This is a genomic window from Bacillus sp. AM 13(2015) (genome assembly GCF_001518755.1).
Classification (GTDB): domain Bacteria; phylum Bacillota; class Bacilli; order Bacillales; family Bacillaceae; genus Bacillus; species Bacillus safensis.
Genome location: NZ_LKCP01000004.1, coordinates 1 through 57,671, shown reverse-complemented (window position 1 = coordinate 57,671; position 57,671 = coordinate 1). Strand labels below are relative to the sequence as shown.

The window sequence follows — 57,671 nt, the reverse complement described above, 5'->3', positions numbered from 1 at the left end:
GAAAAAATCTTGTCGATTTGATTAATTTCCTCTTCAGTTAGTTGAACATCGTTTGTTTTTAAATTTTGCAGCACTTGGTCTGCTCGTTTTGCCCCTGGAATAATAGCATCAATACCATCCTGAGCTAAGAGCCAAGCGAGTGCGACGTGTGCCGTTTCTGCATTCTTTGATTGGGCAATCGCCTGCAGCTTGTCTACTTTTTCGAGATTTGAAAGGAATGCATCACCTTGGAAAAGTGGGTCTTTTGCTCGAATATCATCAAATGTGGCATCCTTTGTAAATTTGCCAGTCAACAAGCCTGATGCCAATGGGAAATAAGGAATAAAGGAAATACCATGCTCGACGCAGTATGGAAGAAGATCCTGCTCCGCCTGACGTTTCAGCAGAGAATACTCCGACTGAAGCACGTCTAAGTAGCCATCTCGGTTAAAGGCTTGAAGCTGTTCAAAATCAAGGTTGGATGCACCGATCGCCTTGATTTTCCCTTCATCCTTCAATTCCTTTAATGTGCCTGCTACTTCCTCGAGCGGCGTTCGCCCATCCGGGAAATGCATATAGTACAAGTCAATATAATCTGTTTGCAGTCGTTTCAGGCTATTTTCGACCTGCTCTCTTAAGAAATCACGACTGTTATCAAGTTCAATTTGCCCGTTTACTTCCTTATGAGCTCCTTTTGTCGCAAGGACAAGCTTTTCTCTGCCGCCTCTTTTGGCAATGATCTCACCGATTAATTCCTCTGAACGGCCCAGCCCATAAATAAAAGCAGAATCTAAGAAATTGACACCTTGATCAAGAGCCGTCTCCACAAGCTCCCGTCCAGCATCCTCACTAAGATTCGGGAATAAATTATGTCCACCTACTGCATTCGTACCAAGCCCTATCGGATTCACCTGTAATTCAGTTCGTCCAAGCGTTACCTTTTTCAAAAGCTCATCTCCCTTATCTACGTAATCATCCTTATTTTCCCATGAATCAATTCCAACATTCAAGTATCCCGCTCTCTGAAAATCAACCTGCAGGTGGACGCCGAGAAAATAGTAGATGCGTATGATGAAGATAGACTAAAGCGAAAAGGAGATCTTGTTATGACCATTCAAATTGTCATCATTATCATTATTCTGCTTTTAAGAACAGGCAAGGAAAAAGAAATCCGCCCCTTCAGGCTTCTCATAGGGCCGCTCATTTTATTAGGCACTCTCTCTTATTCCTTTACCCAGCATATTGAAATCACGGCGATGAGCCTGCTTGTGATGACTGGCTTTGCATTCGCAGGTTTTGCAATCGGGCTTTGGAGAGGTAAACTATACAAAGTAACATATGATCAACAGTCGGGACGTATCACCGCCGCCAGCTCACTCTATGGAACACTTTTTTTCATCGGAATCATTCTTATCCGGATGACAGTAGGTTCAGTTGTACAGGATGGCGGTCATTCCCTGATCATTTTCGCAAATGGCCTGACATTCCTTCCAATTGGCAGTATGATCGGATTACGTTTTATTCTTTTAAAAAGATATATGAACATCAAGGCATCTGCTGCTATTTAACTGACAGACAGGAGTTTTTGATATGAACCTTCAGCAGCCACTCAAGCTTTTAGGTCAAATAAGGCAAAAATTCGTATTAGGCCTTGTATTGACCTATATGTATATTCAAATGTATGAGCCCCTTTCAATAGGCGAATTGGTGTTTCGCACCTTCGTCTATTTGGTGTTTCTCCTTTGTCTTTTTCCAAAAAGCAAGCTCTCACCTAAAAAGCAAATTTCTATGCTCCTCTTGATGTGGATTCTGACACATCTCTTGTGGATGGTGACAGGTCAGATTCAAGACAGTATTGGGCTGACCTTTTTTATGATTGGCTTTATCGCTTTTCGTTTTTCAGAGGCGCATCATCCCTATCTATTTGCTATCATCTTTTTCACTAGTGGGGTCAGTTATTATGTAAATGATTTTTCTTGGAACATGGTGATCACTCTCCCGCTATTCCAGCTGCTTGTGTATACACTTGTCTTGATCTCTAGAATGCGCCGGCGTGAACAGGAATTAAAGGAAGAACACTTCGGAGAACTGCAATTGGTTCACAAGGAATTATCAGATGCCCATGAACAATTAAAAAAGGCGCATATAGAGCTTGAAGAAGCGACCGTTCAGTCACTCCAATTTGCTGTGCTGGAGGAGCGGAGCAGAATTGCACGTGACCTGCATGACAGCATCGGTCACCAATTAACCTCAATGATTGTCCAGCTGCAGTCTTTGCCCTATCGTTTAAAACAGGAAGAACCAGAGCAGATGGCGCAGACGTTTCAGGAGCTGATCAATATTTCTAAAAATTGTCTCACCGAAGTTCGTTCTGTGGTTCATCATATGGCGTCAGATGATGCAGGTCTCGGACTTGCCGGACTTCGCAGTCTCATCAAGCAAGGAGAGATATCAGGAGAGCTAGATATTCAGTTTCATACAGAGCAGCTTACGTATAAAAAATGGCCGCTCTCCGTATCTGAACTGCTTTACCGCATTTTACAAGAAGCGATCACCAATACAATTCGCCATGCCAAGGCGACCGCGATGACCATTACACTCTATAACCACCAGCATGAGCTGATGATGAACATTGAAGACGATGGAAATTTGACCAGCGAAAAAGATATTTCATTTGGATTTGGACTGTCAGGCATGAAAGCACGGTGTGACGCAGCAGGCGGTTCCCTCAAGACGTCCATACGCGAGCCGCACGGCTTTTGTATCCATGTTCAAATTCCTATCAAGGAGGACTCTGAGACATGACAACCCCTATTAAGATTGGCATTATTGATGATCAGCCGCTGATCCGCCAAGGATTTCGTTATATTGCAAGCGCTCAAGAGGATATTGACGTCATATGGGAGGCGTCAGACGGTCAGGAGGCGGTTGAGCTTTGCTTGACTAACAAACCCGACGTACTGCTCATGGATGTACAAATGCCTGGAATGGATGGCATCACGGCAACAGAGCACATTTTAAAAAAGCACCCAGATGTAAAAGTTGTGATTCTCACGACCTTTGATACGGAAGAATACGTCTTTGACGGGATTCGTGCAGGGGCAGTCGGTTATTTGCTGAAGGATACAATGCCTGAGGAATTAATTGAGGCCATCCGCACCGCCTTTGCTGGTGAATCTGTCTTTCGAACGGCAGCCTCTGAGCACATGATGGCCCGAGCTCTTCAGCAAGCAAATGATACACATCACACTCATCTGCTTCACGAATCATTTACTGAACGTGAACGCGATGTTTTACAGCAAATGGCCTATGGCTTAAAGAATGAAGACATCGCTGATCAATTATTTATCAGCAAAAGTACGGTAAAAACGCATGTGCACCGTATATTACAAAAGCTCAATGCACAAGACCGCACACAGGCTGTCGTCTTCGCCATCCGGCACCGCCTCGTCAAATAAAAAACTACCTTTATTTCAAGATTTTTATACAAAAAACATTTAAAACCCAAAATAAATCTATAAATCAATACTTATTAACCAGTATATTATGCTTATTTAATTCCTTATTTTATAGGTAATTGTGTTAAAAATTATTAAAAATAGGGACTAAAACCTATTCCTCATCATGAATGAATTTCGATAGAATGAATAGTGCAAATCGTCATTAGGATATTTTCCCCTTTAACACCCGAATATACCATTCTATCTGTTTCTTTTTTCATAGTCAGATAGCGGGAATGAAATGACGAAAGAAAAGCAAAGGAGCATCAACTGTGAATCTTAAAAAAATAAGTGCCCTCCTCATGATTTCATTCGTGATGATCATCTCTGCAGCCTGCCAGAGCTCAGCCAAATCAACAGACGCTGACCAAAAGTCAACGAAAACAGCAGAGGTAAAAGTCAATAGCTACGAATATACGTTACCAGAAGACTCAACAACTACCCTGAGAGACAATGAATTGGTACTAAAAGTCAACCTGACGATCACAAACAAAGGTGACAAAGCCCTTTCATTATATAACTCTGACTTCTCCCTTTATCAGGACGATGCCAAAGTATCTGATTTAAAATTCTACGGCAGTAAAGACCGCCTTGACCTTGGTTCATTGAACAAAGGCAAGTCACTTTCAGGAGCTCTTTATTTCTTAGTAGACAAAGGGAAAAAATATCAGTTTGTGTATCAGGACAGCATCAAGAAAAACAGTGATTCCATACAAATCGATCTAGATGGAAACAAAATACTCGATTCAGCAAAAAAGCTGGATAACCCAGCAAAAGCGTTATCCGCTTATACCGATATTATTGTTTTTGACAAAAAAAACGATCAATTCGCAGATTTAACGGGTGACAACCAATCGGATGTCGTCAATAAATACCATGAAATGTTTGTCAAAGACTTCAAAAGAAGTGCAGGAATATACGGAAATGAAGTGAGTGACCGAGATATTTTGTCGATGTACAAGCGCATTCAAAACACCATGAAGGATAAAGCCAAAGTAGAAACAAGTGTGAAAACCATCTCTGATGACGAAGCAAAGGTTGTCGCTCAAGTAACAGGCATTGATGCTTCTAACTTAAAAGACAAGCTAGACAAGCAAAGAGACGAGTTTTACAACGGGAAAATCCGTTCTAAAGAAGAATTGTATAAAAAAAGCTTAAACATGTACGCATCTGAATTCGAAAAGCTTCCTCCCGTCTCCAGCCCAGCTGAATATGAAGTGAAAATGAAACGTAATGGGGATGGACAATGGAAAATCGACCTCAACGATTATAATACAGAGCAGTACATGAGTGGTTTTATTAAAACGAGATAATCTAAAAAAAGACGCTGGCCTCTGAAGGTGCCGCGTCTTTTTTAGATTATACTGTCGCCTCTTGCTCTTCTTTCACCGCTTTTTCGATATCTTTAAAACGGCTCGATACAGTCGACGCACTAATGCCATACTTCTTCGCTACTTGTGCTTGAGAAAGCGGAGCATCGCTTGCAAGTGAATGAATATAGTATTCGATTCCTGCAGCAAATGACGCTGCTTTACGGATCACAGGTGATTTCTGATCACAGTAGGCTTTCCAAACCGTTAAAGCACCATCTGTCAGGCTTTGGTCACCATGCTCCTTCATTCCGTCTTCAATCAGCTTAGCTGTTTCCAACTGAACGTCACTTGCCCAGTCCATACGATCTGCTGATAGACCTGCATCGCCTTCTGTTTGAGCAGGTGTTTCTGATTCTTCTACTTCTTGCTTCGCAAACATACACTTCAGCACATCAGGGAATGATTCTCTCATAAATGTGCTGCGCGCTCCTCCATTTGCTTCATATGCGTCAACAAGTTGGCGGACCTGAAGAAGAAGAGTATCTGTGAACTCTTTCGCAAACATCGTATATTGAATGAAAAACTCTGCTTTTTCTTCAAATTGAACAGGAAAACCAAGAACGAGACTTCCCTTTTCAGGCAGTACCGTTTGATCCGGTTTTACATCTACTTCAACCTTCTCAGCTGTTACCATATTTTCAAAGTAAAGAGACTCGTCCGTTTTTTCATTTAATAAAAGCAAAGATGGCTCCATGTCTGTCCAAGATTGGACCACTTGTCTTGTTTTCGGACGGGTAATATCTTCTGCTTTCTTTGTCAGGAATTCTTGGAAAATGGTTTCTTTCTGATCAGTTAATGGACGGAAAAAGATGCCCCATACACTCAAATGAAAAACTGAGATTTGTTGCGTTTCTTTATCCATATCTGCAAGGAAAGAAAACTCATTAATGAATTGATTGATCGCTCTTTGATGTTTAGAAAAAGCATAATTCATTAAATCCTTTTGAACTTGTACAGCTTCCTTAAACACAAGCTCAGACGTTTGTTCTCCGCCTGATTTTTGACCACAGCAATGTTTATATTTTTTTCCGCTTCCGCATGGGCAGAGCGCATTTCGTTTAATTTTTCCCAAAATAAAACCTCCGACATTCTAGTCTAACCTCACTATTTTAACAAACGATTGTACAGGAGGGTTTTATTTTCAAGAAAAAAGAAAAATCAGAATGATCAGATAAATCATAAAGACACCTGAAGATCAAGACAGATCATAGGAAAGACAGACTTTCTCTGTTTATTTTCTCCAATCATACCAACAGATTTTCCTCAGCTCATTTCTTCGAATAACTGCTTTGCTTCAAAATAAAAGATTTGAACGAATTTTTTTGTATTGACTCTGCCCGTTGATCCTGCGGGAGAAGATGTCTTCTGCATTTCTTTCATTCTTTGGCTGACATCGGTAAAATCGAAAAACTTCGACGCGTAGTGCTCGAACTTAGGATTTGAGAAATCTGTTAATCCTAGTGAGGCAAAATGATTCAAGGAATGATGAATAGCGCGTCTAATCCGCTGCTCCGCCGCTTTCACTTCCCGCATCACCTCTACATCGGTTGCACCATGATCCAGCTTTCTTTCTGCGGTTTTGATAAACAGCTGCTTTAGCGGCGGGAAATTGACCTCATGAGAATTGGCTGACTGAGTTTCATGTAAATAGAGAAGTATCTCCAGTAGATCCTTAGAGCCGTTCTCACCGACAATTCCGAGCTCAGATAAGAGGAATTCCCCTGCCTCTTTCATCGTTCTTCTCTTCGCTCCAGCGCCGGCACCTTGAGAAAACACAGGCTCTAATGGCAGTACGTGGCGAAGGGAGGCTTGTATATCGTAAATCGATTTTTCCAGTTTGATACGCTCCATGACTTTTCGAATCACACTGACGATTTCAATGCGATTGACAGGCTTATGGATATAATATTCAATCCCCAGTTCATAGGCTTCTGCCATCATCTCTTTCGCCTCTACTTGGGAAATCATAATGACCTTGCCTTTGAATTCAGGGTGAATATGGCGGATGGTTTGAATGCCATCTCTAGCAGGCATTAAAAGATCAATCAAAAGGATGTCTACTTTCTTGAGGTTCAGTGAATGTGCCTCTAATCCAACTCCGTCACCCGCTTCATCTACGACCTCTCCCAAATCCTCATCCTCTATGATTTGACCTAAAATCGAGCGTATTGCACGATCATCATCTGCAATGAAGAATCGCATACACTCACCCTCTCTGTATTAAATTTTGTATAGGAAGAACAAGCAGAAAAGCTGTACCTTTTGTTTCTTTTGGTTCGATTTGAATATGACCGCCTAGCTCTTGAACCAGCTCTCTCACATAGGATAAGCCTATCCCAGTAGACGGTGTTCCAAATGCATCAAATTTGGAGGTATAGCCTGGATCAAACACAATCTCTCTCATTTTTTTAGGAATCCCCGGTCCATCATCTTTAATCCGAATCTCTATTTTATCATGACTTCCTTTCAATTCGAGTGAGATCATGCCGGTATCCTTTATAGCTTCCACTGCATTGGCCATTAAATTATTAATCAGCGATAAGAAAATAAACACATGATAATCATGCAGGTGAATGCCCCTTATATCAGAGGTAAAGGAGATGTTTTTCCCAAGAGATAGAGCATACTTCTCTTGAATCCGGATCACAATTTGAACGAGTTCTTCCGCCTTCATGTAATCTTGCATATTTTCCTTCGAAATCAGCTTTGAAAGCCCAGCATAAATACGCTGATTGTCCTTTTTCACTTCATGAATTTCTCCTGCGAGCTTTAACAGCTCCTGACTCACTTTTTTCCCTGCTTCATGTTCATGCAGCAGACGATAAAGCCGGTATGATTCCTGCGTAATATGCTCTGTATGTTTTAATGTTTTCTTTAAGTGCACCGTTTCTTCATATAAATTCGAAATGACCATCATCATATGCTCATTTTGTTTCATGATCTGCTTCTCTCTTGATTGCGCCTCATACAGCTTCATCATATTAAAAAAACTGATCACCACAAAGCTGTGAGCAAACGCAATGAGGAACATATCGCTCAGCTTTGATAAAGTCATCGTTGTATCAAACACTAGAAATTGTACAAACAGCTCGACAAAATCAGCAAATAATTCGATCATTAGTCCGATGATTCCAATGAAAATAGAGCGCTGTTTAAAGCGCCCCGTACGGACGGCAAAAAACAGGAACGCATACGTGAAATAGAAAAAGAAGCTTGGGAATTGCTGATAAAATGATGAAGCCAGATCAGCATTCTGCTGAATCAAATCTAGACCTACCCGAAAAAGCACAATGGCTGCGCCTGTTAAAAATCCTGGCAATAGCGGTCTAGATTTTCTTAAGAGTAATAAACAAAAGAAAAACGCAGGCGCACCAAAGCTAATGCGAAACGTCTCATTCACAGGATAAAACTTCAGCTCTCCTGCAAGCGGCACAATGACCATCATAAAAATTAAAATGAATGCGTCCTTTTTGACAAGCTGATTTAAACTCAAATGACTGACATCCCTTCCCCTGTTTGCATAGCCACAGTATACAAGGAGACTCTTTTCTCCACAATGTCCAAAAAAATAATTTTCACGGCTCCTTTTATCTCTAAAATCCTTTTTTATGACTATTCTCCGGGGCAGCATGGTGACCTTTCAGCTATTCAGTGTTTTGATCATTGACGACAATAATAGGAATTGTTTAGACAATAGTCGACAGACAGATTTTTATTTGTAAGTTTTTTTGTAGATTTACGTCAGATTGTGTAGTTTCCAAGATAAATTGAATGAACAATTTTAGTGAAACTAGATGTAAGCGTTTTCTGAATTTTCGCTAAAAACCCTTTTTGTTTTTCCGCCGACAATGCCTTCATTTGTACATATATTTAGGTGTAAAGGAGTGGTGCAAGCAGCGCATGACAAGTTCTTTGAAGATGTGTAACATGTTTTCGTGCCTATTTGATCGCATTTTTTGTCATCCGCCAATTCAATAGGGTACTTTTTGATTTTTGATTGGAGGAATCGTATGAAAACAGCAATTTCTAATAATACACAACACGCATGCCAGTCTTCTGTTGATCAATGGGCAGAAGAAATACGTCCGTATTACAAGAACGGGCAGAATGCTGGCTACATTCCAGCACTCGGAAAAGTGAATTCCTCTCAACTTGGTATCAGCGTGATAGGCCCAGATGGATCATCTGTACGATATGGTGATTGGGACGTTCCCTTTACCCTGCAAAGTATCTCAAAAGTCATCAGCTTTATAGCTGCCTGTTTAGGAAGAGGCGTACCTTACGTCTTGGATCGGGTAGATGTAGAGCCAACTGGTGATGCATTTAATTCCATCTACCGTCTTGAGATGCATAAACCAGGAAAGCCCTTTAATCCAATGATTAATGCTGGAGCTATTACTGTATCCTCCATCCTTCCCGGAAAGACTTCTACAGAAAAGCTAGCATATATTTTCGATTTAATCGAAAACTTAATAGGTAAGCGTCCTTCTGTTAATGAAGAGGTTTATCAATCAGAATGGGCAACTGCGCATCGCAACCGGGCACTTGCTTATTATTTAAAAGAAACCAATTATTTAGAATCGGATGTCGAGGACACGTTAGAAGTGTATTTAAAGCAATGTTCCATCGAGGTCACAACAGAGGACATCGCCTTGATTGGACTGATTATATCAAGTGATGGCTACCATCCCTTTAAACAAGTCCAAGTCATCCCAAAGGATATCGCCAGACTAACAAAGGCATTGATGCTGACATGCGGCATGTATAATGCGTCTGGGAATTTTGCTGCTTTCGTAGGCGTTCCAGCCAAAAGTGGTGTGTCTGGAGGAATTATGGCTTGCGTTCCGCCAAGCGCAAGAAGAGAGTTCCCGTTTCAGACAGGCTGTGGTATTGGCATTTACGGTCCTGCCATTGACGATTGTGGAAATAGTATTACCGGTGTCATGATGCTGAAAAAGCTCGCTAAAGAGTGGGATCTCAGTATTTTTTAAAAAGAACAGTGATGAATTCGAAGAGGTGATGTTATGAACGAAAAAGCTTTGCTATCTTATTTAACACATACAAATGATTTTATTTGGACTTATATTGTGATTGCTCTGTTACTTGGTGTTGGGGTGTACTTCACATATAGAACACGCTTCCTGCAAGTGAGAATGATCAAAGAAATGCTGCGTGTCCTGAAAGAAGGAAGAAAAGAAAAAGAGGGAATATCACCGTTCCAAGCATTTGCCATCAGTATGGCAGCACGCGTAGGAACAGGTAATATCACAGGGATTGCCATCGCTATTGCCATTGGTGGCCCTGGTGCCATCTTTTGGATGTGGATCGTAGCCATTATCGGATCTGCTTCAAGTTTCGTTGAAAGTACACTAGCTCAAGTATATAAAGTAAAAGACAAAACAGGCTTCCGCGGTGGACCTGCTTATTATATGGAAAAAGGACTAAACAAGCGCTGGATGGGGGTTTTATTTGCAATCCTGATTACGATTTCTTTTGGAATCGTCTTTAACTCTGTTCAATCAAATACAATTACTGTTGCTTTTAAAAATTCCTTTGGTCTCGATCGTTTAACTATCGGTATCATTATGGCTGTTATTTTTGCCGCAATTATTTTCAAGGGAATTCAAGCGATTGCAAAGGCATCTGAATATATTGTCGTTGTGCTTGCTGTTGCTTACATCGGTATTGCGCTCTTTGTCATTGTGACCAATATTACTGAACTTCCTGGTGTCATCAGCACGATTGTGAAACACGCCTTCGGGTTTGAACAGTTCGCTGGCGGTACGCTAGGCGGTGCTTTATTACAAGGGATTAAACGCGGTCTCTTCTCAAATGAAGCTGGTATGGGTAGTGCACCTAACGCAGCAGCAACGGCTGTAACGAGCCACCCTGTTAAACAAGGATTAATCCAAGCATTCGGCGTGTTAACAGATACGTTAATTATTTGTACAAGCACAGCCTTCCTTGTCCTGTTTTCTGATGCGTATAAAACAACAAATTTGCAAGGAATTGAATTAACACAGGCTTCTCTCAGTCAGCACATTGGACCATGGGCATCTGGATTCCTTGCCATCATGATTTTCCTATTCGCGTTTAGTACATTGATTGGTAACTATTACTATGGGGAAACGAACATTGAATTCCTGGGAGCCAACAAAATTTGGCTAAACATATACCGCGTTGCTGTTATAGGAATGGTTTTGTTTGGCTCAATTGCTAAAGTTGATCTTGTTTGGGGGCTAGCTGACATATTCATGGGACTCATGGTCATCGTCAACCTCATTGCTATTACCATGCTGTCTAAGGTCGCCTTCGCAGCACTGAAGGATTACACGAGACAGAAAAAAGAAGGCAAAGATCCTGTTTTCTATAAAAATGCCGTTCCAAACAATGAGAAAATTGAATGCTGGGACGACGAACCTGCTGCATTGAAAAAGAATCAAATTGGATAAATCAAAAAAAGCTCTGGTCCTCTGATCAGAGCTTTTTTCTTTATGTCAAGAATTCGAGTATGAGTTTGTTGACGACGTCTGGTTTTTCATGATTGATCCAATGAGAGGCATCATCGACAAAGATCAGCTGGCCATTTGGACAGATCTTAATCGTTTCCTTCGCCAGCTTTCTGCTTAAAAATTTGTCCTCCATCCCCCAGATCATGCGAACAGGAACGAGAATTCGTTTTGAAATTGGCTTTTCAAAGCCGCCTTTTTTAATGGCTCGGTACCAATTCAGCATTGAGGTCAAGGCGCCTGGCTGCGTCCAAGCGAGCTTGTAGCTTGAGACATCTTCCTTCGTGAACAAATGTGGTCTTGCAGTAAGCCCAATGGCTTCATCCAGCTTTTGGAAGTGATTTTCTTGAAGTGCTGCCTCAGGAACATTTGGGAGCTGAAAAAAAGCGATATAAGAGCTTTTCTTCCACTGCGGCGGATAAAAAGGAAGAACCCTCATCATCACCCGCGGATGCGGCATATTCACAATGATTAATTTCTCGACATATTGAGAACGGGTCGAAGCCAAATGCCAAGCAACAGCCCCGCCCCAGTCATGTCCGCCGACAATCGCCTTTTGGTTCGGGCTCAGCGTCTTGATCAAACCCACAATATCATCTCTCAATTTATCTAATACGTAGGATTCGACTCCTTCTGGCTTGTCACTTAGATGGTAGCCTCTTTGATCAGGAACGACAACACGATAGCCTGCCTCAGCCAAGGGGATGATTTGATTTTTCCAGCCGTACCAAAACTCAGGAAACCCGTGGAGCAGTACAAGCAGCGGGCCATTTTCCGGTCCAGCCATTGCTGTATGAAGTGTTATACCATTTGTTTGGATTGATTGAAACTCAATTTGTTCCATTCCTTTGCCACCCTTCTCCTTGTCCTTTTATTCTTCCAACATAGCATATTTTCCATTTTTCAGAAAATAAAAACACTCACAAAAAAACCTTCACACTCGTGTGAAGGTCTTAGTCTATTTCATATAATTCAGAACCCAGATCAACCCATTTTTCCGGTCCTGTACTTGTCCGTGAAGTGCGCCAAAGAAGGTATCCTGTAATTCAACCAGTACATCTCCATCAGCTTCCAGCGCTTCATAGACAGCCTTTAGTTCTTCTTCATTGTCAAACTGCATGATCAATCTGAGATTCTCTGGCTTTGGCGTGCGTCCAAACGTATCTGAAAAATGAAGCAGTGATTCCCCAAGATGCAATTCAGCATGCAGGACACGGTCTTGATGTTCATTTAAGATTTGAATATCCCCACCAAAAATCCCTTGATAATATTGAAGAGATTCTTTCACATCTTCTACAACAATATAAGGACTAACACTAATCATATCCCTCATCCTCCTCTTGTTCCGTCCATTATCTCTTTTATAGCTTATCCCAAATCGTATGAAAAAAGGCACAAATCGTCAACGGATTTGCACCTTTTTCTCATGAAGATTTCGCTAATTCACTGTGTTTGTTTGAATACGCTGCGTACATGACGACACCGATTAACAGCCAAACCCCAAAGTAAAGCCATGTCCGGCCTGGTAAGTTGAGCATAAGGAACAAGCAGCAGCCCATTGATATAATCGGCAAAACCGGCACAAAAGGAACCCTGAAGCCCCTCTCAAGCTGCTGATGTGTCTTTCTCAAAATAAGCACAGATAAACTGACCATGGCAAACGTTAATAACGCACCGATATTCGCTAAGTTGGACAGATCCTTCAAATCAATAAAGCCTGAAATAACAGCTGTCATTCCGCCAATCATCCATATGCTAGCAACAGGCGTATCGCTTTTGTTTGTTTTTGAAAACACTTTAGGCAAAAGTCCGTCTCGGCCCATCGCATAGGCAATTCGAGTTGCCGCATAATTATTGGCGAAAATCACAGCCATCAATCCAATGACCGCACCAACAGAAATAATACCAGCCACGCTATTTTGATGTACACTTTGCAGGACATAGGACATAGCCTCTGTGACATTCAGCTTTGTATAATGCACCATGCCTGTCATGACCAAACAAACGACAATGTAAATGATCGTACAAATAAGTAATGAACCTATGATCCCAATTGGCAGGTTCCGCTGCGGATTTTTCACCTCTTCAGCTGAAGCAGAAATCGCATCAAATCCTAAAAAGGCAAAAAATACAGCAGCAGCACCGGCAATAACGCCTTCTGCGCCAAACGGCATAAATGGCTGCCAATTGGCTGGCTGTACATAAAAGCCGCCTACTACAATGAAAAGAACAATAATACCGAGTTTCACAAACACCATGATATTATTAAATTTTTTACTTTCCTTCGTTCCTCTAGATAAGATCCACGCAATCAGTAAAGCAATGATAATCGCCGGCAGATTCATATATCCGCCTTGCTCTGGCCCCGCTAAGAATTGATGCGGAATCGAAATTCCAAATCCCTCAAGCAGGCTGTTGAAATAACTCGACCAGCCGCTGGCGACAGCTGAAGCTGTCAGCATATAAACAGATAATAAGGTCCAGCCCATCAAATGGCCTACAAGCTCGCCCATAGTTGTATATGAATAAATGTATGCACTGCCGAATACAGGAAGCGCTGATGCCATTTCTGCATAGCAAAGTGCTGCCAAACTGCACACAATGGCTGCAATCGCAAAGGAGAAAATGACAGCCGGTCCAGCATCCTTAGCTGCTGTAATTCCAGTTAATACCATAACCCCTGTACCAATCACTGCCCCTATACCAAGAAGCGTGAGATCAAGCCCGCCCAGCGTTTTCTTTACCTTTTGCTGTCTGCTCTGTTCCAACAAATCGTGAATGTGTTTCTTACGAAGAATATGTCGCAAACCCTTTCCCTCCAAAACGTTAGAAAAACAAAAAATCATTCAAATTTCATTATAGCAGAATAGGTACTAAGCATTCACAACCAATTCACGTAAATCTTTCTTCATGATTTTACCAAGCTTGTTTTTTGGCAGTTCACTGATGAAATGAATGGATGGCACTTTGTAATCGGCCAAACGTTCCTGACAATAGTTCACCACATCTTCCTCGCAGAAATCGGCGGATTCGTCTTTTATGATATATGCACTTGGCACTTCACCATATAATTCGTCCGGCACCCCGATGACAGCTGATTCAATCACACCCGGAATTTGTTCAATGACTTCTTCTACTTGATCAGGGTAGATATTATCTCCGCCGTATAAAATCACATCTTTGTATCTGCCTGTGATAAATAGAAAACCGTCTTCGTCTAGATAGCCTGCATCTCCCATATGGAACCAGCCATCTTTGAGTACCTTCGCAGTTGCGTCAGGCTGATGATAATAGCCTAAGAAATAAAACGGACTTCTCATGACGACTTCGCCAATTTCTCCAGCTGGCAGTGTTTCCTCTGTCTCAGGATGAACGATTTTCACTTCTACATCTGGATCCACTTTACCAGCAGAGCCCATTTTATCCTCGCCCATCGCAGGATGCCACGCACTGACAACCCATGCTTCCGTGCTTCCGTAGCCATGCATCATCTGAATGCCTGCTTCTTTGTAGTCCTTAATCAAACGGACCGGCACCTTCGTACCGCCAGAAATCGCAATTTCAAAGGATGAAAGATCATACGAACCACGCTTCATTTCTTCCAACATGTACGTATAAGCTGAAGGGAAAGCCATCATGAACGTGATTCTTTCTTTTTCAATTGTTTCTAAAATGCGCTTCGGTGTTGCATCATGTAAGAAAACAAGCGTATACCCTTCAATCGCAGCGGCGATCAGGTGATTAATTGAACTCATATGATACAGAGGGTGACTCGCTAAGTACCGCTTTCCTTTCAAGTCAAATCCTCGATTCCCACGTCTTGTTAAAAATTGATAGATTCGTCCATGTCCAACCATACAGCCTTTTGGATTACCCGTTGTCCCAGAGGTAAATAAGATCATCGCTAGATCCTCCTCTGATACCTCTTCTGCAAGATCACTGCCATCATTTGAAGCCAATATATCTTCAAACAGCTGCGTTGTTTTCGCATTCACACCAGATTCTACCATGAGGCAGTTGTCTAAAGAAACATCCGCCGCAGCAATAATGTCACGGAATTCTCGATCAAAGAATAAAGCCTTTGGATCTGCTTTTTTCAAAATCCCTTCCAGCTCAAAAGAAGTAAGCTGCCAGCTAAGCGGAACTGCGACTGCACCTGCTTTAATGGCTGCCAGCATAATCGTTGAAAAGTGATGATGGTTTTGACAAATAAAGCAAACGCGATCGCCTTTTCGAATTCCTTTTTGATGTAAGTAATGAGCGAGCTGGTCGATGCGTTTTGCATATTCTTCAAATGTATAAGACACACCTCCGCCAGTTACCGCCTCAATTTGTGAAGAGCGTTCCATTCTGTCGTTTAGTAATGCCTGTAAAGTATTCAATATCTTCATCTCCAAACGTTTGATTTCCAATAGCCAATTTCCAGCGAATTGGGTTGGCAGATTTTATCTCATTCACATTCTAAAATAAAAACAGCTGAAAGTAAAATCATTTCATTTTGGAATTGTTCCTTTTATTAATTGATAATATAGGTAATTTTATAGCCGTCTTCCATTTTGGTTTAAATCATGATGATTATTATGATAAGATAGACCTAGTAATTGATCGGAAAATGCGAATGCAATAGGAAAAGAGGTATGGAGAATGCAACATTTCGAGCTAGAGGCAAGTTTGTTAGACCATGCACTGACAAAGTATTTAAAGGCGACGAAACAATTAGATGAAGAAAATATTCCGAAAAACGTCACGAATGTTAAAGGATTTATTTTACGTATCATCTACCGCCATCAATCATGTACTGTGAAAAATATTCTTCAGGAAGTTTCATTATCTCCCTCTGCAACAACAACCGCTCTCAATCACTTAGAAGACGAAGGGCTGATTATCCGCTCTCGAAATAATAATGACCGCCGGACTGTGTGGATTGAACTCTCTGAATTGGGTGAACAAATTGCTAAACAAATGATCGACAATCGCCAGCTGCTTGTGAATCAATTGTTCAACCACCTTTCAGAGGAAGATAAAAAAACATTTTTTGAATTAATCGAAAAAATGATGGACGAGCACACATTAAAGGCTTAGGAATACTCCTAAGCCTTTAGATTTTTGACAAAGGGCTAAACTTCTTTTCAGAGTGATCGAAAACCTTTGCAGCCCTAGGAAGGATGAGTAATGGAGCGGAGCGAATTGAACATTCGTGAGCACCGGCACACAGACCTGGCACCGAATGCGAGGGTTTGTCTATACGCCCTAAGCCTTCTTTTTATGGCTTTAAGACGACCTTTATACAATCATCCTGTTTGTCATTGAAGATGTGGTACGCATGAGCAGCTTCATCTAATGGCAATTTGTGTGTGATAATGGCTCTTGGATCGATTTCACCGCTTGTCACTTTTTGATAGAGTTTTGACATGTATCCTCGAGCAGGGGCTTGGCCCATTTTCAAGGTGACGTTTCTTGCGAAAAAAGCACCTAATGGGAACATATTGTACAGGCCGCCGTACACACCCGTCATCTGCACTGTTCCGCACTTGCGAACGGCTTTTGTGGCAATTTGAATGGGTCCGATCGTTCCGCCTTGCAGCTTGAGCTTTTGCTCAATTTTTTCAAGCGGCGACTTCTTCCCGTCCATTCCCACACAATCAATCACAACATCGGCCCCGCCCTTTGTGAGCTCCTTTAACGTTTCTCCCATGTCGGGATCTTCTGTAAAGTCAAAAACCTCCACGCCGCTCATCCGTTTTGCATGCCGCAGGCGGTAATCGATGTAATCGACGGCTATCACACGTTCCGCCCCTTTTTGCCAAGCAAATTGCTGTGCCATTAACCCAACAGGTCCGCAGCCTAGCACGATGACCGTATCGCCTTTTTTCACACCTGCGTGCTCTACGCTCCAATAGGCGGTTGGCAGGACATCTGATAAGAACAGCAATTGTTCATCCTCCAGCTCACAATCCTCTGGAATCTTAAACGGGGTGTAATTTCCAAAAGGTACGCGTAAATACTCTGCCTGTCCTCCGGGATAATTCCCATATTTGTCACTATAGCCAAAAAGTCCACCCGAGTCGTAGTGCGGGTTTGAGTTGTCGCATTGGCTTTCTAAGTGATGATCGCAATATTGGCATTTACCACATGCAACGGTAAATGGAATGACGACACGGTCTCCCTTTTTTACGGCTGTGACATCCGGGCCAACTTCCTCCACAATCCCCATTGGTTCATGCCCAATCACATAGCCGATTGGAAGCGGGAAATTCCCCTGATACAAATGTAAATCTGATCCACAAATTGATGTCGATGTAATCCGTATAATCACATCTTCTCGATCTTGAATCGACGGTGCATCTACTTTTTTCACTGCAATGCTATTTTTCCCTTGATAAGTAACGGCTCTCACATGCATTTCCTCCTTTAGCTCAAGTCATCTTTACATAGCTTCACCTTGAATGAATGCTTCATTCATCAAATGAGAAATTTATGTGGAGGAGGCAAAAAACAAAAAAAGCCTGTCGATTGTTTCGACAGACTCATAATGTTGTGTAACGCGTTACACACTTATTCCTTTTCGACAAAAAACAAATCATATTGAGTTGAAGTCTCCCGATTGAACATGAAATTCCCTTCTTGAATAAAATAGGGACATATACTTTGTCTTGGAGATTCTTCAAACTGCTCATACACCTGCTCAATTTCTCCTGGTAGCAGCAAAACCAACATTTTATTTGAATGAGACATAAATTCATAAGAGTGAATCGTATCAGGCGGGATATAGGCAAAGTCACCCGGCATCAAGCAAATATCTTCTCCATTCAAATGAAGGTTCATTTTCCCTTCAACACAATAGAGCGCTTCAGTATGAACTTGATGATAATGCGGCGGGAAATATTTCTCCTTCGCTCCTTCAATCACAAAATGACTGAATCCGCCCCCTGTTGTTTCTACTGTTGCAATCAGCTCATGAATCTGACCATCAATGATGTATTGCTTCCCTTCACCAGCCTCTAATACATAAGGCTGCACCTTTTGAGGGAGCTGACTATGAAATAAAACGGAGGGCCTCGTTGTATTGGACAGTTCTCTGATTCCATGCATCAGGATGATATCGCTTTCTTTTTCAGCCTGCTGAAAACTGGCTGCATCGAAAGCATGATTCATCATAGAACATTCATTCTGAAAAAGCCTCTTCCCAATTTGCTGATAGACATCTGTCATTTTTCCGCCCAGCGTATATGAAATAAATCTTGTTTTATGACTATGCATTCTGTAGCCATGAATCGTTTTGGGCGGGATATGAATATAATCAAAGGCAGTTACCATGTATTTTTTACCGTCCAGCATCACTTCAAGCTTTCCTTCCAGCACAAAAATGGTTTCAAATAAGTGCTCATGACAGTGCAGCGGGAAATAAGCTCCTTTCCCACCTGTGATTAAGGCAAGCTCAAACAGCTGATTCGTTTGATTTGCTTCTGCCAGCATTTGAACAAGCTGATTCTCCAGCCCATACAGTTTTCCTGAACCAGACATGGTATAAAAAGAGGTACCTTCGGATTGCTTGATCGATTGCGGTTGCTCCGACATCCCATCACTCCTCATGACGAATTGACTATCTATATTATATAGACCAATTGATATAATAGATAGACAATATGCGAGAGATTTTACTCTTCTCGCATAAATAAGTGTCTAAGGTAACTTTTTACGTGTTCTAAAGGAGTCGTTTGTTTGAGTGCAGTCGTCATCGATAGACCACCGATTACCATTGAGTGAAGGAGAGAAGCCAGCTCATCCGCTTTGTTTTCTTCATACCCGCTGTTCATTAGCTTTTCTTTTACAAGCTCCTGCCAGCGGATCATTTCTTGTTTGCATGCAACATGGAGCTGCGTGTTTTCCGGCTTTGACTCTGCCGCCAGCAAGACAATTGGAATCCCTCTTTCACTTTCTTTCTCCATAAATCCTCGAATGATGTTTGTCATAAAACGATCGATGGCGATATACGGATCATCCGAATAAGCAAAGCCTTCTTCAATTTGATTGATGACCTTTTGACTAATGTATTCAACAGATGCAATGGCCAGCTCTTCTTTTCCATTTGGAAAGTAATAATAAAGAGAGCCTTTAGGTGTGCCGCTCTCTCTGATAATTTGATTCAATCCTGTCGCATGGTATCCCTGTTTACGTAAAAGAAGTGCTGCCGTTTGAATGATTTTATCCTTCGTACTCACGTGTGACACTCTTTTCCCTCCATAGACCAAAGTCGCTTATCATGCGTTATCGATTTAATTGTCTAGTTCCTTTCCAAATCGAGGATGTCTCCATTTCCGCCGCAAGCCTGAGCAGCCAGTCCTCTTTCCCTTTAGGCGCTGTCACCTGTACCCCTAAAGGCATGCCCGCGCTAGTGAGATGAACCGGTACACTCATTGATGGCTGACCTGTTAAGTTGGCAAGCTGTGTAAATGGGGTGTAGGTCAAGCTCTTGAGGAACATATCATAAATAAGATCCTGCTGTGCTTGCATTGAAAGAGATGACACACGTAAAAGTTCGGCTGTTTCCTGATCTGAATGCATAAGCTCACCAACCTTTGGAGCTGAATAGGCAGTAGCTGGTGTCACATAGAGATCGTAGGTTTGATGAAATGACGCCATTTGTGCAGCAGCCCGATCCCACGCATCAAGACTTTCTGTATAAGCAGCTGCGGTCACATTCTTGCCAGCCTCCGCCAGCACCCATGCCACGATGTCCGTTTCCTCCGGCTTTACTGGACGCCCTAAGGAACGAGCCAAGGAAGTGAATAACGCAGACATTTCTCCACTGTTCATCACGTAATATTGCTGCATGAGATGAACCCCATCAATTTCCGGCTTGGCTTCTTCTACTTGATGACCTTGCTCACTCAGCCATTTCACTGTTTGCTGAACCGCCTGCTTCGCTTCCTCACTGACCTTCGTGCCAACTGGAGATTCTACACTGTAAGCAATTCGCATAGAAGATGTACGTTTCACCAGATCCTCTTGGTAACTGCCCTCGTATAACGGAGTTTGGAAAGCAGCTTCGGGCTGAATGACTTGAAGAAGATCAAGAAGGGCTGCACTGTCCCGCACGGTTTTTGTGAGTGTAAAGTCGATGGAAGCCCCTTGCCACTGCCTTCCTGCGCCTGGGCCTACCGGCGTTCTTCCCCGCGTAGGCTTAAGACCGAACAAACCGGTAAAGGAGGCTGGAATCCGAATGGAACCACCGCCATCACTTGCTCCGCCAGCAGGTACAATGCCGCTTGCAACAGCTGCTGCTGTCCCGCCGCTTGAGCCGCCTGGAGAATAGTCCGTATTCCAAGGATTTCTCGTTGGCCCATGTAACGCAGGTTCCGTCACATTTCTTAAACCGAATTCCGGTGTATTTGTATGCCCAATCATGAGAAAACCAGCCTGCTTCAATCGATCAACAAAGTGCGAATCCGAGTTGGCTTTTACATCCTTTAACAGCAAAGCGCCTGCTGTCAGCGGTTCGTTTTTAATCCCTTGTGATATATTTTTCAGCACAAACGGAACGCCTGCAAATGGCTGATACTCATGTAACTCCTTGATATCTTTTAAAACTTGATCTTGTCTCGTCTGTATCACAGCGTTTAGTTCTGGATTGACCTCATTCAATCTATTAAATGCAGCCTGCATAAGCTCCTCGGGCGTTACCTGCCTATTCCGCACAAGTGCTGCTAAGCCAGTCGCATCATACGTCATATACTCTTTTACGTTCATCAACATGTCCTTCTTTCTCTTATCTTGATGTCTCTATTGTCTACTAGAATTCTATGAATTTCAATTTCAGGTTACTAGTAAAAATAACTTTCTCAACAAGACGACAATTCTACTATCCCATCCCTCTGCTTTCTCCGATATAATAGAGAAAAAAAGACCGAGATCATCGGATGAGAGGAGCCACGCCTTGAAAAGGAAAATATTGATCGTCATCGCGTTTCTTCTTGCGCTGACAACTGCTTTGCCCTTCCATTCGCAGGCAGCTGCACCGTCAAAAGAAACAGATGTTATCATCGTCTATAAAAATCAAAAAGGGAAACAAACAGCTATTGAGGAAAGTGAGAAAGTGAACGCACAGTACATACATCTTCCCGCGGTCGCTGTGACAGCAGATGAACAAGCGGTCACCTCACTCAAAAAAGACCCAAACATCGCTTACGTCTCAAAAAACGTAAAGGTTAAACTCGCAGCTTCTACTGTGAAGAAAACAGCCGCTGCTACTAATCAGGATGCATTGGTACAAAAATCTTACAACCTGCAAAAACTCAATATAAAACAAGCAATAAAAGAAGGCGTCACTGGTAAAAATGTAAAAGTAGCCGTTTTAGATACTGGCATTTTCTCACACGAGGATTTAAAGGTAGCCGGCGGTAAATCATTCGTGAACTACACATCCTCTTATAAAGATGATGAAGGACATGGCACACATGTCGCCGGCACGATTGGTGCGCTTAATAACGATTATGGAACAGTTGGCGTCGCTTCTGGTGTGAAGCTGTATGCTGTGAAAGTGTTAGATAAAACGGGAGAAGGCGATCTATATAGTCTGCTTCGAGGCATCGATTGGGCGATTACCAACAAGATGGACATTATTAATTTAAGTTTAGGCTTTGAAGACAATATCCCCATCTTGCGTTCAGCAGTGGATGAAGCCTATAAAAAAGGACTACTTGTAGTCGCTGCAAGCGGAAATGATGGGAAAAAGAATCATATTAGCTACCCTGCCGCTTACAATAGCGTCATTGCCGTATCTGCAACGACTGACAAAGACAAACTCGCGTCTATCTCGAATACAGGGAAAGGGATTGAATTTTCTGCCCCTGGCCAGAACGTCATCAGCACTTATTTAAAAAATGAATATTGGTATGCAACGGGTACATCACAAGCTGCACCGCATGTCACAGGAATGCTGGCACTGTTAAAGCAGCTTCATCCGAAGAAAACAAATGCACAGCTTCGCACTTTATTGCGCAGCTATACAGTGGATCTTGGTGCAAAAGGGAGGGATCCACAATTCGGCTATGGCCGCGTGCAATATGTGCCGCAATCCTCCTTTTTAAAGGCTGCGGCCAGTGCTGTTAAAAAAGCCGAAACATCTAAAAAGCAGGAAGATGTCAATCAAGCCAAAACAAGAATTGGCCGGCTCACTGCAAGCAAACAAAAAACAGCACTCACAGAACGGGTGAAGAAAGTCCAAGCAGCCATTGATATCCGCTCGGCACGTGCAAAGGTCAAAACAGCCGAAAAAAACAAAACACAGGGCGCTATTAAAAGTGCTCAAACGGCCATCAAAAAACTAAACAAAGGCAAAGAAAAAACAAGCCTGCAAAACCGGCTCGACAAAGTCAAAAAACAAGTCGCTTATCAAAAGAAAGTGACAGACGCTAAACAAAAGGTCAAAAAAGCGGAAGCGAAACGAACAAAGAAAACAAAAGCAGCGGCCCAAAGCGCTGTCAAACAGCTAAAAGCCTCCAAAACAAAAACCAATTTACAAAAACGATTAAACCGTATTAAGGTTTAACAAAAAAAAACGATTCCTTTCAGCGAGGAATCGTTTTTTCTATTTCAACATCGGCTCAAACAAACTGTGATGATATTTTCCTTCGGCATCTGCCCTCACTTGATCGAGAATGCTTTCTAACGAAGCCATCACGCCCTTTAATGCCCGTTGCACCGAACCATGTTCAAAATCCGCTAAACTCTCCGGCAATTCATCTTCATCCAGCACAAAGACATCACCATTCGGAAGAACGAGTAGATCAATAATGAGATCTTCAAACATGACCAGCTGGCCGTTGAACTGAGTATCTCCCACCATATTAAGATAAGATCCTAGTTCCTTCCCTTGATCATCTCTCCAGAAATATATGTTGTAAGGACGACCCTTCCAATAATAAGCGGTCGTATAGCTCCCTTTTGGAATGGTCAGAGCACCATCACCTGCCCTCATCGTAAACGGGTCTTCAATCTTGTGAAACAGCACAGCCTGCTGCTTCTGTGCGTCTAACAGCTGACAGGTATGTTCCACAACTTTTTGATCGTATTTGATTTTTCTCTCGATGACTTCATCCCAACGATCCGCATGCAGCGAAAACAATATGTCACAACTCCCTCTAAACACTCGTTTCTTTCTAGTATACACCGATTTTTTTTGAAGAAATAAAGGATTGCGCTTTTACTTCTGGAAGATGAATGATGAGGTGAAAAGAAATGAACGGAATCACGATTCTTGAAAACTTTACACAGCTTGGACAAATCATCCTCATTATTTGCGGCTTTGCCCTTTATTGACAGCTAGTGAAAACGAAGAGAGAACGAAAGCTGTCTCCTTATGAGCGCATGTTAAAATTCTTTGTCATGTTCGGTTTCATCTCATGGGGGGTATCATATTGGGCGCTGGCACTGTGGGCGTAAATTAAAAAAAGGAAGAGCTGCCCATGGACGTAAGCTCTTCCTTTTGCTGCACGTTTATATTATGAACCTGCCGGCTGTTCTTTCTTGATCACATATTGATAGCTCTTGACATGCGTCCCACTCGAGCTCACAAAATCTTTATCAAGCGCACGCTCAAAACCCATTCTTTCATATAGGCGAATGGCGGCCTGCATTTTATCAGATGTATGCAGATACAGGACATTTTCGCCCCATGATTGCGTTAGTTCAATACTTTTACGCAGCAACGACTCTGCAATTCCTTTTCCCCTCACATCGGGATCTACTCCTAAAAACCGGACGATGGCTGATGTAATGCCCATTTCTGGATTGTCATATGCTTGCTCTGATGACCGGAACATTTGAAGCGTCCCCACAACCTTGCCGTCAAGCTCCGCCACCAGCATCAGCTCCATGTTCGGATTATCTACAGCTGCTGCAAGCGCGGCAGAATAATCTTGCCAGCCTTCCTCTGTAAATTGAGGCGCATACTGTGCATAGGATTTGATCAGCACGCTCCTGATGGCCTCATGATCTTCTTTGACTGCTTGACGAATGATTAGCTCTTGCTGCTTCATGTCAGCACCTCCTGCTCTCTATTAGTGGATATACGTATCATGCAATCACTGCATGTGATAGCCTTACTCTTTTCTCTACTCATTCAATGTAAAGAGTCTCATTCGAAAGATCAATCATTTTGCACGGAAACATCTTTGAAAATTTTTCATTGAAAAGGAACGCTTGATTCATTATGCTGTGTTGAGGAAGTATACGAGGAGTGTTGTCATCATATGAGTTCTTTATCTTATCCCCAAGACTCGAAAAAAAATCGATTTCTCCTTGCCGCATTGCTCGGATCTTTAACAGCCCTTGCTCCGCTGGCAATGGATATGTATTTACCTGCATTGCCTCATATTGCTCGTGATTTTGAGGCAAGTACGGCGTTGTCCCAATTAAGTCTCATGGCTTGTCTCATTGGACTGGCGCTTGGCCAGCTGATTGCAGGCCCGATCAGCGATACGATCGGCAGAAGAAAACCGCTGATGATTGGCTTGATTATCTTTATAGCGGCATCACTTCTTTGTACAGTGGTCACATCGATTTGGATGTTCATTCTTCTTAGATTGATTCAAGGACTTGCTGGTTCAGCAGGCATTGTCATTGCACGAGCTATCGTGCGAGATCATTATGAAGGATCAGAAATGACGAAATTCTTTGCACTGCTGATGTTAGTCAACGGGGTGGCTCCGGCAGCAGCACCTATTGTGGGTGGACAAATTTTACGCTTCACGACATGGCAGGGTGTATTTGTCCTACTCGGAATTCTCGGGGCATTGATGCTGCTGAGATCCATCTTTTCACTGCAAGAAAGCTTACCTGCGGAGCGTAGACAGACCGGGGGCTTTCAACAGATTGCAGGCGCGATGAAAATTTTAGCCAGTGATCGTCTATTTGTTGGATATGCCCTCGCACAAGGTCTTGTATTCGCAGCGATGTTTGCTTATATTTCCGGGTCACCGTTTGTGCTCCAGGATATTTTTAACCTTTCTCCACAAGGCTTTAGTGCGGCCTTTGCAGTGAATAGTCTTGGGATCATCACAGCTGGACAAGTATTTGCCCGAGTCGCTGCGAAAATCGGTGAAGAGAAAGTCCTTCGCATTGGATTGCTGACAGCTGCATTAGGGGGAGTCACTTTATTTTTCATGATCTCGATTGATGCAGGATTGTACGGTATTCTCATTCCGCTGTTTTTTGTGGTATCAAGCGTTGGAATTGTCGGAACCTCTGCACCGTCTCTTGCGATGCAGCATCACGGGGCACATGCAGGAAGTGCAGCTGCACTGATCGGTGTGGCGCAAATGCTGCTAGGCGCTTGCATGACACCTCTTGTCGGACTAGCCGGAAGCCAAACAGCCTTTCCAATGGGTCTGATCATTATGCTTTGTGATCTAGGCGCACTTTGCTGTTATTTCTTCTTTGTGGCCCGAGCGAAAAAAAGACCCGCATAAGCGGGTTTTAGACTGTTGACAAAGGGCTAAAATGATCTTGATTTTAGCTCTTTGTCTTTTTTCATTTATTATGGCTTACTCCAATTGATGGTGCGGAACACGTTGCTCTGGTCATTGTTGTGATATACATCTAGATCAAAGCCTGATATGCCAAAACCAATTGCCATAACAATTCCTCCGGCAACGGTGAAGATGATTCCCCATTTGATGACTTGCTTTTTTAAATCGTTCACGTTCATACTCTCACGACCTTCTTTTTAAACATTCCCATGAATGCCTTAGTGGTTTGAATAGTTATTTGCACAAATAGCTTTGTCAAATACGCCGTGGCTATGCCGCTTAATAATCCGGCACCTAATAGAAAAATACCAACGCCAATCTGCGTCACCACCACATGCAAACCGTCCTGAAAGATAAATGGAGAACCAATGATGCTCCAAAAACCTCCGAGCAGACCAACCAGCGTCACTGTACCTGTCACGAGTGGAATACACCAAATCACCATATACACAGAAAGAATCAGTAGAAAGACTGTTGCTAGAATACTGCCCCATAACGGAAAACCTAAAATGAGAATGGAGAGTCTTGTGGCTTTTTCTCCAAACGTCGGCACCTGAACGGTTTTTATTCCTTGTTCCTTCATAATCCCTTCAGCGATCATAGCAGGCTGCCCGACTTGTTGAACCGCTTCCTGTTCACTGTAGCCATCTTCCTGATAATCCTCAATTATTTCATCGTAGTATTCGATAAACCGATCACTATCTTTGTCGCCTAGAAGATGCAGATGCTTCTTTAGGCTGCTTAAAAATTCTTTTTTATTCATTGCCCTGTCCTCCAGAAATAAAGTCGTAAATCGCCATCACCTGATCCCATTCCTCTAAAAACTGCGCCATATGCTCCCGCCCGCTTTCTGTCATGCGGTAGTATTTTCTTAATCGACTGTTATGTTCCTGGGAATAGGTCTCCACATAATTGTTTTGCTCTAAACGCTTTAAAATCGGATACAATGTCGATTCTGAAATCTCAATACAACGGGACATATCTTTAATGATTTGATAACCATAGGAATCGCCTTTCTTTAATACCGCCAGTACACAAAACTCCAGTAATCCTTTTTTTAATTGTGCATTCATGTTTACAACTCCTAACTCTTTATACTATACATTACATAGTATTGTGTGACAAGAGGTATAAAGAATAAAAAAAGACCCTTTTTCGGGTCTTTTCATTTTTATATATTCACAAATCCTTCTCCGAACACATCGCGCACGTCATGGACAACCACAAATGCGTCTCGATCAATTTTCTTAATAATTTTCTTGAGGCGCATGAGCTCTTGCTTTTGAATGACTGCGTAAAGAATTTCCTTCGATTCCTTTGAATAATGACCGCGTCCGTTTAAAATTGTTACGCCTCGGTCCAGGGTGTGATTGATTTCTTCCGCAATATCATCTTTGCATGAAGAAATAATCGTCACTGCCTTTTTCGTGTTAAGTCCTTCTATCACGAAGTCCATCACCTTTGTCGCCACATACAGCATCACAATGGTAAACATTAATTTTTCCGCACCAATAATAAAGTAGGAAGCAAATACAACGATCAGATCAAAGAACAAGATGGCATAGCTCACGTTCCAGTCTAAATACTTGTTGGCAATTCTTCCGAGAATGGCAGAGCCCGCCGTTGTTCCGCCTGCTCTTAGCACTAGACCAATCCCGATACCGATGATAATTCCTGCAAAAATTGCTCCAATGATCAATTCATGAACATTCACGACCCATGTTGTGGTCAAGTGTAAAAATAGAGAGTTACTTGCGACGGCAACCACCGTATAAATCGTGGTCTTCTTGTCCAAGTATTTATATCCCACAAGTAATAAGATCGCATTCAACACAAGGTTCGTCAGCCACGGTGCAATCTCAAACAAATAATAAAAAATGATGGACAGCCCCGTTACGCCGCCTTCACCAAATTCAAGCGGAATGACAAACATGTTCACTGCTGCGGCAAATAAAAAAGAACCAACTAAAATCATCGTTATATCTTTTACACATTTTTTCAATTCTTCTTTCCTCCTTTTTTAAGCATATAAAAAACCCTCTTTCTGCACGAAAGAAGACAGTCGTTGGACAACATAAAAATCAAAAGACGGCGCCTTTTGATGAAGCTTTCTGAAATCAATCTTTCCATAATATATATCTCTTTTTAGAGGCTGTCAATGACTTGGTTTTCTATTATTTTGACTGCATTTTTATGCATCAAAACCCGCATGTTTTCAGGGTTTTCGCGCCCTAATATGCTTTTTCCTCTCCTTGACAAAAACGCTTTAGTCATTTAAACTACTGCCTCATATCATACCCATCAAATCCGATCTAAAAAGGAGGCTGTTTGATTCCGATGAATCCTATTCAAAGCCGTTTACAGGCTCACGCACCTTTGATTTTAGACGGTGCATTAGCAACAGAGCTTGAACGAAAGGGCTGTAACTTAAATGACAGTTTATGGTCAGCCAAAATACTTATTGAACAGCCACAATTGATTCAGCAAGTACACTTGGACTACTTCCAAGCAGGTGCTGACTGTGCCACAACCGCCAGCTACCAAACAACGATTGAAGGCTTTGCTGAAAAAGGCTATACAAAAGAAGAAGCGCTTGAACTCATGAAACGATCTGTCACTTTAGCGAAAGAGGCACGCGATCTTTTTTGGCAGGATGAAGCGCGTCGTGAAGGGCGGACAAAACCCTTTGTCGCTGGATCTGTGGGGCCATTCGGCGCTTATTTGTCTGATGGTTCAGAATATAAGGGAAATTACGGACTCTCTGAGCAGGCTCTCATTAATTTTCACAGACCAAGAATTCAGGCATTAGTAGAAGCGGGAGCAGATATTCTTGCATGTGAAACGATTCCTTGTTTGATTGAAGCAACAGCCATCGCAAAGCTGCTGCGGGATGAATTCAGCGGGGTATCTGCTTGGATCACATTCAGCGCAAAGGATGGCCTGCACATTAGTGAAGGTGACTCCATACGGGAATGTGTACAGGCACTTGAACCTTATGAACAAATCGCTGCTGTCGGCGTGAACTGTACGCCGCCGCAATTTATCACTTCTCTCATTCAAGAAATGAAAAAAGGAACAAGCAAACCGATTGTGGTGTATCCAAACTCAGGTGAAGTATATGATCCTGAAGAAAAGATTTGGAGCGGTGATACGTCACATCTTACTTTTGGCGAATGTGCGTATCAATGGTACAAAGACGGCGCGCATATCATCGGCGGCTGCTGCCGCACGACTCCAGAAGATATCAATAACATCTTAAAACGAACCACATCATGAATCATCACACATACTTCTAAGCAAAAGGGCGGGAAGACATGGAACAAGCAAAAGATCAGTCACAACAATATCAACGAAAAATGACGAGCCGGCACCTGTTCATGCTTTCTCTAGGCGGCGTCATTGGGACAGGGCTCTTTTTAAGCTCTGGGTATACCATTAATCAGGCCGGACCTGCGGGAACCATTCTTGCCTATCTTGTGGGGGCATTAATTGTCTACCTCGTGATGCTTTGTTTAGGTGAGCTGTCTGTCGCTATGCCGGTCACAGGGGCTTTTCATACGTACGCAACAAAATACATTGGACCTGGTACAGGCTATACGGTCGCTTGGCTATACTGGCTGACATGGACAGTGGCACTCGGTTCGGAATTTACAGCGGCAGGATTATTAATGCAGCGCTGGTTTCCAGACACTTCGGTTTGGATGTGGAGTGGTGTTTTTGCTCTTCTCATCTTTTTACTGAATGCATTTACAGTCAAATTTTTTGCAGAATCAGAGTTTTGGTTTTCCAGTATTAAAGTGATGGCTATTATTCTCTTTATTATTCTTGGCGGAGCTGCAATGTTTGGTTTGATTCCATTAAAGGGCGGTGAGGCCGCTCCGTTCTTTTCTAATTTCACAGGCGAAGGCGGACTTTTCCCAAACGGCTTTTTACCGATTTTAATGACGATGCTTGCTGTCAATTTTGCTTTTTCAGGGACGGAGTTGATTGGGATTGCTGCGGGTGAAAGCGTCAATCCTGACGAGACCATCCCAAGAGCCATTCGCACAACTGTCCTGCGTCTCGTCCTGTTTTTCGTTGGAACGATCGTTGTTTTGGCTGGCTTGATTCCAGTAGAAGAAGCCGGGGTGATCAAAAGCCCATTTGTCGTGGTATTTGATCGTATCGGGATTCCTTATGCCGCAGATTTCATGAATTTTGTCATCCTGACCGCGATCTTATCTGCCGCAAACTCAGGATTATACGCGTCATCTCGTATGCTTTGGTCGCTTTCTGAAGAACGGACACTTCCTAAAAAACTGGCGAAACTGACATCAAAAGGAATTCCTTTGAATGCACTCATTTTAAGTATGATCGGTGGTATTCTTTCATTGCTATCGAGTGTGATCGCACCAGAAACGGTATACCTTGTTCTTGTGTCAATCTCCGGACTGGCCGTTGTGGTTGTATGGATGGGAATTGCTGCCTCACAGTTGATGTTTCGGAAAAGATTTTTACAGGAAGGCGGACAGCTTCATGATTTGTCCTTTCGAACCCCGCTCTATCCAGTGGTTCCGATTGCTGCCTTCCTCCTATGTCTTGCATCTGTCATTGGCATTGCCTTTGACCCAAATCAGCGGATTGCCCTCATCTGCGGCATTCCTTTCATTGCGCTCTGCTATGCTGCCTATTATGCGACAGCTTGGATTCAGAAAAAACGAGAAAAACCTGGTGTATAAACATCAGGTTTTTTCTATATAAAGCAGCTGACAAAAAAGGATATCACTAGTAAAAGAAGCACACTTTGGTATATGATAGGAATCTATGATTTTCAGGATGAACCAAGGGAGTTGTCGTGAATATGGAAATGACCATTACAAGAGCATTAAGTGAACTGAAAATGTTAGATAAAAGAATCAACCGAACTGTTGATGACGCCATACTTGGCGGATTGATGATCGGGAAACATATACAGCACGGATTTCAGAATCAAGAAGAAGTTGAAAAAAAGGCGAAGGCTGATGATCAATCGATTCAAGCTTTAATCAAACGCCGGAATGCCATCAAATCTGCCATCGTTGTATCAAATGCAACCACAATGATTGATGTAGCAGGTGTCCGTATGGTGGCAGAGGCGATTGAACGTAAGACGTCGATAGACTACGATATTCGTTATTTACGGAAAATGAAACAAGTGTACAAAGAGCTGGTTGACAAAGCAGAACAAACGAATGAAGATGTGAAAAGGAGACTTGATCAGCATTTAGAAACCTTGTTTGGGAAAGATGGAAAGACACAAGCGGCTGCCAACCAAGAGATCGTGAAGTCTTTTCTAGCTGAAAATGAGGCAGTGATCATCGATCCGCTTCGCCTTCGAGTAAAAATTGAACAGCTTTCGAAAGAAATTGAAGATTTCCAAATGGAAGTTGATTTTTCCTTGTCTGAAAGCAATACACTGACGAAAATACAGATCGATTAATTGATTTTGTTAGTGAGCCGAAAATTGATAGAACTAAACACCTCCGAGGGAAAGGTCATTCCCTCCTCATCTGATGATCATCTTAGGATGATCCTTGATAAAAGCTCAAAGCTGAACGTTCAAGGATCAAAGTTCAAGTGTAAAAGTTCTTATCCATCAAAGCTTAAGATTAAAAGTTAAACGCTCGATCGAATCTGGGAGTAACGGCTGATGAGTGTTTGTTTATCGACTCTTTCGGTTGCCGCCCAGCAGGTTTGCTAACAAAAAGAAAAGGATGTCACCTGATGACATCCTTTTTTTCTATGAGATTAGTAACGTGATGTATACGCCAAATGGTACACACTTGTGACATTTGAAGATAGTTTGATGTCGTTTGACGTAAACGTCACTGGAACGATATCGTAGTAATGTGTTGACCAGCCTGCATTATTGTATGATTGGTAGCCTGCACCTGCAGGAACTTGAAACGTGAGTGAAAACTGTCCATACTCGTCTGTTGTGCCTGTCGCTGTTTGAGCATATGATTTGATTGCTGCTTCAAAATAAAGCTGGATCGGCTGATTAGGCATGAGGTTTCCGCTTGCATCTTTTAGTGTCCCTTTAAACGTAGCTGGATAATAAGAACCCACACGATATTTACTGCCATAGCCGTAATTCACTATCCCACTATCGGCTGCTGTGACACTTGTCACTTGTACGGATGCTGGTACTGCACCTGTTTCTTCAGCATGTGCAAAGCTTGGGAATACGAGAAGCAATGATAGAAAGAAAGCAAACATGATTTTTTTCATCGATAAATCCTCCTTTTATTTCCTACTATATTACTATCGACAGGAATTGGTATTTTTCCAGTATAAAACAAAAGAACTTCCCTTTTTTTAGAAAGGGAAGTTCTTCTTTTATTTTTTCACAACCACTTTTACTGCTTTGCTTTCTCTTTTTCTCACATCTGAAGCGGTCACATACAAAACCGTTTTGGCTTTTTGTGGTTTTATTTGGGCAGTAAATGCGCCCTTGCTATTGGTTTTGACTGTTTTGATGACTTTCTTTGATTTGTTTTTCACTTTAATGGTCAAGCCTGCACCCGCAGTCCCTTTGACCACTTTACTTTTGACTGTTACTTTGCTCACTTTCGGCTTAGCTGGTGCTTTGCCTTTTTTCACGACGGTTTTGAGCGTCGTAGCGGCCTTTCCTTTTGAAATTTTAATGTGAAGGACCTTGTTTTTGTTCTGATGCTTAATCTTCACACTAAAGGTTCCTTTTTTGCCTGCTGTGCCTTTTCCAAGCAGGGTTTTTCCTCTATACACAGAAATAGCAGCGCCAGCTTTTGCTTTACCTGTCACCTTTTGATGCTGATCCTCCACTTTGCTCACAGATGCATTCAATTCGACAGCACTTAATGCAGCAAATGCATTCAGTCTGCCGTGTCCTGTCATCCAATCGACACCTGGAATTTTCGGATCAACAATTGGTTCATCGTTTTCATCATAGAAAACGTCGTCTTTTCCATCAATAGATTTAAATGAGATGTCATCTGCTGTATTTTGCAAAAGATTTCTCACTTGATTTGGCTTCAAGGATGGATTTTTAGAAAGCAGTAATCCTGCTGCTGCTGCCACATATGGTGTCGCCATTGATGTCCCGCTAAGGTATGAGACGTTCCCATCAGGCATTAAGCTCGGAATATCAGAACCTGGTGCTGACATGCTCAGTCCTTTGCCAAAACTTGAAAACTCAGCGGCAATATCCATACGGTTGCTTGCGCCAACCGCCATTGCGTATTTTGACGTCGCAGGGTAGCCCATTTCTGGTACGCCATCATTTCCACTTGCCACGACGACTAGTACATTTCTTTGTGCAGCATAATTCATTGCATATTCAATCACTCTGCTGTAGTAGCCGCCAAGGCTCATGTTGATCACCTTTGCGCCTTTGTCCACTGCATGCTTGATGCCAAGTGCAATATGTTCTGTATCTCCAAATCCATAAGCATCCAGCACCTTCACTGGAATGATGCCCGTATGTTGGTTGAGACCTGCCATTGAGTAATGGTTATCGGATTTTGCGGCAATGATGCCTGCCACATGCGTACCGTGTCCATTGTCATCAATCGCATCTTTGTTTCGCCCAATGAGATTCGCACCTAAGTCTGCACGAACAGTCCCGCTTAAATCTGTCAAACGGCTGTCTACACCTGTATCCACCACAGCAATTAATGTTTGCTTCATTTTGCTTGAGCCAATTAGTGTATTCATTTGTTCAAATTTGACGTCAGCGCCTTTTTTCCCACTGTTTTGCGCACTGTTTTTCAGCGGCCACTGATAATCATACTGCGCGTCGTTGCTTAGCGCGCGATACGTTTGAACAGGCTCTGCAAATTCAACATTCGGCATGCTGGAAAGCTTTCTTGCCGTGCTCTTGATCGCCGCTTTGCCTGCTTTTAGTGTCTTTCCAGCTGATTCTTGCCCTGCTGGTACATCATAGACATACATGCCTTTGAATAAAGGACTGACTGACTGTGATGTCACACGATTTTCTTGGATACCGTAGCTTTTCATCTTCTTTTTCGCAGATTGAAGTGTTTGGCCATCCTTTAATTTAAAAATGATCTTATTCGTTTTAACCTTCTCTTCTTTTACAAGCTTTTGTTTCTCTAATACATAACCAGCTGATTTTCCTTCAAGCTGATCAATGCCAATTTTTTGACTGACAGCTTCTAATTCCTTTTTTAAATAAGCCGGACTTGCTTCTTTGAGCATGTCAAAAAGGGAGCTGATCGCCTGCTGTTCTTTTTCTGTTACGATATGGCCGCTAAATGCACCATTTTTCTCTACGTCACTTAGCAGTGTTTTTAATGTGAGCAGATGATTGTATACCTTTTGCTGCTCTTTTTGATGTTTGATGAGCTTCGATTTGAGAAACGGTTTTGTTTTTTGGAACAGACGCGAAAGCTTTTGACCTTCTGCTGTTTCATTAAATCGTTTATCTTCGATTGTACGAATCGATTGAAGAATTTCACGCCCGTACTTTTTCTCAATAATGATGATTTCAGGCTCATCTTCTTCAGGGAAAACGGGTTCAGAAGGCGGAAGGTTAGCTCCTTTATATCCGATTGTATATGCTGCATCCTCTTCCTCATCACGGCTGTCTTCCTCTGACCCTAAATAAAGCACTTTGACATAATAGGGACCTGACCATGCATGCGGGAAGTTGATCTCTGTTTCTCCGCTTGCTGTGTCTACTCGATACCTTGAATAGGTGTCATCCTTCATCGCTCTGTCCTTACTTGGATAGACCGATACGGACAGCACTTGTTTACTTTTCACAGAAATTTGCATGTGTGTATGTTTTGCCACCTCTTGTGCAGATGGCGTGATTTGATACCATGACTCTTCCTTTTCATTCTGTAATGTACCTGAGATGACTTCACCATTTTTTAACCCAATGGCTTCATTGACACTTGTTCCTGTTCCATGACTGGCAGCTGCTGCCTCGTATCCAGGTAATGCTGCCATACATAGAATGATGGCCATGAGTACGACCACACAGGATTTGACCTGCTTTTTGAACATGAAAAGACCCCCTTATCTTTTATGATACCTTGGAAGAATATCACAGAAATACATTTAGTAGAATCTGTTTTTTATATAATTAACTCGTTTTAAGCTAGGATTTGAGATATTCAGTCAGCAAGACGGGTAGCTTCATAAACTTTTTGCCATTTCAAACGGAAAATGATGCTATTTAACCATGCTGAAAAGTACATTACAATCAACTTGTAAGCGCTTAACAAACAAGAGAGAAGGGATCAGCTTGTTCCAAAAAGATCATGTTTTCACACAAGTAAACGGACGATCAAAGAATGAGATTTTACAATACATTTCCGAGAAAGCTGAAGACCTTCAGATTACAAACGATCAAGCAGGGCTATTAACGGATTTATTGAAACGGGAAGACGAAGTCTCAACAGGACTTCAACAAGGCTTCGCCATTCCACATACAAAAAGCTCCGCTGTACAAACAGCTTCACTTCTTTTTTTAGAACTTGAACAACCCATTGAATGGGGAAGCTTCGACGATTTGCCCACAAGCTATTTATTTACACTGCTCGTTCCACTAGAAGAAGCAAATGTCACACATCTGAAATTACTGTCAGGTATTGCGACAAGCCTAATGGAACCTGCTTTTATCGAAAAGATTCAACCAGGTCAAACAGCTGATTACTATTACGAAGTCATTGAACAACAATTGAAAGAGGGGATTACACAATGAAAATTGTCGGTGTCACTTCATGTCCAGCAGGGTTAGCTCATACTCCAATGGCAGCCAAAGCGTTAGAAAATGCGGGTAAACAACTCGGACACGAGATCAAAATCGAACAGCAAGGGATTATGGGACAGGTGAACGGCATTACAGCAGAGGAAGCACAGCAGGCAGACCTCTGCATCATTGCCTCAAATCAGCATATCAACGATGCAGAACGCTTCTCAGGCATTCCCACTGTACGTGTCGAAATCGGACGTGCCTTAAAAAATGCTGAACAAATTATCACCAAAGCCGTAGCACTTGTAGAAAAGAAAAAGTCTGAATCTCAATAACATGAGCAATGCCATATAGAAAGGAGCAAAGAAAATGAAAGCAAAATTAAAAGTCATTGAAGGCCATCTTATGACCGGTATTTCTTATATTCTTCCTGTAATCATCGGTGCTTCACTTATCGTTGGTTTAGCAAAATTGGTCGGGTTAGGGTTTGGTGTTTCAGATTTAAACACCTATAAGGATGCTGGCGGCATACTGCACGGTGCCTATTTAATGGAGCAGGTTGGCTGGACAGGCATTGGCTTAATGAACGTCCTGCTCGCTGGATTTATCGCCTATTCCATTGCAGATAAATCAGGTCTTGCGGCTGGTTTTATCGGCGGTGCTCTTGCCAGCTCAACAAATGCCGGATTTATAGGTGCCGTCATTGCAGGCTTCTTCGCAGGATATGTTGCTCTTTTTGTGAAAAGAAAAATTCAAATTCAAGGCTCTGCAGCTGGGCTCGTCCCTCTGCTCATCCTGCCGCTGATTACCGTTGGCTTAACCGGACTTCTTATGTCAGTTCTTCTAGGCGGACCATTAGGCGCTTTGAACACGGCATTAATTGAATGGATTAAAGGCATGGTCGCTGATGGAACAAGCACACTCGCGCTCGCTCTCATTTTAGGTGCGATGATTGGCTTCGATCTTGGCGGACCGGTGAATAAATCAGCATGGATGGCTGGTAACGCGCTCTTCCTATCAGGCGTCTACCTCCCTGCCATTCTTGTCAATATTGCGATTGTCATTCCACCGCTTGGATACGGGCTTGCGACATTGATTCGAAAACGCAACTTCTCTCCAACCTTTAGAGAAGCCGGACGAGGCGGACTTGTTATGGGCATTATCGGTATTACGGAAGGGGCGATCCCTTTTACCCTCGTCAATCCTTTGAAATTGATTCCGCTCAATGTTGTCGCATGTGCTGTTGGAAGCGGGGTCGCAGCATTATTAGGAGTTCATGACATCATGCCGCCAATTGGCGGGCTATACGGCTTCTTCTCAGTCGGAAACTGGTGGGCTTATTTAATCGGAGCCCTTACTGGCGCACTCGTCATCGGTATTGGCGCCAACCTGCTTGTGAATTTCTCTGAGAAAAAAGAGCCAAAAACGCCGGAACATGATCAGAAGCAGAAAGAAGAAGACGATTTTGACCTTGTGCTAGAAGGATAATTTGAACGAAGAAAGGTGTCGTTGATCAATGACTGTCAATGTACATGTGATTCCACATACTCACTGGGACCGGGAATGGTATTTCACCACCTCCCGCTCCCGTATCTACTTAATGAAAAGCGTAATGGATATTTTAGATACCCTTGAAACAGATGAAAGGTTCCATTACTTCATGCTCGATGCCCAGGCTTCCTTATTAGATGATTATTTGAAATGGCGTCCAGAGGATGAGAATCGAATCAAGAAACTCGTCACAGCGAAACGTCTCATCATCGGCCCATGGTATACCCAAACCGACCAACTCGTCATTTCAGGTGAATCGATTGTGCGTAACCTGCAATATGGGATTGAACGCTGTCAGCAGTTCGGCCACGTGATGAAAGTCGGCTATGTCCCTGATTCCTTCGGTCAATCGGCACAAATGCCTCAAATTTATCGCGGCTTCGGCATTGTCGATACAGCATTTTGGCGTGGCGTTTCTGACCATATGACGAATCATACTGAATTCAATTGGCGCGGCGCTGACGGCAGTGAAGTCTTTGCTGTGAACCTGCCATTTGGCTACTACTACGGCGGGAATATTCCTGAGAAGGATGAGGACTTACAAGCCTTTTTATCTGAAAAAATTGGTGCGCTGCAAGCAAAGGCCACCACAAAGAATGTCTATTTCCCGAACGGTTTTGACCAAGCACCGATCCGTAAAAACCTGCCTGACTTATTAGAAAAAGCCAATGAGCTTGACGAGCATCACTATCAAATCAGTAGTTTAGAAGATTATATTGCAGCCGTGAAAAAAGAGCGGACATCTTTTGAGACGTTACAAGGAGAGCTTATTCACGCGAAGCATATGCGGATTCACAAATCGATCTTTTCAACACGAGCGGATTTAAAAATCTTAAACAATCAAATCGAAAACTATCTCGTGAATGTGATGGAGCCTATCCTAACGATCAGCTATTCGCTTGGACACGACTATCCGCATGATACGGTTCGCGATATTTGGTACCTTATGTTTGAAAATGCAGCGCATGACAGCATTGGCGGCTGTAATAGTGACACGACAAACCAAGATGTCTTCTTCCGCTACAAGCAGGCAAAGGAAATCGCTGAGAATCTTGTAGACTTGCACATGCGTCTCATCACTATTCGACTGCAAACAGAGCAGGAAATCACGTTCACGTTGTTCAATACACTGCCTTCAAAGCGTTCTGAAGTCATTGAAGTCGAGACCTTTATCACGGAACGTCCATTTACGCTAAAGGATGCAAATGGACGAACGCTTCAGTACACAGTGAAAAGCAAAACCGATGTCACAGATTATGTGCTGGCACAGCAAATTTCTCTTAACCCAAGTAAAGAAGTGTACATGCCAAAGCAAGTATGGAAAGCCGTGCTGCTAATTGAAGCCATCGACTTACCGTCAGTAGGCTATACACAAGTGAGCATGGTCTTCGATGAATCAAGCGAATCTGCGTGGGAACAAACAGAAGGACGCGTGATCGAAAATAAGCATTACCGCATTGCGGCAAATGACAACGGATCACTGGACATCACAGACAAACAAACAGGAAAGACCTTCTCTGAGCAAATGATCTTTGAAGACAACGGAGACGATGGGGATTCTTACAACTATTCACCACCGCGTGAGGATCTGTATGTGTCATCAAAAGATCTTTCATCAGCGGACATCTCAGTGTCTAAAAGCGGTCTGCAAGAGGAGCTGACCATCAAGCTTCAGCTCACTGTCCCTTATGACCTAGAGGCGCGCTCTCAGCAATCGGCTGCGACTTCACTTCCGATCACAGCGAAGGTGGCATTAAACAAAGACGAGGCTGTCATCCGTTTTCATGTAGATGTCGATAACCATGCATTAGATCATCGCCTTCGTGTTCTTTTTGATACAGGCATTGCATCAAACGTATCACTAAGCGATCAACAGTTTGGTACAATCGAACGTCCAACCGAGCTCACTCAAGAGCTTGAATGGTGGAACAATGAACATTGGGAAGAAAAACCGATCACCATTGAACCGATGCAATCCTTTGTCGCACTTCGTGATCAGGCATATGGTGCCGCTCTGTTGACCGATTGCGTGAGAGAATACCAAATCACAGGAGAAGGTTACACAACGATTGCGTATACGCTCTTCCGCTGTTTCGGAAAAATGGGGAAAGAAAATCTCCTTTATCGTCCAGGACGCGCATCTGGGGAAAAAATTGTGGAAACACCTGACGCTCAGCTGCAAGGTGCACTGTCATTCTCATTTGGTATGCACTATAGCAAGGATGCAGTCAGCGAGGGACACTTAGCGCAGCTTGCCAAACGGTATACCACCCCTGTTCAATGCTACGAGCGCGCAGATTTTTTAAACGGTCGTTTAATTTTCTCTTTCCGAGATGAAAAAGAAGACTTACAATCTACTTATAGCCTGCTTGACATCGAGACAGATGGAGCCATTCTAAGCGCTCTGAAAAAAGAGGAGCATGGAACAGGCATTGTCATTCGTCTCTTCAATCCATATTTAACGCGTCAAACAGCCGCTTCAATCAATAGTTCATCTCTACAACACGGAGAAACAGCGAATTTAGGAGAAACACCTGAAGGACAGATACTCAAAGCACAACATGGGTCATTACACATTGAACCGCTTACACCTTGTCAGGTACAAACCTACATTGTAAAGAAAAAATGAACATGTAGGGGCGGGATCCATAGGATTCCGCCCCTCTTTAATGGAGGGCATTGATCATGCGAATTGGAGGCATTGAAGCAGGCGGAACGAAATTTGTCTGCGGCTACGGAACAACAGACGGAACGATTGAACACATGACTTCCTTTGCAACAGGGAATCCAGATGAAACATGCCGGCAAGTGATCGATTACTTTACAAAGAATCGTGTTGATGCAATTGGAATTGGGGCATTCGGTCCTGTCGATGTGAAAGAGCAAAGCCCAAGCTATGGGACGATTTTAGACACACCAAAAACGGCCTGGCGCCAATTTCCTTTCCTCTCTACCTTAAAACAAGCCCTCGGGATCCCGATGAAGCTTGATACCGATGTGAACTGTGCAGCACTCGGGGAAGCCCGTTTTCAACTGAAGCAGAAAAACCTGCCTCCTTGGTCTATATTACTGTTGGGACTGGAATAGGCGGAGGTGCCTATATTGAACATCGCCTTATTCACGGATTGCTGCATCCAGAAATGGGTCATATCACCGTTCAGCGGCATCCTCATGACACATACGGAGGCTGCTGTCCTATACATCATGATTGTTTAGAGGGACTGGCATCTGGACCTGCCATAGAAGGACGCTATCATACACTGGCACCCATGCTGCCAGAGGATCATCCTGCCTGGTCACTTCATGCTTACTATCTCGGGCAGATGACTGCTAACCTGCTGCTCACCCTTTCACCAGAACGCATCATTTTAGGTGGAGGCGTGATGAAACAGCCAGCTATGCTGCCACTTATTCTTGATGAAACGGACAAGCGGCTTCGCGGCTATTTGCAGCTGCCAAAGCCTTTACATGAAATTATCACAAAACCATCCTTTGATGGATTATCTGGTTTAATGGGCGCCATCGCTCTTGGAACGGATGCCTTACAGGCGCAAGGAGCCGCGCAATGATGATGACGGCAGATCCTCGAACCTATCAGCTGATTCAGCGGCTATTTGAAACGAAGGGGTTCGTGAAGCTGGAGGAGCTCACTGCCTCTTTTCGCTTATCTGACCGCTCTATCCGCAATTTAATCAAGGAAGCAAATGAGTATTTAAAGGAAGCTGGAGCCATAATTAAAACGATTCGCGGAAAGGGATATACTCTTTTAACGAGTGACCAAGACGCTTTCTTACTTTGGCTTCATCAACAAAAACTTCCTGCCCGCTCTCTTGTCCCCGTCATGCCAGAGGAGCGTGTACGATTTATGATGAGAAAGCTGCTGCTTCAATCAGATTACTTAAAAATTGACCAGCTGGCTGAAGAACTGTTTATCAGCCGCATGACGGTCAGCAGTGATTTGAAAAAAGGACGAGAGATGTTAGCCCGTTACGGCATGACCCTTGTATCAAAGCCTGGATTTGGTTTAAAGATTGAAGGAGACGAGCTGCAAAAAAGAACGTGCTATGCAGACTTACTTCTTGAAGAAGAGCCTGCTCTCTCTCATATCACTGAGCGGGAGCAGCTCCATTTTCCTGATATATCTCTTGAAACCATTCGATCTATTGTGTTGACAAACCTGCATCAAGAGTCATTGCTCATTAAAGACATTGCCTTAAAAAATTTAGTCATTCACTTAGCCATTGCGATTCAGCAAACACGAAAAAACCAGCGGGTATCCGCTAGTACTGTCCGCACACAAAGATCACCAGTTTTAATGAGAATTGCACAAAAAATCATACAGCAGGTGAGTGACACTTTTTATGTGACCCTATCAGAGGATGAAACAGATTACTTAGTCATGCATCTATTGGCAAATCAAACGTGGAAAGAAGCCGCCCAGCATCAAACGACAGTGGAAGTTCAACAGGCGGTTACAGTCTTTCTACAGCACATTGAAAAAACAAGCGGCCATCGTTTTGCTGATGACAGCATTCTGCAGCAAGACTTGATGCTTCATATGAAGCCGCTATTAAATCGAATCCAATATGGCGTATCCTTACAAAATCCGCTTTTGCATGAGATCAAAGCGTCCTATCCTTACCCGTTTGATTTGGCTGTCAGCGGACTCAATACCTTACAGCTGGTGCGTACACCAAATGAAGACGAGGCCGCATATGTTGCCTTGCATATCGCTGCTTCATTTGAAAGAAGTCAGCTCGACACCTCGCAAAAAAAGAAAGCCATTATCGTGTGCGGGTCTGGACTAGGGACGGCAAGGCTCCTTGAAATTAAATTGAAGTCAGCCTTTCAGCACGAGCTTGACATCGTTGAGCTCTATTCCTATCAGGATTATCTCATGAGCTCCTCTTTGCCGTGTGACGTCATCATCACAACCGTTCCACTCACATCAAAGGGGAAACCAGTCATTCAAGTCAGTGCCTTTTTTGAACAGCATGATATACAGCGTGTGAATGAAGTCATTCATTTATTAAATGGACACGGGGCACCCTCAAAAGAGCTGATGGCATTTTTTCAAGAGCGATTGACTTTAATGAATGCTGACCTAAGCAGCAAGGATGAGGTATTAGATATATTATGCAGCCGTTTGGAGGCGCATCAGCTAGTATCGTCTTCTTTTCGGTCCTCGGTGCTTGAGCGGGAGCAAATGTCGTCTACCTATCTTGGCAGCGGTATTGCAATGCCACATCCGCTCATCACAAATGAAGGGACTTCCTCTGTAGCCATCGCACACTTAAAACAACCGATTGACTGGCAGGGAGACCAAGTATCAATTGTCTTTTTACTAGCGATTCATAAGGATGACGCTGCCTGCATGAACCAATTCTTTGAACAGGCCGTCGATTTACTAGACAACCCAGACCGCATTCGCGCCCTCAAGCAAGCCAAAACATTTGATGAGCTGATGGATGCGTTGTTCCAATAAGATCAAATAAAAGGCCGCCCAGTTCATGAGGCGGCCTTTGTGTTATTTAAATATACGTAATATCAATCGTAGATGACATTTTTTCCTTCATCACTTAATTTTTTCAAGGAGCTTAGCATATGATTGATTTCTTCATCGGAATGTCTTTCCCATGAACCTAATTCTGCGACTATTTTCAACGGAGATTTCGATCGATAAGAACGTGTTGGGTTGCCGGGAAATCTTTTATCAGTCACATTTGGATCATTTTCAAACTCGCCTAACGGTTCTACAATATAAATTCTTTCTTTTGCATCAGACCTAGCTAATTCAGCACCCCATTTGGCTGCGTTTAGTGTTCCGGTGAAATAAATATGGTTCGATTTTTTATCCTGATAATTGGATAAATGCAGCGGTTCAAGCAGATCCCCAATCTTCAATTCCGCTTTTGTCCCATGAAAAAATGGCCCAGGATCTAACACCTTTTGCTTGTCATTCATACAGCCACACCCCTTATCATTTTTGACTTGCGTATAACAGTATACGGCTAGATATGGGGGGAAAACAGTCTATAAATTTCATTAAATTCGGGGTATAATGATAGTAGAGAGTTAGATGTGAACGGACATAAATACTGTAAATAAAAATGGGAATTTCGCATTCACACCAACAATGACGAAAACAAGAATACCTTCCACAGCTGACAGAGTCACAATCACTCCATGGTTCATTGGATATTCCTTCGCAATTAATTTCTGTCCTATATAATTCAAACCATAAAAAATGAAAAACAATAGGAAGAACATATAAAGAATTGTCATCATATAAACAGCCCCTTTCTTATAATGGATATTTAACCAATTTTTACAATATATCATCAGACTATCATGTTAGAACAACTCGAACAATATGATCTTGCCAATAAAGTGAACAAAAAAAAGCCAAACACCCGCATAAGGTGATTGGCTTTTTTATCGTTATTTCCCGATGTTGTCTCCATTTTGCTGTATCAAGGTTTCATACCAATAAGAGCTCTTTTTGCGAATTCTCTTGAGGTCTTTTAGGTCAAATTCGTCGCGATTGACGTAGATGAATCCGTAGCGCTTGGAGCATCCTTGGTGTGTGCTGATTAAGTCGATGGCTGACCACGGGCAGTATCCGAATACCTCGACGCCATCTGTGATCGCCCATTTGATTTGTTCGATATGTTTTTCTAAATAATCAATTCGATAATCATCTTGGATTGAACCATCTTCTTCTAACTTGTCGAAAGCACCCAATCCGTTTTCCGTGATAATAAGCGGCAGCTGATAGCGGTCATAAATCTCGCGCATCGTTGAACGGAAGCCGACAGGGTCAATCTCCCAGCCAAACGCATTTTTGCTTAAGAATGGGTTGTTACCGCCTTTGTAGACGCCATCTTCACCGGATTTCAAATGCTGATCTCCGCCGCGTGCAAATTCGTCGTTGCCATCTCCTTTACTCGCTTCAACCGTTTGAGAGGTGTAGTAGTTAAAGGCAATAAAGTCTGGTTTCGCGCTTTTCAAAATATCCATATCTCCCTCTTCGATGACAGGAAGAATGTCTTTTTCTTTCATGTACGACCAAGCAAGGTTGTTATAACGCCCGAACACAGCCATATCAAGATAAAGCCAGTTGCGGATCGCATTGTAATTCGCCGCAGCAAGCACATCTTCAGGCTTTGGAGAAGCCGGATAAATGAGCGCGATGTTTGGTGCTGGTCCAATTTTCGCTTCAGGCAGCATTTGATGACAAAGCGTCATGGCTTTTGCCTGTGCAACGAGCATATGATGATTCTGCTGATACAGTTCTTTTTTCGGATTTTCTAAATTCGGATCAAGTGTACCGAGCGCTGATCCATGTAAGATCATCATGTTTTGTTCATTAATGGTCAGCCAATATTTCACCTTCTGACCATACTCCTTGAATAGCACCTCTGCATAGCGTTCAAACGCATCCACTGTCCCGCGGTTAGACCACCCGCCCTTTACTTGAAGCGCATGAGGCAGATCAAAATGATACATTGTCACGATTGGTTCAATGTCATAGCGGCGCAATTCATCGATGAGTGAATGATAGAATTCAATCCCCTTTTGATTGATCTCCCCATCTCCATCTGGAATGATCCGTGTCCATGCAATGGAAAAGCGGTAAGCCTTCAAACCCATTTCTGCAAACATCTTCACGTCCTCTTTATAGCGGTGATAGTGATCGCTTGCGACTTTAAAATCCGTTGTGCCTTCAGGATAACTGGCTCTCATGTCAATGACAGAAGGCCCTTTGCCATCCTCGTTCCATGCACCCTCTACCTGATAGGCGGAAGTAGATCCGCCCCAGAAAAAGTCTTTTGGAAATGATGCTAGTGTTGAATATCTCATGATTCCTTCCTCCTCTTGATTAAACTAGATGTAAAAATGATTGTCCTGGTGTGATTTGTTTCTCTTCTGTTTCAATGATATCGCTAAACTCACCTGAATTGGTAATAATAACGGGTGTTGTGACTGACAAGCCTGAAGCTTGGATAGCTTCGATGTCAAACTCAGCAAGCAGTTCGCCTTCTGTGATGGTTTGCCCTTGGACAACCTTCTGGGTAAAATGCTTTCCGCCTAATTGCACAGTATCCAGTCCAATGTGAATGAGTACTTCTGCTCCGCTTTCAGATGTTAGACCATACGCATGTCCAGTTGGGAACACCGTTGTCACAACTCCTGATACTGGTGCAAACAGTTTTCCTTCTGATGGAATGATGGCTGCGCCCTTTCCTAGTGCACCAGATGAGAATGCTTTATCCTGCACTTCCTCCAGCTTGATGACCTCGCCTTTTAAAGGACTTTTCACATGAGCTGCTTTGACCCCCTGTTCGTTTTCAATTGCCGGTGCAGGAGCGGCTGCCGGCGTTTCATCTTCCTCTACCGGATCTTTAAATCCAATCAAATAGGTTAGGATGATAGAAAGGACGAACGAGACCGAGATTCCGATGATGAACCCTGTAAAGCCTTGACCGTAGAAAATCGGAAGTGTCAGTAAACTTGGAAGACCTGACGCAATCGCAATACTTTGTGAATAACCGATGATCGCACCGCCGACGCCGGCAGAGATAACAGCTGCAATAAATGGTTTTTTCAAACGAAGCGTGACCCCGTATACAGCTGGCTCTGTGATCCCAAACACGGCAGAAACTGCTGTTGATCCAGCCAATGATTTCAGTTTTTTATTCTTTGTTTTCAGCATAACACCGATGGAAGCTCCGGCTTGTGAGAAGACCGCTGGCGCAGTTGCCGGCTTGATATGATCTTTCCCATGGACTGCGATATTATTTAAAATCACTGGCACAAGTCCCCAATGGATACCGAAGATGACAAGAATCTGCCAAGCCATCGCAATTAAAGCACCTGCAAGTGTAGGACTAAAGGAGAATACTTTCAGCAAAACAGCTGCAATGCCATTCCCTGCATACACACCAAATGGTCCAAATACGATGAGTGTCAGCGGAACAACCGTCACAAGTAAAATGAGTGGTGTAATAAAGTTTTTAACACTTTCATGAATGACTTTGTTAAAGAAACGTTCGATATATCCCATGACAAACACTGCCAAAATGATTGGGATGACCGTAGATGTATAAGACATTAAGACGACTGGAATTCCGAAGAAGGTCACATCTCCGCCGCCTTTTGACAATTCTTGAATAGTTGGGTAAATCAGTGCACCTGCAATCGTCACAGCGACAAACGGATTCGCTTTAAACTTCCTGGCAGAAGTGAATGCGAGCAATAATGGCAGGAAGTAGAACAAGCTGTCAGACGCAGCAAATAAAATTTGATACGACGTATCTTCAGGAGATAACCATTTCGCATTGATACAAATACCTAATAGACCTTTTAAAATACCTGCACCCGCCATGACACCGAGAAGTGGTGTAAAAATCCCCGATACAATGTCGACGAATTTTCCGAAAAGGCTTGTGCTCTCTTCACCTGATTTTGCAGATGAAGCAGAGGAATCCTCTAATAGATTCGTAAACTCTCCAATTTCTCGATAAACCTCTGGTACGGTATTACCAATGACCACTTGAAATTGGCCGCCGCTTTCCATGACTGTGACGACACCATTTAACTTTTCAATGGCCGCTTTATCTGCTTTTGATCTGTCATTTAAAGTAAAGCGAAGTCTTGTGGCGCAATGCACCAATGAATGAACGTTTTTCTCTGTGCCAATGTGCTTGATAATGTCTTCTGCTAATTGACGATGACTCATACAAAAACCCCCTTTTTTTGAAAAAAATACGTTTTTGGGCAAAATAAAAACCTAAACGGGCACCAAAAATAGTCGCAGCTTGCTGTTGCGCTTTTTTAGTGAACGTTTAGGTTTTGCCTGCCGAACAGTCACAATCCTCTAAGACGATCATTGTGAAACCGTATTCTTTTATGTTTATGAGCAAATAGTACCACTCACCTTTTCTCATGTCAACGCTTTCTTTTAAAATCTATCATTATTTTTCTCGTTTGATCAGTCGATTCAAATGAATTGATAGATACAGCATCTCCTCTGATGTGAGATCTCGGTGATAGGTTTGATAGACATATTCTGCGATTTTCTTTGCGCAATCGTATGCTTTCGGATATTTCACTTTGATCAGCTGATATAAGTCCTGATCTTCGCTGACAAGCAGTGTTTCATTAATCAGACGCTGGACGAAAAAGCGCAAATGCGTGAGAAAACGATAAAAGTTGAGTGAGTCTTCATCAAATTCCATGTTGAGATGATATTTCACAATGGTGAGAATGGCATTGACTTCCTTTGTAATATTGACCGTCGTATTCATATCCTCATTGAGCTCTGCGTTAATGATATGCATCGCAATAAAGCCTGCTTCATCCTCAGGCAGTTCAATATGAAGACGCTCTTCAATCATCTCAAGACAGTCCTTTGCGACAAGAAATTCATCTTTGTATAAGCGTTTAATCTCCCAAATCAGCGAATTCTCAATCAGATGATTTTTCTTCAACCGTTCGATGGCGTAATGAATATGGTCTGCCAGCGATACATGCAGACTTTCGTTTAATCTTCGGTTCAGCTTTGTATGTGCATATTGGATCATTTCCTCCGTCACCTTGACCACATCATACGGAACCTCTTGAAGCAGCATTTTCATCCGCTCGTGAACGGAATGATCCTCTAGGCGGAAGACTTTATCAATTAACGCTTCGTCCACCGGGTCGCCGGGACGTCGCTTGAAAGCAATGCCTCTGCCCATGACGACGATTTCTTTCCCTTGTTCATCTATGACACTAATGACATTATTGTTTAGAACCTTTTGAATCTGCATTTCCAAACACCTCCGTCTATCACCAACAACTTTACTCAAAATATGCTCTCATCTTAACACAACTGTCAAATCACTTGGTGTTTTTTATCTGACTTTTGCAATATAATTCATAAATTATTCTACCTCATCATTACTGGTCTGATCGTGCATCAGCCTGCATACATTACTCCAGAGGAGGTGACCTTCTATGAAGGCTTTTTTCTGGTCTGCATCATTTTTATTCTTTCTCATGTTCACCCTCATCATTCTAGGCATCGTGTTCTGGCTGAGTGGACAAGCTTAGGTCAGCTTTGGAGATATGTGCTCATTTCACTTGTCACAGCTGCCGTTTTGCGCGGCGTCACCACTTGGCTGAAGCAGCATGTGATGCATCATTCATCCAAATAAAAACGGCTGCCCGCAATGTTCAGGCAGCCGTTTCTTTATTCTTTGGTTGCCGCAGCTTCTTTCTGAGAAGCACGCAGCTCATCATTAATTTTTTTCGCATCTTCTAAAAATTCTGTTTCATATCCACTTTTGAGTGCCCACATATAAAATAACAGAGCAACCACTGTAATCAGTGCCATGTCCCAGCCATAATGAATGACGTTATAGCCCCCGAATTTGTCACTGCCAAGGCAGGAAATCGTCATCATCACAAGCAGGTACACAACCATCCAAGCACCCGCTTTAAAGTTCCGGCCGAAGCCTTTCCACTTCGCTTTTGCTTGATAGTAAAAATAGATAGGGAGACCAATGAGAATAATGAACAGCACCTGACCTGTTAACGGCCATCTTGCCCAATACAGCGTCAATGAGGCAAAGATAAAGCCGAGGGGAGCAATGATGCTGAGTCCTTTTACTCGAAGCGGTCGATATAAATCTGTCCCTGTTTTTCTCAGCGTCATGACGGTCACTGGTCCAGTCAAATAAGAAATGAGCGTTGCGACAGAGATAATTTCAGCAAGCACACCCCAGCCTCTAAATAAAAACAGAAAGATAAACGATACGGCTAAGTTAAAAAACATTGCTGGACGAGGCACGCCGTAAATAGGGTGCAGACGGCCAAGCACACTTGGCATGTATTTGTTTTTTTCCATTCCATAAATCATACGAGACGTCGTTGCGGTATACGTAATTCCTGTACCAGAAGGTGACACAAATGCATCCGCATATAAAATCAGAACAAGCCAGTTAATCCCAAGTGCAATGGCAAGGTCCGCAAATGGCGAGTTGAAATTCAAATGGCCCCATCCATTCACAATCATAGATGGATCAACAGCACCGATAAAGGCGATTTGTAAAAGGACATAAATCACAGTTGCAATGAAAATCGATCCGACAATGGCGATTGGAATCGACCGACCTGGATTTTTTGCCTCACCGGCCATATTAATCGGGCTTTGGAAGCCATTGAAGGCAAACACAATCCCTGATGTCGCAACAGCCGTCAGCACACTCGCCCAGCCGTTAGGAGCAATACTTGTTCCAGAAGTAAAATTCTCACTATGAAAACCTACGAATAAGAGCGCACCAATTGTTAATCCTGGAATAACAATTTTAAACACGGTAATGAATGTATTCGCTTTTGAAAATAACCCAACTGTCCAATAATTCAGCAGAAAGTAAATCACAAGAAGCACACTGGCAACCATAAGCCCTTCTGTCGTCAACACCCCTTTTGTAACCAAATGGGTTGTCCACTTTGCCCACTCCCAAGGCCACGAGCTCATGTACTGGACAGAAGCAACCGCCTCAACAGGAATGACAGAAACGATGGCGATCCAGTTCGCCCAAGCTGCAATAAACCCAATAAAAGATCCGTGTGAATATTGCGTATATTTCACCATTCCGCCTGCCTCTGGAAACATCGATCCGAGTTCACTATAAGACAAAGCGATGAATAAAATCACAACCATCCCAATCAGCCAGGATAAAATAGCAGCAGGGCCGGCGATTTGAGCCGCACGCCAAGCACCGAAGAGCCATCCTGAACCAATGATTGAGCCAAGACCTACCATCATTAAAGCGAAAGTTCCCATCCTACGATGCAAATGATTCATGTTCATAACACCTTTCGATTAAAATACAGAGCATGTGTCAAGCAAGCATCTCTCTTTCAAAGCAGCTCACTTTTCATTTTACTGGCAAATATTTCTTCTAATGAACCTTTACCCTTGTTCATTTTTTCGCCTGTTATATTATCTCTCAATTCTTCATTTTCTGAAATAGTCGAACATGCTTATTTCAAAAGAAAGCGCTTTTTCAACTGTTCAATCTATTAGACTGAATAACTACCTTTACCCTTATTTTGAAAAAAACAAAACAAAAAAGATAGAGGAAATGACTTCCTCTCCCTTCTAAACCCCGCCATGTATAGAAAAAAAGGATAGAGGGGGTTCCCTCTATCCTTGTGAAATCGCTTGTTCTTTTTCAATGACAGCTAGTCTCTCTTGAACTTCCTCTTCAGATAAATTGTGCTGTTTCACATACAGGTTCCGTTCGCTTGTGCGGCATTCATGACTGCAGCTGCGCATATATTTATGCTCACTCTCTTCAGTGGCAATCATCTTGCGGTTACATGCAGGGTTCGCACAGTTCACATAACGCTCGCAAGGCTCACCAGTGAAGAAATCTTTTCCGACAACCACATGCTCTGTTTGATTCACTGGTACTGTTAAGCGATTATCAAATACATAGCATTGACCGTCCCATAGCTTTCCTTGTACTTCTGGGTCTTTTCCGTAAGTGACAATTCCGCCGTCAAGCTGAGAGACATCTTCAAAGCCTTCACGCTTTAACCAGCCGGAGAATTTCTCACAGCGTACGCCGCCTGTGCAATAAGTCAGGATTTTTTTCCCTTCAAGAATCTCTTTATTATCACGAATCCACTCAGGTAATTCACGGAATGTCTCAATATCAGGACGGACTGCCCCTCTGAAGTGACCCACATCAAACTCGTAATCATTACGTGCATCAATCACAACAGTATCAGGTGATTGCATTTGCTCGTAAAATTCGACCGGGCTAAGATGTTTCCCCGTTAATTCTAACGGATTCACGTCATCCTCAAGGCTAAGGTTCACTAGTTCATTCCGATGGCGGACATGCATTTTCTTAAAAGCATGACCATCTGCTTCGTCAATTTTGATCGGCATAGACGCAAAGCGCGGATCTTCTTTTAACGCTTGCATGTACTTGTCCGTTTGCTCGATGGTTCCAGAAACAGTTCCATTCAATCCTTCTGCTGACACGAGGATACGGCCTAACAAACCAAGCTCCTTACAGAATGCTAAATGCTCTGCTGTAAACGTCTCTGGATCCTCAATGGGGACATATTGATAGTAAAGTAAAACGCGATATTGTTTTTCCATCTATATAAACACCTCTTAAATTTAATCAAAACATACCATTCTTTATCATACAGGAAATACATACCTAAAGGCAATGTCGGCGGCTTAATTCCATAAAACGGAAGGGTCTTTCTTCTCATATTTATTTGACAGAACTTTCTGTAAAATGAGATGATTTATGAATAATATGATGTAGTAAAGGAGCAATGATGATCCATGATCCAGCCAGAAGATATTGTCAGAAGCGGTCCTAACCAATTTATTTCACAAAAGGGAATATATCATGAACTAGATTCCCTTGTATCTGCTTTTCAGTCACCTGCTGTGGTGACAGGATATGATTCATACCAAGCTTTTTCACAATACACAAAGCTGCCGACCGAGTGGCCTGTCATTCAGCACAAAGGATACAGTTCACCCAATGCGGTTACACGGATCGCAGAAGAGCTTAACGGGTCAGATGTGATTATTGGCATCGGAGGCGGAACGATTTTAGATACCGCCAAATCAGTTGCAGACGCTCTTCAAATCGAAGTTATCATGGTACCAACGATTCCCGGCACTTGTGCTGCCTCTACACCACTCAGCGTCATTTATGATGAAAAGGGTAATTTCATGAGAGTCGATTATCATAAACGATCCAGCTATCTCACCGTAATTGATCATACTTTTTTGCTTTCCTCTCCTCTTTCCTACCTTCAAAGCGGAATTGGTGATACGCTGGCAAAATGGTATGAAGCGGAAGCGATTATTCGTAACACAAAAGGCGCCTTGCCGCTCATGGTGCATGCTGCACTAAAGCAGGCGGTATATGTTCGAGACATTCTTCTTGCTCATAGTGAAGAAGCGGTGAACAGCTTAAAAACAGGTCAGTTTTCACAAGCATTTGCAGATGTAACAGATACGATTATTACGTTAGCCGGAACAGTCGGAGGCTATGGGGGACGTTATGGAAGAATGGCAGGAGCCCATGCCATTCATAATGGATTGACATTTATTGAAGAAACACATCATGTGTTACATGGACAAAAAGTGGCTTATGGCATCCTTGTCCAGCTTGCCGCAGAAAACCGAATGTCCGAGGTAGAGGAATTACTTGAACTCTACCAAACACTTGGATTACCTAAAAATATGCGCGATCTTGGTATTACAACTCAGCTGGACGAGGCGGCACTTACAGTGGCAAACCATGCTGCACGTAAAGATGAAACCTTTTGTTTGATTGGAGACTATGCTAAAGAAAAGATTATCGACGCCATTCAAATCATTGAGACCTTTCAACCTCAAAAAATGTCTACACATGAAGGCAAATAAAAAAGCACAGGCATCGCACCTGTGCTTTTCTTTCGATTAAAAATTAAAGTTATCTGGATCTGGACCTGTGCGCTCATCTTCATTGAGCTGATCAATAACACCCATCTCATGTGTGGACAGCTCGAAATCGAAGACTTCTGTGTTTTCGATGATTCGGCTCTTCGTCACAGATTTTGGAATGGTGATAATGCCATGCTGCAAGTCCCAGCGAAGAATCACTTGCGCTACTGACTTGTCATGTTTTTTCGCGATATCCTGAAGAACAGGATGGTTTAGAAGCTTCCCGCTGCCTAATGGCGACCACGCCTCTACATGAATTCCTTTCGATTTGCAGTAGTCTCGTAAAGGCTCCTGCGTCAGCTTCGGATGCAGCTCGATTTGATTCACCATTGGCACAACTTCTGCCTCTTCCAATAAATCCTCTAAATGATGCTGATGGAAATTACACACTCCGATCGCTCGAACGCGTCCATCCTTATATAGTTTTTCTAGCGCTTTCCATGTTTCTTTATATTTGCCTTCAACAGGCCAATGAATTAAATAAAGGTCTAATACATCTAGCCCCAGCTTGTTCATACTTGTTTCAAAGGCTTCGAGTGTTGATTCATAGCCTTGATCATTATTCCAGACCTTTGTCGTAATGAATAGATCATCGCGAGAGATGCCTGATTGCTGAATGGCTTTGCCTACCCCTTCTTCATTTTGATAGGCTGCTGCTGTATCAATGCTGCGATAGCCCGCTTCAAGAGCGTCTTTGACGGCATTTACAGCCTCTTCTCCATCTTTTACCTGCCATACACCAAAGCCAAGCTTCGGCATTTTTACTCCATTTGCTAATGTGACTGTATCTGTTAATCCACTCATCAAACAAACCTCCGCTTCCTTTTTACTTACCAAGCACTATACCCGAATTTTCTATTGATCATGCATGAATGTTCGTTGGTGTTATTTGATATATTGTCCTATATCGACCTGATTGGCGTCAACGATTTGGTATTCGCTTGTTTGATCTTTCTTTTTAGAAAAATTATATGCCGTTAGAAATGCCTGATCATAGAAAGTCATCGTATGGTGAACGCGGTGGTGAAATTATATGGATAACCAAGAAAAATGGCCCTCTATCAAATCATTAGAGAAAGAACTTCAAATCCCAGATACCACATTACGAGGATACATTCGTCAACATGGTCATCATTTGAACATATAGAAAAACGGAAAAGCAAATGAGTCCATTCCTTTGCTTAAAAAAATTCGTGGTTTATACGTAGAAGGAAAGTCTATAGAAAACATTGAGACCATCCTCACTAATGAGGGACATCCAATCACTATCACAATAGACAATCATACAGAAAGTACAGTATTGACGCTGAATGAGTCGATAGAGGAAATAAAGAATACTCTCAACTCACAAATGAATGAACAAAAACAAATCATTCAATCTCTTATTCAGACAATTAACGAACAGCAATACTACATCGAAGCTAAGCTTGAGGAACGCGACAAACACCTCATAGAGACTTAAAAAAAAATGAAGAAATGAAAAAACAGAATGCTGCTGCTCAACAAAAAAGGTGGTGGCAATTTTGAAAATAGGACACCCATGTGTGAGTGCTAAAATCTCTCGATTTCAGAAGAAGCCGACTCAATAGTCGGCTTCTTCTGCTTCTTCAAACCACAATCATCCTTATAATTGAAAATATCTTTAATTACGAATACTAGATAAATAACGTTTTCCACCCTGTTTAGAAGTAAAATATTCTCGGGTAACATTTTTTCTATTATTAGTATGATAACTGACATAGATCTTGTAATTAGCACGACTTGTAACAATTGCTGTATGATCCATCCAACCATCAGGCCAAGGTAAACCTATTTTATTATTATAATCATAATGATATACATCTCCAAGTGCTGCATTCTCATATACATCTTTCACGGTTTTCATTTTTATACCACCCGGTTCAAGTATATAGTTTCTAAAAGAACCTGCATTAATCCAAGCATTTGTATAAGGTTTCCATTCTTTAAAGTATGGCATAGAACCCGCTCTTAATGCTTGAGATACAAAATTAGTACAATCAGCATTTTTCCAATATTTATAACTCTTGTTTGGTTTTAATGCATATTTTTCCGCATATTGCATAGCTTTCCAACGATTATATCCTTTAACAGAAGAAGCTGAAACTACTAGTTCAGAACTACTTAAAGATTTAGCAGTATTAACTTCATTTTTTTTATTTTCTTGAACCTCTTCTTTATAATTTTTTAAAAATTGATCCAATTTAATATCAGAAGAATCTTGACCTTCATTTTCAAATTCTAAAGTAGGAGACTCGGAAATCGAAGCCTTCTTCATCAAAGTTTTGGACTGTTTACTCACATTCTCTTTTGTAATATCTAATTTAATATTGTCACCTAAACTAGTTTCAACGTTATCTTTTCCAAACACAAAATTTCTAATAATATAAGCTTCAACAAAAGTCTTACTTCCTTGCTTATACGTTTCAACATCTTCTATTTCATATGTGAAACTTTTCAATTTTTGTTTATCAACGCTAGTCGTAGCATAAAATACAAGAACAGCTTCATCTGTGTCTGTTAATTTCGAAACATTTTTATGAGCAAAAGGCTCATTATTTTGAAAATCAGTCTTCTGTTGTTCAAGCATCACTTTCAATTCTTTTAATCCTATATCTTTAGATACATAGACCTTCTCTTGTTCTTCATTCTCAGATGAAGCAACTACATTATTAGATACAAAAAGCAAAGTTAACAAGCAAACAAAAGCAAAAGTTAATAAAATTTTCTTCATAAAATCCTCCAATGTTTTATAATATAGGTAACATTTATCATTTACATAATTAGTAATATAACATATTATACATAAAGGAATAAAGGAAAATAGGAGGAAAAAATGAGAAAGAGAACTAAAATTATCTTATCAATATTAGCAACACTACTAATTGTATTAATATTAATGCCACCTCTTTCACCAGTATTCTTCAATAACTCCTCGGAAAAAGGTGCTATAAGACACGAAATTTATAAGCAAGGATACCCGTATCAAAGCTATTTCACAATTCTCCAAAAAAAAGAAAGTGATGATCCTTCAAGTAGTCTTTACTCTTTAATATTATTTAATGCCTGGAAAAACAAAGCTGGAAATCCATCTATATGTTATTCTAAAAAGGTAACAGAAGGTGAGTACAAAGTTAATTGTGGAACAGCTCCATAAAAATAAAGCAGGCTTATATAAGCCTGCTTTAATTAATTATGTAATTCTTAATGCCAACGTGCCATGACCTCAAACGTCTCATTGGCTACCTCATCATCATCTTCTTCAATTCTGACAAGATCCCCATCATCAGCATCAGTCAAATTGAGTTCCTTATGAATCTCCTTCAAAATCCCACCATAGCAGATCCACCGCCGTGCACTAAGTGCGTCATCTAAATAATAGACCGTATCCAAATTTTCCTCAGTCACTTCATTACCTTGTATCACGTCATTCACTGGATACTTAGAAATCTCTAAAATAGCTTTCTGCTCTTCCATTTCTGCGTGCACTTCTTTTTCAATCGATTCCGCATTAATTCCCTTTTTTCCTTTGACCCGCTGCACGTGAACAATCGGTGTATAATCCAATTTTATCGCACGCTTCCAAAGGCTTGTCCACTCTGCCTGCTTTATATAACGTTTACCAGTGAAATAGCTTCTCTTCACGGGAATTGGTACATGAAAATGAGGGTGGTATGTATTTTGTTCATGATGTTTTGTAATCTCTAAAGCTCTAAAATATCCAAGAACCGAAGTTTTCACAGCTTTATATCCAAACAATCGGTTCCACGCTTTCATCATATCTGAAATCGCCTGTTTCAGGTCGTCCCCATCAACGTTTCTAACTGTCAAAGTGAGAAATATCCATGCAGGCTTATATTGCCTGTTTGCTTCTTCAACACTTATTCTCATACACCATGATCAAATAAGACTCTTTTGAGGCTTTTTTGGCTTTTTCAACCTATCTCCTCCTTCTATTCGCTACACCTATTGAAACAACGAAATCCAATCATCCTCTTCAGAGAACACTTGAATCCCATGCTGTTTCAGCAAAGCGGACGTCACACCATCTCCCGCTTTTGTCTTCCCATTAAACTCTCCCTGATAAATCATCCGGCTCCCGCATGAAGGGCTATACTCTTTTAGCACAACCGCTGTTGCTTTCAGAGACTGAACCTGTTCCAGCGTGGCCGTCGCACCTTTTACATACATCTCCGTGACATCAGTTCCATGCACATCAATCACGGAGGCGAGACCCTGTAATACATCATATCCGTCTCCGCCAATAATTTCCGCGGGAGGTCTTGGCGTGGAGAAGCCGCCAAGCAACTCAGGACAAACTGTGACTGCCTTTCCCTCTTGAACAAGCTCTTCAATACGCTGATCTAATCGATGGCTGCCATTATAACGAACCTTCAACCCAGCAAGACAAGCACTGACGACAATCATGTATGTTCCTCACTTTTTTTGCTGACTTTAAAATAAATACAGACAGGCAAGAAACATATCGTATTCACCAAAAAGGGCAGAGCACAATACAAAGCAGCAGCCCAAATTGATCCTTCAACTCCTGTGATGCCAAAAAAGTAAACAAATAATAGCAAGCTGACAAACAATCCCACGAATGGCATGATGAATGCGTATTTTTTATAATTTTCTATCATTTCTTTCTCCAATGAGGCTTCCTCCCTTTCATCACGGCCAAGAACAACGTTAATATATGTTAATTTTACCATAAAAAAACCGAAACCATCATCTCCTTTTGTGCGATGGTTTCGGTTTTTTATCTATATCTTTTCTTTCCAAGCCTTTAAGAAGCGCTCAATGACTTGTAATTCATCCTCATGAAACTGATGGAGAAATTCTAAATAGGACGTGACGGCTTTATCATGTAGTTCATCATGCAACGCAGCCAATTGCTGCCCTTCCTCTGTCAAAAAATAATAGACAGATTTCTTATCCCCTTGCCGGTGACAATAGTCCACCATAC

Annotated in this window: 53 protein-coding genes and 2 pseudogenes (1 of these 55 running past the window's edge); 22 read left to right on the top strand and 33 right to left on the bottom strand. The window is 42.3% G+C overall.

Translation table 11 applies throughout. The features are described 5' to 3' along the window. On the bottom strand, nt 1-926 hold the 5' portion of the coding sequence (locus tag AOQ70_RS01115; RefSeq protein WP_039182964.1) for an aldo/keto reductase. Its footprint begins 4 nt before the window's first position; the window shows 926 of its 930 coding nt (coding positions 1-926); it begins with the start codon at nt 924-926; the stop codon falls past the left edge of the window. Nucleotides 927-1,085: 159 nt separating this feature from the next. Between AOQ70_RS01115 and AOQ70_RS01110 the strand changes: the two genes are divergently transcribed. The 4 genes from AOQ70_RS01110 (at nt 1,086) to AOQ70_RS01095 (ending at nt 4,792) form a co-directional block, all read left to right on the top strand. Beyond that, entirely contained in the window at nt 1,086-1,547 is a 462-nt protein-coding gene (locus AOQ70_RS01110; RefSeq protein WP_228280332.1) for a DUF1453 domain-containing protein, read from the top strand. Nucleotides 1,548-1,569: 22 nt separating this feature from the next. Next, on the top strand, nt 1,570-2,784 hold the full coding sequence (locus tag AOQ70_RS01105) for a sensor histidine kinase (protein WP_059374544.1): 1,215 nt from the start codon (nt 1,570-1,572) through the stop codon (nt 2,782-2,784). After that, on the top strand, nt 2,781-3,437 hold the full coding sequence (locus AOQ70_RS01100; RefSeq protein ID WP_039176227.1) for a response regulator: 657 nt from the start codon (nt 2,781-2,783) through the stop codon (nt 3,435-3,437). Before AOQ70_RS01105 ends, AOQ70_RS01100 begins: the two co-directional genes overlap by 4 nt. A 314-nt stretch (nt 3,438-3,751) precedes the next feature. Then, the gene (locus AOQ70_RS01095) at nt 3,752-4,792 is read left to right on the top strand and encodes a DUF4352 domain-containing protein (protein WP_047203442.1); all 1,041 of its coding nucleotides are present in this window, start codon (nt 3,752-3,754) and stop codon (nt 4,790-4,792) included. A 46-nt stretch (nt 4,793-4,838) separates the two neighbouring features. Here the strand turns inward: AOQ70_RS01095 and AOQ70_RS01090 are convergent, their stop codons facing one another. The 3 genes from AOQ70_RS01090 to AOQ70_RS01080 all read right to left on the bottom strand — a co-directional run bounded on the left by AOQ70_RS01090 (nt 4,839) and on the right by AOQ70_RS01080 (nt 8,345). Continuing rightward, a complete protein-coding gene (locus tag AOQ70_RS01090; RefSeq protein ID WP_025092766.1) occupies nt 4,839-5,924 on the bottom strand; it encodes an SEC-C metal-binding domain-containing protein in 1,086 nt (361 codons plus the stop codon). Nucleotides 5,925-6,115: 191 nt separating this feature from the next. Then, nucleotides 6,116-7,054: a response regulator gene (locus AOQ70_RS01085; RefSeq protein ID WP_039176221.1), complete on the bottom strand. Its 939-nt coding sequence runs from the start codon at nt 7,052-7,054 to the stop codon at nt 6,116-6,118. Between the two features lie 4 nt (nt 7,055-7,058). Further along, nucleotides 7,059-8,345: an ATP-binding protein gene (locus AOQ70_RS01080; RefSeq protein ID WP_059374543.1), complete on the bottom strand. Its 1,287-nt coding sequence runs from the start codon at nt 8,343-8,345 to the stop codon at nt 7,059-7,061. A gap of 517 nt (nt 8,346-8,862) precedes the next feature. Between AOQ70_RS01080 and AOQ70_RS01075 the strand changes: the two genes are divergently transcribed. Together AOQ70_RS01075 and AOQ70_RS01070 are read left to right on the top strand one after the other, a co-directional pair. After that, complete coding sequence (locus AOQ70_RS01075; RefSeq protein WP_008342152.1) at nt 8,863-9,843, top strand: glutaminase; 981 nt, start codon at nt 8,863-8,865, stop codon at nt 9,841-9,843. A 33-nt stretch (nt 9,844-9,876) separates the two neighbouring features. Then, the gene (locus tag AOQ70_RS01070; protein WP_059374541.1) at nt 9,877-11,304 is read left to right on the top strand and encodes an alanine/glycine:cation symporter family protein; all 1,428 of its coding nucleotides are present in this window, start codon (nt 9,877-9,879) and stop codon (nt 11,302-11,304) included. A 40-nt stretch (nt 11,305-11,344) separates the two neighbouring features. Here AOQ70_RS01070 and AOQ70_RS01065 read toward each other — a convergent pair whose 3' ends face one another. From AOQ70_RS01065 to AOQ70_RS01050, 4 genes are all read right to left on the bottom strand, one after another. After that, nucleotides 11,345-12,205, bottom strand: coding sequence for an alpha/beta fold hydrolase (locus AOQ70_RS01065; RefSeq protein WP_058837257.1), 861 nt, complete (start codon nt 12,203-12,205; stop codon nt 11,345-11,347). A gap of 114 nt (nt 12,206-12,319) precedes the next feature. Continuing rightward, nucleotides 12,320-12,685 (bottom strand): VOC family protein, encoded by a 366-nt coding sequence (locus AOQ70_RS01060; protein WP_025092526.1) that lies wholly within the window; start codon nt 12,683-12,685, stop codon nt 12,320-12,322. A 100-nt stretch (nt 12,686-12,785) separates the two neighbouring features. Further along, complete coding sequence (locus AOQ70_RS01055; RefSeq protein ID WP_058837256.1) at nt 12,786-14,168, bottom strand: amino acid permease; 1,383 nt, start codon at nt 14,166-14,168, stop codon at nt 12,786-12,788. Nucleotides 14,169-14,234: 66 nt separating this feature from the next. After that, entirely contained in the window at nt 14,235-15,743 is a 1,509-nt protein-coding gene (locus AOQ70_RS01050; RefSeq protein WP_059374539.1) for a class I adenylate-forming enzyme family protein, read from the bottom strand. 262 nt (nt 15,744-16,005) lie between these two features. Between AOQ70_RS01050 and AOQ70_RS01045 the strand changes: the two genes are divergently transcribed. Next, nucleotides 16,006-16,443, top strand: a complete 438-nt coding sequence (locus AOQ70_RS01045; RefSeq protein WP_039176203.1) for a MarR family winged helix-turn-helix transcriptional regulator — start codon at nt 16,006-16,008, stop codon at nt 16,441-16,443. Nucleotides 16,444-16,624: 181 nt separating this feature from the next. Here the strand turns inward: AOQ70_RS01045 and AOQ70_RS01040 are convergent, their stop codons facing one another. The 4 genes from AOQ70_RS01040 to AOQ70_RS01025 form a co-directional block, all read right to left on the bottom strand. Then, nucleotides 16,625-17,758 carry a zinc-dependent alcohol dehydrogenase gene (locus tag AOQ70_RS01040; RefSeq protein ID WP_059374537.1) on the bottom strand — a complete coding sequence of 378 codons (1,134 nt, stop codon included), beginning with the start codon at nt 17,756-17,758 and terminating at the stop codon, nt 16,625-16,627. A gap of 158 nt (nt 17,759-17,916) precedes the next feature. Then, nucleotides 17,917-18,939 (bottom strand): quercetin 2,3-dioxygenase, encoded by a 1,023-nt coding sequence (locus tag AOQ70_RS01035; protein ID WP_058837254.1) that lies wholly within the window; start codon nt 18,937-18,939, stop codon nt 17,917-17,919. A gap of 80 nt (nt 18,940-19,019) precedes the next feature. Further along, entirely contained in the window at nt 19,020-19,592 is a 573-nt protein-coding gene (locus tag AOQ70_RS01030) for a TetR/AcrR family transcriptional regulator (RefSeq protein WP_231730800.1), read from the bottom strand. A gap of 37 nt (nt 19,593-19,629) precedes the next feature. Further along, on the bottom strand, nt 19,630-21,111 hold the full coding sequence (locus AOQ70_RS01025; RefSeq protein ID WP_059374536.1) for an amidase: 1,482 nt from the start codon (nt 21,109-21,111) through the stop codon (nt 19,630-19,632). Between the two features lie 187 nt (nt 21,112-21,298). Between AOQ70_RS01025 and AOQ70_RS01020 the strand changes: the two genes are divergently transcribed. After that, entirely contained in the window at nt 21,299-22,912 is a 1,614-nt protein-coding gene (locus AOQ70_RS01020) for a S8 family peptidase (RefSeq protein ID WP_039176194.1), read from the top strand. Between the two features lie 39 nt (nt 22,913-22,951). On the opposite strand, the gene AOQ70_RS01015 is transcribed toward AOQ70_RS01020, so the two are convergent. Both AOQ70_RS01015 and AOQ70_RS01005 read right to left on the bottom strand, forming a co-directional pair. Then, nucleotides 22,952-23,488: a DUF402 domain-containing protein gene (locus AOQ70_RS01015; protein ID WP_082700795.1), complete on the bottom strand. Its 537-nt coding sequence runs from the start codon at nt 23,486-23,488 to the stop codon at nt 22,952-22,954. 376 nt (nt 23,489-23,864) lie between these two features. Then, nucleotides 23,865-24,401, bottom strand: coding sequence for a GNAT family N-acetyltransferase (locus AOQ70_RS01005; protein WP_058837250.1), 537 nt, complete (start codon nt 24,399-24,401; stop codon nt 23,865-23,867). Between the two features lie 213 nt (nt 24,402-24,614). Between AOQ70_RS01005 and AOQ70_RS01000 the strand changes: the two genes are divergently transcribed. Further along, nucleotides 24,615-25,832 carry a multidrug effflux MFS transporter gene (locus AOQ70_RS01000; RefSeq protein WP_059374534.1) on the top strand — a complete coding sequence of 406 codons (1,218 nt, stop codon included), beginning with the start codon at nt 24,615-24,617 and terminating at the stop codon, nt 25,830-25,832. Between the two features lie 68 nt (nt 25,833-25,900). On the opposite strand, the gene AOQ70_RS19625 is transcribed toward AOQ70_RS01000, so the two are convergent. The 4 genes from AOQ70_RS19625 to AOQ70_RS00985 form a co-directional block, all read right to left on the bottom strand. Beyond that, nucleotides 25,901-26,071 (bottom strand): hypothetical protein, encoded by a 171-nt coding sequence (locus tag AOQ70_RS19625; RefSeq protein WP_197414590.1) that lies wholly within the window; start codon nt 26,069-26,071, stop codon nt 25,901-25,903. Next, complete coding sequence (locus AOQ70_RS00995; RefSeq protein WP_058837248.1) at nt 26,068-26,655, bottom strand: DUF1700 domain-containing protein; 588 nt, start codon at nt 26,653-26,655, stop codon at nt 26,068-26,070. Before AOQ70_RS00995 ends, AOQ70_RS19625 begins: the two co-directional genes overlap by 4 nt. Next, nucleotides 26,648-26,965: a PadR family transcriptional regulator gene (locus tag AOQ70_RS00990; protein WP_039176181.1), complete on the bottom strand. Its 318-nt coding sequence runs from the start codon at nt 26,963-26,965 to the stop codon at nt 26,648-26,650. Before AOQ70_RS00990 ends, AOQ70_RS00995 begins: the two co-directional genes overlap by 8 nt. Nucleotides 26,966-27,063: 98 nt before the next feature. After that, nucleotides 27,064-27,894: a YitT family protein gene (locus AOQ70_RS00985; protein WP_039176179.1), complete on the bottom strand. Its 831-nt coding sequence runs from the start codon at nt 27,892-27,894 to the stop codon at nt 27,064-27,066. 335 nt (nt 27,895-28,229) lie between these two features. Here AOQ70_RS00985 and mmuM point away from each other — a divergent pair, with 335 nt between their 5' ends. The 3 genes from mmuM to AOQ70_RS00970 all read left to right on the top strand — a co-directional run bounded on the left by mmuM (nt 28,230) and on the right by AOQ70_RS00970 (nt 31,350). Then, nucleotides 28,230-29,168 (top strand): homocysteine S-methyltransferase, encoded by a 939-nt coding sequence (gene mmuM / locus AOQ70_RS00980; RefSeq protein ID WP_059374550.1) that lies wholly within the window; start codon nt 28,230-28,232, stop codon nt 29,166-29,168. Nucleotides 29,169-29,206: 38 nt separating this feature from the next. Continuing rightward, the gene (gene mmuP, locus AOQ70_RS00975) at nt 29,207-30,610 is read left to right on the top strand and encodes an S-methylmethionine permease (protein ID WP_059374532.1); all 1,404 of its coding nucleotides are present in this window, start codon (nt 29,207-29,209) and stop codon (nt 30,608-30,610) included. A 122-nt stretch (nt 30,611-30,732) separates the two neighbouring features. Further along, nucleotides 30,733-31,350, top strand: coding sequence for a hypothetical protein (locus AOQ70_RS00970; RefSeq protein WP_059374530.1), 618 nt, complete (start codon nt 30,733-30,735; stop codon nt 31,348-31,350). A 308-nt stretch (nt 31,351-31,658) separates the two neighbouring features. Here the strand turns inward: AOQ70_RS00970 and AOQ70_RS00965 are convergent, their stop codons facing one another. Then, nucleotides 31,659-32,141: a hypothetical protein gene (locus AOQ70_RS00965; RefSeq protein ID WP_059374529.1), complete on the bottom strand. Its 483-nt coding sequence runs from the start codon at nt 32,139-32,141 to the stop codon at nt 31,659-31,661. Between the two features lie 108 nt (nt 32,142-32,249). After that, nucleotides 32,250-34,922 carry a S8 family peptidase gene (locus tag AOQ70_RS00960; protein WP_059374527.1) on the bottom strand — a complete coding sequence of 891 codons (2,673 nt, stop codon included), beginning with the start codon at nt 34,920-34,922 and terminating at the stop codon, nt 32,250-32,252. 241 nt (nt 34,923-35,163) lie between these two features. Between AOQ70_RS00960 and AOQ70_RS00955 the strand changes: the two genes are divergently transcribed. The 6 genes and pseudogenes from AOQ70_RS00955 (at nt 35,164) to AOQ70_RS00930 (ending at nt 42,649) form a co-directional block, all read left to right on the top strand. Next, nucleotides 35,164-35,622 carry a PTS sugar transporter subunit IIA gene (locus AOQ70_RS00955; protein WP_047204093.1) on the top strand — a complete coding sequence of 153 codons (459 nt, stop codon included), beginning with the start codon at nt 35,164-35,166 and terminating at the stop codon, nt 35,620-35,622. After that, entirely contained in the window at nt 35,619-35,948 is a 330-nt protein-coding gene (locus tag AOQ70_RS00950; protein ID WP_024424400.1) for a PTS fructose transporter subunit IIB, read from the top strand. Before AOQ70_RS00955 ends, AOQ70_RS00950 begins: the two co-directional genes overlap by 4 nt. A 34-nt stretch (nt 35,949-35,982) precedes the next feature. Next, a complete protein-coding gene (locus tag AOQ70_RS00945; RefSeq protein ID WP_024424401.1) occupies nt 35,983-37,101 on the top strand; it encodes a PTS fructose transporter subunit IIC in 1,119 nt (372 codons plus the stop codon). 28 nt (nt 37,102-37,129) lie between these two features. Further along, nucleotides 37,130-39,793 carry a mannosylglycerate hydrolase gene (mngB, locus tag AOQ70_RS00940; protein ID WP_059374525.1) on the top strand — a complete coding sequence of 888 codons (2,664 nt, stop codon included), beginning with the start codon at nt 37,130-37,132 and terminating at the stop codon, nt 39,791-39,793. Nucleotides 39,794-39,849: 56 nt separating this feature from the next. After that, a pseudogene (locus tag AOQ70_RS00935) lies at nt 39,850-40,733 on the top strand (ROK family protein). After that, nucleotides 40,730-42,649: a BglG family transcription antiterminator gene (locus AOQ70_RS00930; RefSeq protein ID WP_059374524.1), complete on the top strand. Its 1,920-nt coding sequence runs from the start codon at nt 40,730-40,732 to the stop codon at nt 42,647-42,649. The pseudogene AOQ70_RS00935 and the gene AOQ70_RS00930 overlap by 4 nt, the downstream one beginning before the upstream one ends. A 62-nt stretch (nt 42,650-42,711) precedes the next feature. On the opposite strand, the gene arr is transcribed toward AOQ70_RS00930, so the two are convergent. From arr to licT, 5 genes are all read right to left on the bottom strand, one after another. Further along, nucleotides 42,712-43,128 carry an NAD(+)--rifampin ADP-ribosyltransferase gene (gene arr, locus AOQ70_RS00925; protein ID WP_048238203.1) on the bottom strand — a complete coding sequence of 139 codons (417 nt, stop codon included), beginning with the start codon at nt 43,126-43,128 and terminating at the stop codon, nt 42,712-42,714. Nucleotides 43,129-43,239: 111 nt separating this feature from the next. Further along, entirely contained in the window at nt 43,240-43,452 is a 213-nt protein-coding gene (locus AOQ70_RS00920) for a hypothetical protein (protein ID WP_058837241.1), read from the bottom strand. A gap of 153 nt (nt 43,453-43,605) precedes the next feature. Beyond that, a complete protein-coding gene (locus AOQ70_RS00915; RefSeq protein ID WP_059374522.1) occupies nt 43,606-45,027 on the bottom strand; it encodes a glycoside hydrolase family 1 protein in 1,422 nt (473 codons plus the stop codon). Nucleotides 45,028-45,046: 19 nt separating this feature from the next. Beyond that, nucleotides 45,047-46,906, bottom strand: coding sequence for a beta-glucoside-specific PTS transporter subunit IIABC (locus tag AOQ70_RS00910; RefSeq protein ID WP_059374520.1), 1,860 nt, complete (start codon nt 46,904-46,906; stop codon nt 45,047-45,049). A 235-nt stretch (nt 46,907-47,141) separates the two neighbouring features. Then, complete coding sequence (gene licT / locus AOQ70_RS00905) at nt 47,142-47,978, bottom strand: BglG family transcription antiterminator LicT (protein WP_048238207.1); 837 nt, start codon at nt 47,976-47,978, stop codon at nt 47,142-47,144. Nucleotides 47,979-48,122: 144 nt separating this feature from the next. On the opposite strand from licT, the gene AOQ70_RS00900 reads away from it, so the two are divergent. After that, nucleotides 48,123-48,365, top strand: coding sequence for a hypothetical protein (locus tag AOQ70_RS00900; RefSeq protein WP_231730799.1), 243 nt, complete (start codon nt 48,123-48,125; stop codon nt 48,363-48,365). A gap of 35 nt (nt 48,366-48,400) precedes the next feature. Here AOQ70_RS00900 and AOQ70_RS00895 read toward each other — a convergent pair whose 3' ends face one another. Continuing rightward, nucleotides 48,401-50,020, bottom strand: coding sequence for an APC family permease (locus AOQ70_RS00895; RefSeq protein WP_059374518.1), 1,620 nt, complete (start codon nt 50,018-50,020; stop codon nt 48,401-48,403). A 342-nt stretch (nt 50,021-50,362) separates the two neighbouring features. Then, the gene (trhO, locus tag AOQ70_RS00890) at nt 50,363-51,331 is read right to left on the bottom strand and encodes an oxygen-dependent tRNA uridine(34) hydroxylase TrhO (protein ID WP_039176148.1); all 969 of its coding nucleotides are present in this window, start codon (nt 51,329-51,331) and stop codon (nt 50,363-50,365) included. Between the two features lie 195 nt (nt 51,332-51,526). Between trhO and AOQ70_RS00885 the strand changes: the two genes are divergently transcribed. Then, nucleotides 51,527-52,624 carry an iron-containing alcohol dehydrogenase family protein gene (locus tag AOQ70_RS00885; RefSeq protein ID WP_082700794.1) on the top strand — a complete coding sequence of 366 codons (1,098 nt, stop codon included), beginning with the start codon at nt 51,527-51,529 and terminating at the stop codon, nt 52,622-52,624. 36 nt (nt 52,625-52,660) lie between these two features. Here the strand turns inward: AOQ70_RS00885 and AOQ70_RS00880 are convergent, their stop codons facing one another. Beyond that, nucleotides 52,661-53,488 (bottom strand): aldo/keto reductase, encoded by an 828-nt coding sequence (locus AOQ70_RS00880; RefSeq protein WP_059374517.1) that lies wholly within the window; start codon nt 53,486-53,488, stop codon nt 52,661-52,663. Nucleotides 53,489-53,861: 373 nt separating this feature from the next. Between AOQ70_RS00880 and AOQ70_RS00875 the strand changes: the two genes are divergently transcribed. Then, complete coding sequence (locus AOQ70_RS00875; protein ID WP_039176144.1) at nt 53,862-54,146, top strand: hypothetical protein; 285 nt, start codon at nt 53,862-53,864, stop codon at nt 54,144-54,146. Nucleotides 54,147-54,326: 180 nt separating this feature from the next. Here AOQ70_RS00875 and AOQ70_RS00870 read toward each other — a convergent pair whose 3' ends face one another. Next, a complete protein-coding gene (locus tag AOQ70_RS00870; protein WP_039176142.1) occupies nt 54,327-55,436 on the bottom strand; it encodes an amidase domain-containing protein in 1,110 nt (369 codons plus the stop codon). Between the two features lie 102 nt (nt 55,437-55,538). On the opposite strand from AOQ70_RS00870, the gene AOQ70_RS00865 reads away from it, so the two are divergent. Beyond that, the gene (locus AOQ70_RS00865) at nt 55,539-55,859 is read left to right on the top strand and encodes a hypothetical protein (RefSeq protein WP_039176139.1); all 321 of its coding nucleotides are present in this window, start codon (nt 55,539-55,541) and stop codon (nt 55,857-55,859) included. A 47-nt stretch (nt 55,860-55,906) separates the two neighbouring features. On the opposite strand, the gene AOQ70_RS00860 is transcribed toward AOQ70_RS00865, so the two are convergent. The 4 genes and pseudogenes from AOQ70_RS00860 to AOQ70_RS00845 all read right to left on the bottom strand — a co-directional run. Further along, nucleotides 55,907-56,533, bottom strand: coding sequence for a protein rep (locus AOQ70_RS00860; RefSeq protein ID WP_231730798.1), 627 nt, complete (start codon nt 56,531-56,533; stop codon nt 55,907-55,909). A 135-nt stretch (nt 56,534-56,668) separates the two neighbouring features. Continuing rightward, nucleotides 56,669-57,130: a DUF523 domain-containing protein gene (locus tag AOQ70_RS00855; protein ID WP_039176138.1), complete on the bottom strand. Its 462-nt coding sequence runs from the start codon at nt 57,128-57,130 to the stop codon at nt 56,669-56,671. Beyond that, nucleotides 57,127-57,357, bottom strand: a complete 231-nt coding sequence (locus AOQ70_RS00850) for a hypothetical protein (RefSeq protein WP_052468281.1) — start codon at nt 57,355-57,357, stop codon at nt 57,127-57,129. The genes AOQ70_RS00855 and AOQ70_RS00850 overlap by 4 nt, the downstream gene beginning before the upstream one ends. A 111-nt stretch (nt 57,358-57,468) precedes the next feature. Further along, a pseudogene (locus AOQ70_RS00845) lies at nt 57,469-57,671 on the bottom strand (MarR family transcriptional regulator); the annotation flags it as partial.

What these genes read in the sequence shown, in the direction of transcription:
- AOQ70_RS00970 (WP_059374530.1), top strand. Translation starts at nt 30,733, where the DNA reads ATGGAAATGACCATTACAAGAGCATTAAGTGAACTGAAAATGTTAGAT.
- AOQ70_RS01075 (WP_008342152.1), top strand. Translation starts at nt 8,863, where the DNA reads ATGAAAACAGCAATTTCTAATAATACACAACACGCATGCCAGTCTTCT.
- AOQ70_RS00930 (WP_059374524.1), top strand. Translation starts at nt 40,730, where the DNA reads ATGATGATGACGGCAGATCCTCGAACCTATCAGCTGATTCAGCGGCTA.
- AOQ70_RS00965 (WP_059374529.1), bottom strand. Translation starts at nt 32,141, where the DNA reads ATGAAAAAAATCATGTTTGCTTTCTTTCTATCATTGCTTCTCGTATTC.
- AOQ70_RS01045 (WP_039176203.1), top strand. Translation starts at nt 16,006, where the DNA reads ATGCAACATTTCGAGCTAGAGGCAAGTTTGTTAGACCATGCACTGACA.
- AOQ70_RS00915 (WP_059374522.1), bottom strand. Translation starts at nt 45,027, where the DNA reads ATGAGATATTCAACACTAGCATCATTTCCAAAAGACTTTTTCTGGGGC.
- mmuM (WP_059374550.1), top strand. Translation starts at nt 28,230, where the DNA reads ATGAATCCTATTCAAAGCCGTTTACAGGCTCACGCACCTTTGATTTTA.
- AOQ70_RS00885 (WP_082700794.1), top strand. Translation starts at nt 51,527, where the DNA reads ATGATCCAGCCAGAAGATATTGTCAGAAGCGGTCCTAACCAATTTATT.
- AOQ70_RS01025 (WP_059374536.1), bottom strand. Translation starts at nt 21,111, where the DNA reads ATGAACGTAAAAGAGTATATGACGTATGATGCGACTGGCTTAGCAGCA.
- AOQ70_RS01085 (WP_039176221.1), bottom strand. Translation starts at nt 7,054, where the DNA reads ATGCGATTCTTCATTGCAGATGATGATCGTGCAATACGCTCGATTTTA.
- AOQ70_RS01060 (WP_025092526.1), bottom strand. Translation starts at nt 12,685, where the DNA reads ATGATTAGTGTTAGTCCTTATATTGTTGTAGAAGATGTGAAAGAATCT.
- mmuP (WP_059374532.1), top strand. Translation starts at nt 29,207, where the DNA reads ATGGAACAAGCAAAAGATCAGTCACAACAATATCAACGAAAAATGACG.
- AOQ70_RS00920 (WP_058837241.1), bottom strand. Translation starts at nt 43,452, where the DNA reads ATGATGACAATTCTTTATATGTTCTTCCTATTGTTTTTCATTTTTTAT.
- AOQ70_RS00910 (WP_059374520.1), bottom strand. Translation starts at nt 46,906, where the DNA reads ATGAGTCATCGTCAATTAGCAGAAGACATTATCAAGCACATTGGCACA.
- AOQ70_RS00880 (WP_059374517.1), bottom strand. Translation starts at nt 53,488, where the DNA reads ATGAGTGGATTAACAGATACAGTCACATTAGCAAATGGAGTAAAAATG.
- AOQ70_RS01000 (WP_059374534.1), top strand. Translation starts at nt 24,615, where the DNA reads ATGAGTTCTTTATCTTATCCCCAAGACTCGAAAAAAAATCGATTTCTC.
- AOQ70_RS00990 (WP_039176181.1), bottom strand. Translation starts at nt 26,965, where the DNA reads ATGAATGCACAATTAAAAAAAGGATTACTGGAGTTTTGTGTACTGGCG.
- AOQ70_RS00995 (WP_058837248.1), bottom strand. Translation starts at nt 26,655, where the DNA reads ATGAATAAAAAAGAATTTTTAAGCAGCCTAAAGAAGCATCTGCATCTT.
- arr (WP_048238203.1), bottom strand. Translation starts at nt 43,128, where the DNA reads ATGAATGACAAGCAAAAGGTGTTAGATCCTGGGCCATTTTTTCATGGG.
- mngB (WP_059374525.1), top strand. Translation starts at nt 37,130, where the DNA reads ATGACTGTCAATGTACATGTGATTCCACATACTCACTGGGACCGGGAA.
- trhO (WP_039176148.1), bottom strand. Translation starts at nt 51,331, where the DNA reads ATGGAAAAACAATATCGCGTTTTACTTTACTATCAATATGTCCCCATT.
- AOQ70_RS00895 (WP_059374518.1), bottom strand. Translation starts at nt 50,020, where the DNA reads ATGAATCATTTGCATCGTAGGATGGGAACTTTCGCTTTAATGATGGTA.
- licT (WP_048238207.1), bottom strand. Translation starts at nt 47,978, where the DNA reads ATGCAGATTCAAAAGGTTCTAAACAATAATGTCATTAGTGTCATAGAT.
- AOQ70_RS19625 (WP_197414590.1), bottom strand. Translation starts at nt 26,071, where the DNA reads ATGAACGTGAACGATTTAAAAAAGCAAGTCATCAAATGGGGAATCATC.
- AOQ70_RS00945 (WP_024424401.1), top strand. Translation starts at nt 35,983, where the DNA reads ATGAAAGCAAAATTAAAAGTCATTGAAGGCCATCTTATGACCGGTATT.
- AOQ70_RS01100 (WP_039176227.1), top strand. Translation starts at nt 2,781, where the DNA reads ATGACAACCCCTATTAAGATTGGCATTATTGATGATCAGCCGCTGATC.
- AOQ70_RS01110 (WP_228280332.1), top strand. Translation starts at nt 1,086, where the DNA reads ATGACCATTCAAATTGTCATCATTATCATTATTCTGCTTTTAAGAACA.
- AOQ70_RS01105 (WP_059374544.1), top strand. Translation starts at nt 1,570, where the DNA reads ATGAACCTTCAGCAGCCACTCAAGCTTTTAGGTCAAATAAGGCAAAAA.
- AOQ70_RS00950 (WP_024424400.1), top strand. Translation starts at nt 35,619, where the DNA reads ATGAAAATTGTCGGTGTCACTTCATGTCCAGCAGGGTTAGCTCATACT.
- AOQ70_RS00855 (WP_039176138.1), bottom strand. Translation starts at nt 57,130, where the DNA reads ATGATTGTCGTCAGTGCTTGTCTTGCTGGGTTGAAGGTTCGTTATAAT.
- AOQ70_RS01065 (WP_058837257.1), bottom strand. Translation starts at nt 12,205, where the DNA reads ATGGAACAAATTGAGTTTCAATCAATCCAAACAAATGGTATAACACTT.
- AOQ70_RS00870 (WP_039176142.1), bottom strand. Translation starts at nt 55,436, where the DNA reads ATGAAGAAAATTTTATTAACTTTTGCTTTTGTTTGCTTGTTAACTTTG.
- AOQ70_RS00865 (WP_039176139.1), top strand. Translation starts at nt 55,539, where the DNA reads ATGAGAAAGAGAACTAAAATTATCTTATCAATATTAGCAACACTACTA.
- AOQ70_RS00960 (WP_059374527.1), bottom strand. Translation starts at nt 34,922, where the DNA reads ATGTTCAAAAAGCAGGTCAAATCCTGTGTGGTCGTACTCATGGCCATC.
- AOQ70_RS01070 (WP_059374541.1), top strand. Translation starts at nt 9,877, where the DNA reads ATGAACGAAAAAGCTTTGCTATCTTATTTAACACATACAAATGATTTT.
- AOQ70_RS01035 (WP_058837254.1), bottom strand. Translation starts at nt 18,939, where the DNA reads ATGTCGGAGCAACCGCAATCGATCAAGCAATCCGAAGGTACCTCTTTT.
- AOQ70_RS01005 (WP_058837250.1), bottom strand. Translation starts at nt 24,401, where the DNA reads ATGAAGCAGCAAGAGCTAATCATTCGTCAAGCAGTCAAAGAAGATCAT.